This window comes from uncultured Nostoc sp. (genome assembly GCF_937863485.1).
Lineage (GTDB): Bacteria > Cyanobacteriota > Cyanobacteriia > Cyanobacteriales > Nostocaceae > Nostoc.
Genome location: NZ_CALMFY010000185.1, coordinates 1 through 57,671, shown reverse-complemented (window position 1 = coordinate 57,671; position 57,671 = coordinate 1). Strand labels below are relative to the sequence as shown.

54 protein-coding genes and 2 pseudogenes (1 of these 56 running past the window's edge) are annotated in these 57,671 nt (G+C 42.0%); 32 read left to right on the top strand and 24 right to left on the bottom strand.

What is annotated here, in order from left to right; genetic code table 11:
* A protein-coding gene (locus Q0541_RS24805; protein WP_298916937.1) for a quercetin 2,3-dioxygenase crosses the window boundary here: on the top strand, positions 1 to 224 show its end. The gene continues 274 nt to the left of window position 1, outside the view; only the last 224 of its 498 coding nucleotides appear in the window; the start codon falls outside the window, past its left edge; its stop codon occupies positions 222 to 224.
* Between the two features lie 340 nt (positions 225 to 564).
* Here the strand turns inward: Q0541_RS24805 and Q0541_RS24800 are convergent, their stop codons facing one another.
* Positions 565 to 1,473 carry a hypothetical protein gene (locus Q0541_RS24800; protein WP_298916934.1) on the bottom strand — a complete coding sequence of 303 codons (909 nt, stop codon included), beginning with the start codon at positions 1,471 to 1,473 and terminating at the stop codon, positions 565 to 567.
* A complete protein-coding gene (locus tag Q0541_RS24795; RefSeq protein WP_298916931.1) occupies positions 1,427 to 1,681 on the bottom strand; it encodes a hypothetical protein in 255 nt (84 codons plus the stop codon). The genes Q0541_RS24800 and Q0541_RS24795 overlap by 47 nt, the downstream gene beginning before the upstream one ends.
* A gap of 466 nt (positions 1,682 to 2,147) precedes the next feature.
* Here Q0541_RS24795 and Q0541_RS24790 point away from each other — a divergent pair, with 466 nt between their 5' ends.
* Positions 2,148 to 4,157: an amylo-alpha-1,6-glucosidase gene (locus tag Q0541_RS24790; protein ID WP_298916925.1), complete on the top strand. Its 2,010-nt coding sequence runs from the start codon at positions 2,148 to 2,150 to the stop codon at positions 4,155 to 4,157.
* A gap of 135 nt (positions 4,158 to 4,292) precedes the next feature.
* On the opposite strand, the gene Q0541_RS24785 is transcribed toward Q0541_RS24790, so the two are convergent.
* The 6 genes from Q0541_RS24785 to ribA all read right to left on the bottom strand — a co-directional run bounded on the left by Q0541_RS24785 (position 4,293) and on the right by ribA (position 10,169).
* The gene (locus Q0541_RS24785) at positions 4,293 to 5,018 is read right to left on the bottom strand and encodes an HNH endonuclease (RefSeq protein WP_298916923.1); all 726 of its coding nucleotides are present in this window, start codon (positions 5,016 to 5,018) and stop codon (positions 4,293 to 4,295) included.
* 31 nt (positions 5,019 to 5,049) lie between these two features.
* Positions 5,050 to 5,925 (bottom strand): hypothetical protein, encoded by an 876-nt coding sequence (locus Q0541_RS24780; protein ID WP_298916921.1) that lies wholly within the window; start codon positions 5,923 to 5,925, stop codon positions 5,050 to 5,052.
* Between the two features lie 2 nt (positions 5,926 to 5,927).
* Entirely contained in the window at positions 5,928 to 6,998 is a 1,071-nt protein-coding gene (locus Q0541_RS24775; RefSeq protein ID WP_298916919.1) for a glycosyltransferase family 4 protein, read from the bottom strand.
* On the bottom strand, positions 6,982 to 7,359 hold the full coding sequence (locus Q0541_RS24770; RefSeq protein WP_298916917.1) for a 6-carboxytetrahydropterin synthase: 378 nt from the start codon (positions 7,357 to 7,359) through the stop codon (positions 6,982 to 6,984). The genes Q0541_RS24775 and Q0541_RS24770 overlap by 17 nt, the downstream gene beginning before the upstream one ends.
* A 5-nt stretch (positions 7,360 to 7,364) precedes the next feature.
* Positions 7,365 to 8,345, bottom strand: coding sequence for a zinc-binding alcohol dehydrogenase (locus Q0541_RS24765; protein ID WP_298916915.1), 981 nt, complete (start codon positions 8,343 to 8,345; stop codon positions 7,365 to 7,367).
* A 93-nt stretch (positions 8,346 to 8,438) separates the two neighbouring features.
* A complete protein-coding gene (ribA, locus tag Q0541_RS24760; protein WP_298916913.1) occupies positions 8,439 to 10,169 on the bottom strand; it encodes a GTP cyclohydrolase II in 1,731 nt (576 codons plus the stop codon).
* A gap of 1,082 nt (positions 10,170 to 11,251) precedes the next feature.
* Here ribA and Q0541_RS24755 point away from each other — a divergent pair.
* From Q0541_RS24755 to Q0541_RS24720, 8 genes are all read left to right on the top strand, one after another.
* Complete coding sequence (locus Q0541_RS24755; protein WP_298916911.1) at positions 11,252 to 13,024, top strand: multicopper oxidase domain-containing protein; 1,773 nt, start codon at positions 11,252 to 11,254, stop codon at positions 13,022 to 13,024.
* Between the two features lie 97 nt (positions 13,025 to 13,121).
* A complete protein-coding gene (locus Q0541_RS24750) occupies positions 13,122 to 13,460 on the top strand; it encodes a multicopper oxidase domain-containing protein (protein ID WP_298916909.1) in 339 nt (112 codons plus the stop codon).
* A 58-nt stretch (positions 13,461 to 13,518) separates the two neighbouring features.
* Positions 13,519 to 13,809, top strand: a complete 291-nt coding sequence (locus Q0541_RS24745; RefSeq protein WP_298916907.1) for a hypothetical protein — start codon at positions 13,519 to 13,521, stop codon at positions 13,807 to 13,809.
* Between the two features lie 106 nt (positions 13,810 to 13,915).
* Entirely contained in the window at positions 13,916 to 14,683 is a 768-nt protein-coding gene (locus tag Q0541_RS24740) for a class I SAM-dependent methyltransferase (RefSeq protein ID WP_298916905.1), read from the top strand.
* A gap of 179 nt (positions 14,684 to 14,862) precedes the next feature.
* Positions 14,863 to 15,012 carry a hypothetical protein gene (locus tag Q0541_RS24735; RefSeq protein ID WP_298916903.1) on the top strand — a complete coding sequence of 50 codons (150 nt, stop codon included), beginning with the start codon at positions 14,863 to 14,865 and terminating at the stop codon, positions 15,010 to 15,012.
* Positions 15,013 to 15,404: 392 nt separating this feature from the next.
* Positions 15,405 to 16,838: a HAMP domain-containing sensor histidine kinase gene (locus Q0541_RS24730; RefSeq protein ID WP_298916901.1), complete on the top strand. Its 1,434-nt coding sequence runs from the start codon at positions 15,405 to 15,407 to the stop codon at positions 16,836 to 16,838.
* 61 nt (positions 16,839 to 16,899) lie between these two features.
* Complete coding sequence (locus tag Q0541_RS24725) at positions 16,900 to 17,292, top strand: ATP-binding protein (RefSeq protein ID WP_298916899.1); 393 nt, start codon at positions 16,900 to 16,902, stop codon at positions 17,290 to 17,292.
* Positions 17,289 to 17,972, top strand: a complete 684-nt coding sequence (locus Q0541_RS24720; RefSeq protein WP_298916896.1) for a response regulator transcription factor — start codon at positions 17,289 to 17,291, stop codon at positions 17,970 to 17,972. Before Q0541_RS24725 ends, Q0541_RS24720 begins: the two co-directional genes overlap by 4 nt.
* A 144-nt stretch (positions 17,973 to 18,116) precedes the next feature.
* Here Q0541_RS24720 and Q0541_RS24715 read toward each other — a convergent pair whose 3' ends face one another.
* Both Q0541_RS24715 and Q0541_RS24710 read right to left on the bottom strand, forming a co-directional pair.
* The gene (locus tag Q0541_RS24715; protein WP_273765293.1) at positions 18,117 to 18,677 is read right to left on the bottom strand and encodes a nitrate transporter; all 561 of its coding nucleotides are present in this window, start codon (positions 18,675 to 18,677) and stop codon (positions 18,117 to 18,119) included.
* A 640-nt stretch (positions 18,678 to 19,317) separates the two neighbouring features.
* Complete coding sequence (locus Q0541_RS24710) at positions 19,318 to 19,893, bottom strand: TIGR04376 family protein (RefSeq protein WP_298916889.1); 576 nt, start codon at positions 19,891 to 19,893, stop codon at positions 19,318 to 19,320.
* A gap of 680 nt (positions 19,894 to 20,573) precedes the next feature.
* Here Q0541_RS24710 and Q0541_RS24705 point away from each other — a divergent pair.
* Positions 20,574 to 21,311, top strand: coding sequence for an MlaE family lipid ABC transporter permease subunit (locus tag Q0541_RS24705; protein WP_298916886.1), 738 nt, complete (start codon positions 20,574 to 20,576; stop codon positions 21,309 to 21,311).
* Positions 21,312 to 21,456: 145 nt separating this feature from the next.
* On the opposite strand, the gene Q0541_RS24700 is transcribed toward Q0541_RS24705, so the two are convergent.
* Complete coding sequence (locus tag Q0541_RS24700) at positions 21,457 to 21,906, bottom strand: hypothetical protein (protein WP_298916883.1); 450 nt, start codon at positions 21,904 to 21,906, stop codon at positions 21,457 to 21,459.
* 226 nt (positions 21,907 to 22,132) lie between these two features.
* Positions 22,133 to 23,260 (bottom strand): ABC transporter ATP-binding protein, encoded by a 1,128-nt coding sequence (locus Q0541_RS24695; RefSeq protein WP_298916880.1) that lies wholly within the window; start codon positions 23,258 to 23,260, stop codon positions 22,133 to 22,135.
* 202 nt (positions 23,261 to 23,462) lie between these two features.
* Between Q0541_RS24695 and mrdA the strand changes: the two genes are divergently transcribed.
* Positions 23,463 to 25,310, top strand: coding sequence for a penicillin-binding protein 2 (gene mrdA / locus Q0541_RS24690; RefSeq protein WP_298916877.1), 1,848 nt, complete (start codon positions 23,463 to 23,465; stop codon positions 25,308 to 25,310).
* Positions 25,311 to 25,722: 412 nt separating this feature from the next.
* Positions 25,723 to 26,193 (top strand): hypothetical protein, encoded by a 471-nt coding sequence (locus tag Q0541_RS24685; RefSeq protein WP_298916874.1) that lies wholly within the window; start codon positions 25,723 to 25,725, stop codon positions 26,191 to 26,193.
* Positions 26,194 to 26,374: 181 nt separating this feature from the next.
* On the opposite strand, the gene Q0541_RS24680 is transcribed toward Q0541_RS24685, so the two are convergent.
* Positions 26,375 to 27,178, bottom strand: a complete 804-nt coding sequence (locus tag Q0541_RS24680) for a M15 family metallopeptidase (protein ID WP_298916869.1) — start codon at positions 27,176 to 27,178, stop codon at positions 26,375 to 26,377.
* A 102-nt stretch (positions 27,179 to 27,280) separates the two neighbouring features.
* On the opposite strand from Q0541_RS24680, the gene Q0541_RS24675 reads away from it, so the two are divergent.
* On the top strand, positions 27,281 to 28,198 hold the full coding sequence (locus tag Q0541_RS24675) for an AEC family transporter (protein WP_298916975.1): 918 nt from the start codon (positions 27,281 to 27,283) through the stop codon (positions 28,196 to 28,198).
* Between the two features lie 58 nt (positions 28,199 to 28,256).
* On the opposite strand, the gene Q0541_RS24670 is transcribed toward Q0541_RS24675, so the two are convergent.
* The 5 genes from Q0541_RS24670 to Q0541_RS24650 all read right to left on the bottom strand — a co-directional run bounded on the left by Q0541_RS24670 (position 28,257) and on the right by Q0541_RS24650 (position 30,698).
* Positions 28,257 to 28,712 (bottom strand): hypothetical protein, encoded by a 456-nt coding sequence (locus Q0541_RS24670; RefSeq protein WP_298916866.1) that lies wholly within the window; start codon positions 28,710 to 28,712, stop codon positions 28,257 to 28,259.
* Positions 28,713 to 29,348: 636 nt separating this feature from the next.
* Positions 29,349 to 30,005 (bottom strand): tRNA (adenosine(37)-N6)-threonylcarbamoyltransferase complex dimerization subunit type 1 TsaB, encoded by a 657-nt coding sequence (gene tsaB, locus Q0541_RS24665; protein ID WP_298916863.1) that lies wholly within the window; start codon positions 30,003 to 30,005, stop codon positions 29,349 to 29,351.
* Between the two features lie 66 nt (positions 30,006 to 30,071).
* Positions 30,072 to 30,233 (bottom strand): hypothetical protein, encoded by a 162-nt coding sequence (locus Q0541_RS24660; RefSeq protein ID WP_298916860.1) that lies wholly within the window; start codon positions 30,231 to 30,233, stop codon positions 30,072 to 30,074.
* Positions 30,230 to 30,361, bottom strand: a complete 132-nt coding sequence (locus Q0541_RS24655; protein ID WP_298916857.1) for a hypothetical protein — start codon at positions 30,359 to 30,361, stop codon at positions 30,230 to 30,232. Before Q0541_RS24655 ends, Q0541_RS24660 begins: the two co-directional genes overlap by 4 nt.
* 88 nt (positions 30,362 to 30,449) lie before the next feature.
* A complete protein-coding gene (locus Q0541_RS24650; RefSeq protein WP_273765271.1) occupies positions 30,450 to 30,698 on the bottom strand; it encodes a Ycf34 family protein in 249 nt (82 codons plus the stop codon).
* A gap of 86 nt (positions 30,699 to 30,784) precedes the next feature.
* Between Q0541_RS24650 and Q0541_RS24645 the strand changes: the two genes are divergently transcribed.
* The gene (locus Q0541_RS24645) at positions 30,785 to 32,104 is read left to right on the top strand and encodes a CCA tRNA nucleotidyltransferase (protein ID WP_298916852.1); all 1,320 of its coding nucleotides are present in this window, start codon (positions 30,785 to 30,787) and stop codon (positions 32,102 to 32,104) included.
* 15 nt (positions 32,105 to 32,119) lie between these two features.
* Here Q0541_RS24645 and Q0541_RS24640 read toward each other — a convergent pair whose 3' ends face one another.
* On the bottom strand, positions 32,120 to 32,398 hold the full coding sequence (locus Q0541_RS24640) for a hypothetical protein (protein WP_298916978.1): 279 nt from the start codon (positions 32,396 to 32,398) through the stop codon (positions 32,120 to 32,122).
* A pseudogene (locus Q0541_RS24635) lies at positions 32,319 to 32,498 on the bottom strand (uracil phosphoribosyltransferase); the annotation flags it as partial. The gene Q0541_RS24640 and the pseudogene Q0541_RS24635, both read right to left, overlap by 80 nt.
* A 437-nt stretch (positions 32,499 to 32,935) precedes the next feature.
* On the opposite strand from Q0541_RS24635, the gene Q0541_RS24630 reads away from it, so the two are divergent.
* From Q0541_RS24630 to Q0541_RS24600, 7 genes are all read left to right on the top strand, one after another.
* The gene (locus Q0541_RS24630; protein ID WP_298916848.1) at positions 32,936 to 33,418 is read left to right on the top strand and encodes a tetratricopeptide repeat protein; all 483 of its coding nucleotides are present in this window, start codon (positions 32,936 to 32,938) and stop codon (positions 33,416 to 33,418) included.
* Positions 33,419 to 33,580: 162 nt separating this feature from the next.
* Positions 33,581 to 33,730: a hypothetical protein gene (locus Q0541_RS24625; protein WP_298916845.1), complete on the top strand. Its 150-nt coding sequence runs from the start codon at positions 33,581 to 33,583 to the stop codon at positions 33,728 to 33,730.
* Positions 33,731 to 33,754: 24 nt separating this feature from the next.
* Positions 33,755 to 34,111, top strand: coding sequence for an ABC transporter substrate-binding protein (locus tag Q0541_RS24620; RefSeq protein ID WP_298916842.1), 357 nt, complete (start codon positions 33,755 to 33,757; stop codon positions 34,109 to 34,111).
* A gap of 600 nt (positions 34,112 to 34,711) precedes the next feature.
* Positions 34,712 to 35,758, top strand: coding sequence for an RNA 3'-terminal phosphate cyclase (gene rtcA, locus Q0541_RS24615; RefSeq protein ID WP_298916840.1), 1,047 nt, complete (start codon positions 34,712 to 34,714; stop codon positions 35,756 to 35,758).
* A 174-nt stretch (positions 35,759 to 35,932) separates the two neighbouring features.
* Positions 35,933 to 36,400 carry a toll/interleukin-1 receptor domain-containing protein gene (locus Q0541_RS24610; RefSeq protein WP_298916838.1) on the top strand — a complete coding sequence of 156 codons (468 nt, stop codon included), beginning with the start codon at positions 35,933 to 35,935 and terminating at the stop codon, positions 36,398 to 36,400.
* Between the two features lie 116 nt (positions 36,401 to 36,516).
* Positions 36,517 to 37,602 (top strand): toll/interleukin-1 receptor domain-containing protein, encoded by a 1,086-nt coding sequence (locus Q0541_RS24605; RefSeq protein ID WP_298916836.1) that lies wholly within the window; start codon positions 36,517 to 36,519, stop codon positions 37,600 to 37,602.
* A gap of 378 nt (positions 37,603 to 37,980) precedes the next feature.
* Complete coding sequence (locus Q0541_RS24600) at positions 37,981 to 40,311, top strand: EF-hand domain-containing protein (protein ID WP_298916833.1); 2,331 nt, start codon at positions 37,981 to 37,983, stop codon at positions 40,309 to 40,311.
* Between the two features lie 270 nt (positions 40,312 to 40,581).
* Here Q0541_RS24600 and Q0541_RS24595 read toward each other — a convergent pair whose 3' ends face one another.
* Entirely contained in the window at positions 40,582 to 42,033 is a 1,452-nt protein-coding gene (locus Q0541_RS24595) for an MFS transporter (protein ID WP_298916831.1), read from the bottom strand.
* Between the two features lie 130 nt (positions 42,034 to 42,163).
* Here Q0541_RS24595 and Q0541_RS24590 point away from each other — a divergent pair, with 130 nt between their 5' ends.
* The 8 genes and pseudogenes from Q0541_RS24590 to Q0541_RS24555 all read left to right on the top strand — a co-directional run bounded on the left by Q0541_RS24590 (position 42,164) and on the right by Q0541_RS24555 (position 49,643).
* Positions 42,164 to 42,685, top strand: a complete 522-nt coding sequence (locus tag Q0541_RS24590) for a phosphoribosyltransferase (protein WP_298916828.1) — start codon at positions 42,164 to 42,166, stop codon at positions 42,683 to 42,685.
* A 988-nt stretch (positions 42,686 to 43,673) separates the two neighbouring features.
* Positions 43,674 to 45,434 (top strand): ATP-binding protein, encoded by a 1,761-nt coding sequence (locus tag Q0541_RS24585; RefSeq protein WP_298916825.1) that lies wholly within the window; start codon positions 43,674 to 43,676, stop codon positions 45,432 to 45,434.
* Positions 45,435 to 45,467: 33 nt separating this feature from the next.
* A complete protein-coding gene (locus tag Q0541_RS24580) occupies positions 45,468 to 47,579 on the top strand; it encodes an ATP-binding protein (protein WP_298916822.1) in 2,112 nt (703 codons plus the stop codon).
* The gene (locus Q0541_RS24575) at positions 47,551 to 47,952 is read left to right on the top strand and encodes a response regulator (protein WP_298916819.1); all 402 of its coding nucleotides are present in this window, start codon (positions 47,551 to 47,553) and stop codon (positions 47,950 to 47,952) included. Before Q0541_RS24580 ends, Q0541_RS24575 begins: the two co-directional genes overlap by 29 nt.
* Before the next feature lie 6 nt (positions 47,953 to 47,958).
* Positions 47,959 to 48,366: a response regulator gene (locus Q0541_RS24570; protein WP_298916816.1), complete on the top strand. Its 408-nt coding sequence runs from the start codon at positions 47,959 to 47,961 to the stop codon at positions 48,364 to 48,366.
* Positions 48,367 to 48,467: 101 nt separating this feature from the next.
* A pseudogene (locus Q0541_RS24565) lies at positions 48,468 to 48,581 on the top strand (phosphoribosyltransferase); the annotation flags it as partial.
* Between the two features lie 554 nt (positions 48,582 to 49,135).
* Complete coding sequence (locus Q0541_RS24560) at positions 49,136 to 49,387, top strand: type II toxin-antitoxin system Phd/YefM family antitoxin (RefSeq protein WP_298916813.1); 252 nt, start codon at positions 49,136 to 49,138, stop codon at positions 49,385 to 49,387.
* A complete protein-coding gene (locus Q0541_RS24555; RefSeq protein WP_298916810.1) occupies positions 49,380 to 49,643 on the top strand; it encodes a type II toxin-antitoxin system RelE/ParE family toxin in 264 nt (87 codons plus the stop codon). Before Q0541_RS24560 ends, Q0541_RS24555 begins: the two co-directional genes overlap by 8 nt.
* Here Q0541_RS24555 and topA read toward each other — a convergent pair.
* A complete protein-coding gene (gene topA, locus Q0541_RS24550) occupies positions 49,640 to 51,805 on the bottom strand; it encodes a type I DNA topoisomerase (protein WP_298916972.1) in 2,166 nt (721 codons plus the stop codon). The genes Q0541_RS24555 and topA overlap by 4 nt on opposite strands.
* Positions 51,806 to 52,188: 383 nt before the next feature.
* Here topA and Q0541_RS24545 point away from each other — a divergent pair, with 383 nt between their 5' ends.
* Together Q0541_RS24545 and Q0541_RS24540 are read left to right on the top strand one after the other, a co-directional pair.
* A complete protein-coding gene (locus Q0541_RS24545) occupies positions 52,189 to 53,475 on the top strand; it encodes an ATP/GTP-binding protein (RefSeq protein WP_298916807.1) in 1,287 nt (428 codons plus the stop codon).
* The gene (locus Q0541_RS24540) at positions 53,468 to 54,073 is read left to right on the top strand and encodes an RloB family protein (RefSeq protein ID WP_298916804.1); all 606 of its coding nucleotides are present in this window, start codon (positions 53,468 to 53,470) and stop codon (positions 54,071 to 54,073) included. The genes Q0541_RS24545 and Q0541_RS24540 overlap by 8 nt, the downstream gene beginning before the upstream one ends.
* Before the next feature lie 288 nt (positions 54,074 to 54,361).
* Here the strand turns inward: Q0541_RS24540 and Q0541_RS24535 are convergent, their stop codons facing one another.
* Together Q0541_RS24535 and Q0541_RS24530 are read right to left on the bottom strand one after the other, a co-directional pair.
* A complete protein-coding gene (locus tag Q0541_RS24535; RefSeq protein ID WP_298916802.1) occupies positions 54,362 to 56,239 on the bottom strand; it encodes an ABC transporter ATP-binding protein in 1,878 nt (625 codons plus the stop codon).
* Positions 56,240 to 56,327: 88 nt separating this feature from the next.
* Positions 56,328 to 57,326, bottom strand: a complete 999-nt coding sequence (locus Q0541_RS24530; RefSeq protein WP_298916798.1) for an aldo/keto reductase — start codon at positions 57,324 to 57,326, stop codon at positions 56,328 to 56,330.
* Between the last annotated feature and the right edge of the window lie 345 nt (positions 57,327 to 57,671).

The following is a 57,671-nucleotide window of genomic DNA, read 5'->3' as shown; positions in this document are numbered from 1 at the left end:
GTCAACTTCATAGGTTTACAAATATCGGCTCACAGCCAGCAAAATTGCTGTGTTGGGTCACACCAGCAGGGTTAGAGAAGTTTTTTATGGAAGTAGGTGTGCCAGTCTCAGAGAAGACGCAATTACCTAGCCTTAGTCCGACAGACATTGAAAAAATTTTGGCAGCTGCTCCAAGATACGGTCTTGAGATTATTCTGCCGTCTGCTGAATCTTCGCAGGTATAGCCCAATAGAACTTGCGTGCGATCGCACTTATACACCAAACAACAGTGCTGGAAAGTCTGAGAAGAATCAAGAAATTCCTATTGTTGGAATTATGGAATTTGCCAAATTATCTGATCAGCTTTTCCCCAGGCTTTTCAGTATTAAGTAATGCTTAGAAGAAATCAGGTATGTCAAAATTATGAATCTGCAATCACACAAAACCATTAAAAGAATAATTTTCTTCTTTGGAATTTAAAAAGGGCTTTTTGGCGAGAGATGCTGATAGTCACACAATGCAGATTGTAGATAAACGGTATTAGGTGTTATCTCAGAACTATTCCGTTCAATAAATACAGCTAGACTAAATTACTTCTCCATATATAGCTACAGGGTCAATCATTAAATCAACTTGTCCTAAAAAAGCTTGAAACAAATCCTTTGGGTCAAACTGCCCAACAATGCCAGGAAAATTAGTTGATTTAAATGCCCGTTTAGGAGTAAATCCTACTATGGTGACTTCTACATCGCCTGAAAGTACATATCCTGCTCTCAGTTGATTAAGTGTCATACAAAGATGATTAGGCTCAAGAGATGCACATAGGTTTAAACCATTAACTTGCATACTAATAGTTAATGGACCCATATAAAAGGTTCGAGTCAGTTGAGCGAAAACTTTCAGCTTATTTCTATCATTACCCCAAGCCAGACGCGCTTGCTGGTTAAAGGTGCTCCACAAAATATCAGGTTGTTCCAACATTTTAATTACTGACTCCCAATCAAAGAAGCGTGCTACTCCAGTGATTTTGACCAGAGGGGGGCAGGGTTGCGGAAATAAGCCTCCTTTTACGACTTCGTATAATAAACCAGCATCAATTAAATCTTTTTCTAACACTAAATAAAGATTATCGTGTTCCGCTTTATCTTGAGATAAGGTTTGTAAAGACTCAAATTTTACAGTAGAGCCTCCTTCTTTAAGGCTTTTCTTTTGACTCTTTTTATTATTTCTTTTACCAGTAACAGCACCAACAAACCCTTTTGCTCCTAAACTACCCTCCGCTTCGTTTGAAGATTCTCGAACTTCTTCTGTATAATTTTCAATTGGGTTATCTATATTAGTTTCATTAATACTCTCTAAGAGATGTCGCACTTGTGGCAGTCCATCAGAAACTTGAGCAGTATAAGAGAAAAGACGATTTCTATCTAAGTAAATGAAGTGCCTTAGATTAGTAACGTTTCCACTTCCGAGCAAGTTGTTGCCGTTTTCTGTCATTTTCAGCCTCTAACGTCTTTCTTCGTTCTACTTGGTCTTTTTCAGCTTGTTGACTATGAGAATCTAGATTATCAGATTCTAATTTTTCAAATTCTGTACTGTTAGTGAGGATGTTTATAACCTTATTAGTAACCTCAGCGATTTGACAGATTGTTTCGTCAATCTGTTGTTCTGAATTGCTCGAATCTGGAGACTTAGAGTTAGCCACGGAAGCTACTTACTTGACAACCTACTCTTAGTCTATACCTATTTCTTATATACCTCACTCACTGGTGTAACTTATATAGATTTTTACTTTGGCTTAAGCCATTTATGGAAAATTATAGTACGTTTGCACTTGTTAGCTGTGCTTTACTTTACAATGTGTCATATTTTGCAGGGCATTTTCAGCTTCTCTTTAGTAAATCCTTGTGAATATCTGTCTAGCTTGGTTTTGTAAAGTTCATCAACTATTGTTAAACATTATATTAAGGTATAAAAAAAACAGCAAATACGAGAAAAATGTTGAATATGCGATCGCACTTGTGTTTAATTTAGGGTGAGTGCGATCGCTATGGTGTTGTAAAGCCCGGTTTTGGGATTAACGGAAAATTGCGCTATTATCAACTCTTAGCACAGTAGAGGATTAATAATCGATAATCCAAATATTGATCGCCAAAATAAAGTGTTGATTTATGTGTATAGAATTTGGGCGGGAAATCTGCGGCAATCTCGATACCGCAGAATCGCGGGAGTGGTTAGTTACTAACGGCATTGGTGGTTACGCTTCTGCAACTGTGGCAGGTTTATTGACCCGCCGCTATCACGGACTACTGGTAGCGGCATTGAAACCACCTCTGGGTCGCACTTTGCTGCTGGCAAAACTAGATGAAACTGTCCTGTATGATACTCGCTCTTATTCTCTACACACCAATCGTTGGGCAGATGGTACTGTCAGTCCCCACGGTTATCAACATATTGAACGTTTTTCTCTGGAAAACACAATACCCGTATGGCGGTTTGCTGTTGCTGATGCCTTATTAGAAAAACGGGTGTGGATGCAACAAGGCGCTAACACAACCTATGTTCAATATACTCTGCGTCGTGCCACCCAACCGCTGAAGTTGACGCTCAAAGCAATGGTCAACTACCGCGATTATCACGGCGATACTCAAAGCAACGGCTGGCAGATGTCTGTTGAGCAGGTGGAACAGGGGATTTGTGTAACTGCTTATTCGGGCGCTGTACCACTGTATCTACTGAGCGATTTGCCTAAAGGCGATAGCTACGCTTTACGCGGTAGTGCATCTGTTGCCCACAATTGGTATTATGGCTTTGACTTGGCAGTTGAACGCTATCGGGGATTGAGAGATAAAGAAGACCATCTCCACGCTGCCACTTTTGAAGTTACACTGAATCCTGGGGAAGCGATCGCATTTGTAGCCAGCACAGAAAAACAACCAGATTTGCATGGCGAAGCTGCACTTAAGTTGCGTCGCGCTCAAGAGCAGAAGTTAACAGGACTTTGGAATAGCAACCGACCCCTCAACACTAAGGAATCACCTAGCTGGATCAACCATTTAGTACTAGCTGCTGACCAGTTTATTGTTAACCGACCAGTACCAGAAGACTCCAACGGTAAAACCATCATCGCTGGTTATCACTGGTTTGGCGACTGGGGACGCGACACAATGATTAGTCTACCTGGTTTGACAATTTCGACTGGTCGCCCAGAGGTAGCACGCTCAATTCTTCGCACCTTTGCCAGATACGTAGACCAAGGAATGTTGCCGAATCGCTTTCCGGATGCGGGTGAGCAACCAGAATATAAGACTGTTGATGCCACTCTCTGGTACTTTGAAGCAGTCCGTGCCTACTACAGTTCTACAGACGATGATAATTTGCTTGGTGAACTCTTTCCAATACTTGCAGACATCATTAACTGGCACTGTCGCGGTACACGCTACAACATCCACCTCGATCCAGCTGATGGCTTACTTTATGCAGGCGTTGCAGGTGTACAACTGACCTGGATGGATGCCAAAGTTGATGATTGGGTAGTTACGCCCCGAATTGGCAAACCGATTGAAGTTAATGCCCTGTGGTATAATGCTTTACGGACAATGGCAAAGTTTGCCCGTCAGCTTGGTAAACCACATCAAGAATATGAGGCAATGGCAGACCGTGCTCAGTATAGATTTTCTCGCTTCTGGAATGACGAGACAGGTTATTGCTATGACGTTCTAGACAGTCCTGATGGTGATGATTCGGCGTTACGTCCTAACCAAATCTTTGCTGTTTCATTACCAGAAAGTCCGTTAACACCTGCCCAGCAAAGGAGTGTTGTGGAAGCTTGCGGACGAGTGCTGCTGACCTCTCATGGACTGCGATCGCTTGCCCCTGATCATCCTCAATATCATGGTAAATACGGTGGCAATCAGTATCAACGTGATGGAGCTTATCACCAAGGGACAGTTTGGGGTTGGTTGTTGGGGCCGTTTATCCTAGCACACCTGCGCGTCTACAAAAATCCTGAGCAGGCTCGTCAATTTTTGGAACCAATGGCTAATCATCTCACTGCACACGGTCTTGGTAGTCTCAGCGAGATTTTTGATGGAGATGCCCCGATGACTCCACGGGGATGTATTGCCCAAGCGTGGACAGTGGCAGAGGTTTTGCGTGCTTGGTTGGCGACAGAGATTTGATGCGGGGAATAATAACTCAGGACTTAAGTATCGGTTTAACAGCTAAATTGATCGGTGAAAGAGTATCTCAGCATCTCCATCAAAATCTCTCGTCCGTCCGCTCCAATGTGTTTTTATATCTTTAACCAGTCGATATCACTCAAACTTCATCAGCTTATCTTTATCTGCAACCCAGATACTGGATATACCTTTATCAATTGCCTGGTTGATAGAATCTTGATCAAGTTTATCAATGATTTCAAGAGTTTCAGGCACATTATTTTTCTGTGCTTTCTTGTTCTTGATAACTCCCAAAGGCAGATGAATTTCAGTGAGATATGGAGCTATAAACCCTAAGAGAAAATATCGTTGAAGCTCGTACATATCATGGTCAAACCCACCGTTTTTATTTCTATGACCATCAATGTCAATATAAAGAAATCTTTTTTTGTTAGGACTAGTATCCTGAGCACTTTTGAGCAGCCTATGGATATGATAAACGCTGTTTTCAAAATTTTCCTCTTCAAACACTGCATGATAAAGTGCAACTCCTTTTGAGTGGAGTACACCTTCCCAGTTTTTATCAGATTTAATTTCACAAAACTCGTCTAAATTTAGCGACTCTGTGAGATTATTGTTTCTTTTCTCTATCAACTCCCACCAGTAATCTCTCATCTGGCGGATTGTTCTTCTCTTTTCTGGATTACCTCCATAAAGGTCATGGCAAGAAGAGCACAAAGGTGCAGAATTATCTAGCTTGTCTGAGCCGCCATCAGCTTGAGGAATGATATGATGTATCTCGACAAAAGGCTTGTAGCACAAGCAACATCTAAATGCCGACTTTTGCTTTGCAAGCAATTTCGTTTTTTCACTAAATGCCATAATATAAAATAGAAGTTTGAAAACTCTCTAGCTACTGCCAGTAACCCCAAAAATCTTGATGCGCGACGCTACAACTAAGCTTTTTTTGAGACATCATCTGTTCTTTTTCAAGCAACCAGGTATTTAACTCATCCTGCAAAGTTACTTCTTCAATAATTTCTGGAATCGATTCTTCCATAAACCCTAAGATGAACTCAAGAAAGACAGGATCGCTGTTACTGATTTCCCACGGACTTTCTCCTTGTAATGCCTTCATCCCAATACCCTTCATTGCTTCCCACATAAAGGAACCGCACTCAGGGCCCATCCCCCTGCCGAAGTCTTGATGGCGCTGCATATGGTGATGGTAGTATTTAATAAAGTCCGAATCGTTATCGGTTTGAGGAATAAAATTCATGCCAGTATAGTTAATAGTAGCTAGCATCGGCAATTGGTACTTTTTTAAACATTCGAGTAGTGTCTGAAACTGCTTTTCGCTAAACAAATCGAACACTGCATTGGCGACAGCTAAATCGAAAGTATTTAAGTCTATCAGATTTTCCAGATCCAAAATAGAGCCGACAATTCTGTAGATGGTAATTTTATGAACTTGATTTGTCAAGACCAATCTTGAGTTTTGCAATTGTGACTCATATCCATTTTCCTGCGCCCAGACGATTAGCTTTTCAAGGGCGATTTCCAAAAGTTCTTGATTTTGTTCGACTAGAAACCACTCTTGCTCCTGGGAAATTTTGCTAAAGTAGTAGCGGCAGTTAGCTCCTGTACCTGCTCCAAAATCAATAATTTTAAGCTTTTTGTGCCTTTTGAGATATTCTTGGCAGCTTGTTTCTACATTTAAGTTACGCGCTTTAGCATCATAAGAAATACGATGTTCTAGCCATTGAGCTAATTTTTGGTTTTTATTCATTGTCACTTGTTAAATGCTTGTAAAAAATCCCGATAAGTTTTATCCCAAGAATTAAAAGATAGGTTACCGATGTGAGCCAAAGCATTTGTCTGTAACTGAGTGAGTTCATTAGGCACTGTAAGCAGCCTTGTGAGTGCTTTGAAAAACTGCTCCTGCTTACCTGGCTCAATTAGTATGCCATTGCTACCATCCTCAATCCAGTCAACAATTGCTCCCGTTGCATAAGCTAATACGGGTAGCCCGTGAACAACTGCTTCAGCGGTAGCCATAGAGTAACTCTCATAGGTAGATGGGGAGAGATAAAGAGCGCATTGGGGGAACAAGTCAAACATGGCCTGTTGCGGAAGGTAGCCATGTAAAATGATCCAATCTTGAAGAAGCGATCGCTCTATTATCGCCAGAATCTCCTCTGTGTAACTGGCATTCTGTTCATAATCACCAATCAAATGCAACCGAAAATTTTTCACCTGCATCTGGGCTAACATTTGTACTAAATCAAGTTGTCCTTTGCCTTGAGAAAATGTTCCTACTGTAATCAGATTTATCGGCTCTTTTTCAGAAAGCTTCTTGGGATGAGACAAACGGGACACTTGAACCTTTTCTATCCCTGGAAATGCTACTGTAATCTTATCTTTTTCTATGCCCTGACTTGAAAGATAATCTTGCATTTGCAAGCTGGGAACAATAATCCCATTTACAAGTTTTAGCCATAGTTTCTCGCTAATCCAGAGGGCTTCCTTTTCCTGATTTGAGTAGTAGATATTCCTCGATTCAAGATAGTGAAGCATCAGGTAAATCCGCTGGATATAGGGACTAAATTTCTCAACAGAAGCTTTGAATTCAGGAATTGTCAAGTAGAGTCCATCAAGCACAAAGGTGCAGCTAGAAGGCAAAGCATTGAAACGCTCAATCAACTCAGTAACAGGGCTATTTAAGGCGTGAAAAAATCTCTTGCCTCTGGCTTCCTCCTCTAGGCGTTTGACAATTTCTAAATTGTAAATCGAGCCTCCTGATACATGACTCAATTGAGGCTGAATAAAATGGAGCGCGGTCGCTTCATACCTCAGCTTCATAGCTTCCCCAAGCGATATGACTTTCCTCCAGAATAATTTTGAGAGAGCCTTTGAAAAAAGAACTGACCTGTTTGCTAATTTGCTGGTGAATATAATAAGCCATGTGTTCCGTCGTTGTATTTACCCCCTTAAATTGTTCAAGAGTATCCAGATTTTGATAATTTAACGGTTCTAGAACTTCTTTGAGAATTGCGATCGCTTGACCGATATCAATTACTAAGCCATCTTTATCCAACTGAGGTACTTTGAATTCAGCCGTAACTATATAGGTTGCTCCGTGTAGCTTTTGAGCGGGGCCAAAAATTTCCCCTTGGAAGCTATGGGCAATCATAATGTGGTCTTTTACTGCAACAGAAAACATTATTTTTAATACTCAATTAATGGCGAAACTGGATGCACTTGACGCTGATATAACTGTGACATAAATTGTGGCAAGTCTCTAAAAGAAATCACAGGTTCAAGAAGAATATCGACAGCTGCATCTGCAAGCAAGCTCAAAACCCGTTCTTTGCGCTGGCGATAGTCAATCAGCTTTCGCATGGGTTTAGCGATCGCAGAAACTTGAGAAGCGATAATTTGTTTGCGTTGGTAATGAAAGGAACCGCCTAATTGCAAGGAAACCGATTGTGTTCCGTACCAACTCAGTTCGATACAGCGACCTTCAAAAGCCAGAGCATTAATTGCACTTTGAAGTCCAGAAGAAGAAGCACTGGTATGAAAAACGATATTATAATCGCCTTCTTTATAGTCGGTTGCTAAACGGGAATTTTGCAACCAGGGTAGTTGTTCTAAGTATTGAATTCGCTGCTTATCTTGTTCTAAAAAGTCTGCTCCAATACCATACTCTTTGCTGAGGACAAAGCTAATGAGAATACCGATAATGCCTGCACCAACAATTAGAATGCGATCGCCCTGACTAACTTCGGCATCCCAGACCGCATTCAAGGCTGTTTCCGTGTTAGGAATTAAAGTCGCCCGTTTGCTAGGTAACCAATCTGGTAACTCTAAAGCATCAGAACTCTCGACGACGACTCTCGATTGGTGGGGATGCATGACAAAAAATCGTTTCCCCTGGTTGGAACCTTCATCAGCTTGACCAACAAGACTGTAACCGTACTTTAAAGGCAAGGCAAAACTGCCTTCCATATACCAACAGCGCATCGTTTCCCAGCACTCTTGGGGGACTTTTGCTAGACCTACCAGCCGTTCTGTACCCGGACTAATCCCACTGTAAAGCGTGTCCAAAAATAGAGGATCTTTAAGGGACGGCGTGACTGAGGTTTCTCTAATTTCACCCTTGCTAGGAGAGACTAACCAGTAGGCATAAGCTCGAGAATTTGTAGACATCTTTAAAGCTGTTGTACATTTTAATTGCGTAGTCTTAAGCAAGAGCACAAACAATTCATCTCTCTGACTTCCTGATCAGCCTCAACGAGCAAATTAAATGCGTGACTGCTTATCTTGGAGCAATTCCACCAGAATTTCTCCATCGAGATCGAAGTGTTTCATTTTAAAGCGGAGTCCTTCGTCGATCGAGTTTATAACTGGAAGGGTGAAACTCGACCGTCCAGAACCCAAAATCAAAGGAGAAAAATGGAGATGCAGTAGCTCTATGCAATCAGCTTGTAAGAAATAGGATACAGTTTGTCCTCCACCTTCCAAAAAAATACTAGAAATGCCATTTTCATATAAAACCTTTAAAATTTCTGAGGGAGCTAAAACGGGTCTTTCTTGAGAATCTTTTGTTGAAAAGATCGGAAGCTCTAAAATTTTTTCTTTAGCTGCTTGTGGTGGTACTCGATACTGCTTTTCTTGAGGACATAATACAATCACTCTTTCATGAAGCGCCATCATCTGCAAATCATCAACCCTCAAATCGTTTTGACCTTCTATAATCACAGGAGTTGGATGCTTGCCAGGTACTAAACGAACCGTTAACTTAGGGTTGTCGAGTGTTGCCGTTACTGCTCCTACCATGACGGCATCATGAAGGGCACGCAGACGATGGGCATGTTTCAAGTTAGCCTCGTTACTGAGCCACTGAGAGTTTCCATTGACTGCTGCAATTTTGCCGTCAAGAGATTGTGCCAAGTGAGCCATCAGAAAAGGACGCTTTTCTAGGTAAGCTTCTCTTTGAGCAACTAAAAGCCTTATATATAAGGAAAAAGTTTGCCATCCATTGCTGCTCCACATTCCTTTAAAACATTGGGCATCTTGCACGATATCGCTTTTAAAAGGGGAGCCGCTTTTGAATACGATGGCAGATTCTACTTGAGAAAATACTTGATTTGCGAAATTCAAGTTTTGACAGAAATCATTTGGAAAATCGATAATAATCAAGAAATCACTTTCTGGAATATTAGGGATCTTTTTGTTATAAAGTTTTTGGAAACTCCACGGACTTTTTGCATTACCAAAAAAAGCCCAATATTCATTAAGTTGGGGAGGTTCATTTCTCATAACCTCCTTGCATTCTAGTAATGCTGGCCAAATATCTTCTAAATGTTCATCAATTTTCAATGCATTTATTGCTAGAGATTGCCGATGTTTCACTTTTAGAAGATGCCCCAGCTTCTTTGCCTTAGTCGTCAAATAATTTAAATTGTAATCATTGGGTTCAATCGCTAAGGGAATACGTTCGACTACCTCAATACCGTAGTTTTGTAAACGAGCAATTTTGCGAGGATTATTAGTAATCAAGCGAATTTGATTCACCCCTAAATCCTTAAGTATTTGCGCCGCCATGCTGTAGTCTCGGAGGTCAGCAGAGAATCCCAGACGTTCATTTGCTTCGACTGTATCCAATCCCAAATCTTGCAAAGAATAGGCTTTCACCTTATTCAACAGACCAATACCTCTTCCCTCTTGCGCCAAATAAATTATCACCCCTTGACCTGCTTTATCAATCATCCTCAGTGCTATTTGCAACTGCATTCCACAATCACAGCGCAGAGAACCCAAGGCATCCCCTGTTAAGCATTCTGAGTGTATTCTTACCATTACCGAGTTGTCGAACTTTGTCGGTTCACCCTTGACGATCGCAACGTTCTCTGAGTTGTCCAGAGTATTACGGTAGCCATAAATTTTGAACTGACCAAATTCGCTAGGTAATTTGGCGATCGCTACAGTTTCTGCAAATGCACTTTCGGTAATTGGTTTTAGGTCGCTCATAATTTATGACAATATTTTGGTGTTTAGATTAACTAGCTGGGGCGCTACATTGCATTAAGCAGCACCTCAACTTCTTAATTTACCATTCCACTCATTTCTGACAACACAACCTCCTCTTTTGCATCCTCACTACTGGCAATTTTGTTGACAATTAATAGCTCAAAATCCGCAATTAAACTCACTGCTGATAATAGCAGAATATAACCCCAATACCAAATTAGAAGCATTACGACTAAAAGGATGTTTTAAAAGGATCTTTTGCTCTCATTGTTAACACTGCATTGGATCTCAGCACATGGCTAAAATATTGATTTTTTGTCGGAGTCAACCCAGTCAGAACGTAACAATTATACCTTCTTGGAATTTTAAAACATCCTCTAAAGACAGAACATCTGCTTGCCATAATTCCTGACAAGCGATCCGCCTAGCTTGGTCTATTTTCTTTGCCAAAAAGCTTCGGCTACCAGAGATCCTCCTGCTGTGAGAATACCATATTCCATAGATAAGCAAAAAGATTAACGAGATTTTTTTAATGGTCAAATTTTGTATATTATCTCATGATTTTTGTATAAGCTCTCAAATTTTATCTGTCATATTTATTCATATGACAGGTTGTCATATATGCACAAGATGTGGATATGATGTCACTTGTTAGATAAATAAGAGAGACACAGCAGAGTATCTGACCGTAACTTAATAATATTTGAATAGTGAACTCACGCGATGTGCAACTTATTCTTAGAACCCCCCTTCCATTCCTCTCCCCCACTTCTGAGAGGCTTTGATTCTTGCTCCCCAACCCTTATAGCGTTGTGGTTGGGGGTTAGGTTTGAGAAAAAGTTGCACACGGCGTGAACTCCTCATTTTGATAACAATCCCATTTGAAGAACCAGAACTTAAAATATCCCCACGGATGAATCTAGTACAGCGCGGCGTAAATAAACATACCATTTCAAATAGTGCAAGAGCTTGGAATACAATTCTTTTGACTTTTGACTTTTGACTTTTGACTTTTGACTTCCGCCTTGCGGTACTAGGGGCTTGTAATCTCACTTTTGTAAAGATTTAACTCACTCATAGTTATGAAACGTTTATCTCAGTTTCTGTATAAGCTGCTGCTCACGATTTTAGCAGGCATCTTCATCTCTATAAGCACGTTTCCAGCGAAAGTAATAGCTTTTGACTTGAGGAATACTCCTCCGCAGTATCGAGAGCAAGCGCGACAGCAAGAAGCGCAACTCCGTAAACCAAGGCTAGGTGCCCCACAGCTAGGCGAGGCTCCCCCACAGCCGCGAAATTGTCCCAATACTAATCAGCCGGTAGACTTCCAAAAAAATCTGGGTCTGGACTACATAGACAGCCACAGCAATCATGTATTAAACGCAACTTTAAATGTTATTAATCCAGAGTTTTTCACCCTCGGAGACGCCACTTTCAAAAGCAGGTATCAAGCAACATATGACGGAAAGACAGCCGAGAACAATCCGAAATTTCAGACTGACTCAAACAACCAGAGGCTTGCTCTCTACCAGACCGGGGACGATAAATCAGGCAAATACATGCCACCAGTCTTACGGGTATCGCCTGGTGATACTATCAAGCTGAAGCTGAACAATAAATTGACTGGTCAATGGACTGGAAGCGCTCCGCAAGATACTAATTTTCATTATCATGGTTTCAATGTACCGGCAACCGAACATGCTGATGATGTACTTACCCACATTCGTCCTGGACAAAGCGACCCAATGGACTTCGTGATCCCGGAGAATCATCAACCTGGGCTGTTCTGGTATCATCCGCATGTCCACGATGATAGCGACTCACAGGTTAGTAGTGGCATGTCAGGTGGGATTATTATTAAAGGCATTGAGAACTATTACCCCATTATTAATGGAATTCCCCTGAAGCCAGATAAGCCTAACCTTGTTAAGGAGATTGTTAAGGACATTGAGCAACCTGATGACACCACTATTAAGGGAATTCTGCCGCAGCTTAAGCCTAGTCTCACTGAGAGAGTGCTTTTGTTTAAGGATTTACAGCTTAAGGAGCAGCTTAAGGATGGCAATTTTTTATCATACGCCTGCTACACCCTGAACGGTTTAGTCAACCCCAACATTACTATTAGACCGGGAGAGGTTCAGTTCTGGCGCATTGGCAATATTGGCGCAGACAATTACATAAATCTGTCGCTACAAAAGTCAACAGGTGATACAAGTCCTTTGTACATATTGGCACGCGACGGCAACATTGTGAATCCGCCGTTTTTACAAAAAGAGCCGATTCTGCTAGCGCCTGGTAATCGAGTTGAGGTACTAGTAATTGGACCTCCATCGGGACAAAAGTACAATCTAGTCTCAACCGAGGTTTTGAACACAGACACAATACCACTAAAAAAAGATGACCCTGATCCAAAACCTCCTAGTCGGGCAACCTTCTCAGGGAATCCCACAGTAGCAACAGTTTCATCTGAGGGTGAGCAAGTAAACTACGATGTTGATGCTTTAGAAGAATACTTACTGAGCCAAAAACCACAAGATAAGTTGGATGATTTACCAAGTATTGAGCAGCTAGCCAAGATGTCGATACTACCAAGCCACCAACGTCCATTCACGTTCACGCAAAATTTTACCAATAAGAATAAAGCGGCCAGAGGAGGAGAGTTTTATATCAACGATAATATATACGATGAGAACCAGTTTGATACAGTCGTCCGGCAGGGTGATATTGAAGAATGGACTCTTGTAAATGCAACACCAGTTCATCATGCCTTCCATATCCACCAACTCGATTTCTTGGTTACTGAGGTCAATGGGAAAAGCCAACTTACATCGAACGGGAGCAACGCGAAAAAGTGAGATCGGGGTTTAGTTCTCAATTATACCTCTATATTCTCAACAAAACTTGGTTTTTTAGTTGCGATCGCATCCCGAAACAAGCTATATACGTCCCAGGTTGCAGCACCTCACAAAATCGCGTTGCTCCCCATCGAACTATGCACAGGGGTATCAGGATGTAGTCGATCTCCCACCTTGTGCCACAGCAAAGGATAATAATGATAGTTGTGACCCTAACACAGTAACAAAAACTGTGGTGCGTATTCCCTTTACAAACAAGATCATTGCTGCCAAATTCGATGGCAAAGAACCTCCAGACGACAATGACAAGTCCACATACGAAAATGGCCAATTCGTCGGTGGCAAATTCGTCTATCACTGTCATCTCCTGTATCATGAAGATCATGGAATGATGCAGAATATTCTGGTCTTACCTCCACCTAAATCTTCTACCTAAGTAAAGTGCAAAGCGTGGCTTAAGCTGCAAGATACAAGATTAGTAAAAATCTTGTGGGGTGGGCATCCCTGCCCACCCTAAATTTACTAAAAAAGAGAAAGTTTTTGCTGAGGTCTTGGAAATTTGTAAAAACATTTTTATGTATACCCAAAAGTTTTCTGATCAAATCAGAGAAAAAGTTTCTGAAAGTTGGGAAACAGTTAAATATGAAGTACTTTTTCGCAAGCAAGAAGCTGTGAATGCGCTAAACATTTTGGTAATTGCATTATCATCCATCTATTTTCTTGACTACATAGATGTAAGTCTGATACAACTGTTTAAAGAAGAACATTATTTGCGTAAGTCCTAATATCTTACACCATTTTCAACCAGACGAATGTAATAGACTGATCTAGAAACTGGTTGAACACCCTTTTAACACTTGCACAATTTTTATCACATAAACGTTACAGGTTATGACATCACCATCACCTCAAGACAAATATAACTCTAAATCCCAGATTGCCGATACAGATTACGAAGAAAAAATCCGTCAAAGTTTTGCTTATTACTCAGATAAATGGGACAATGAAAATTTAACTTCTCACTATAAAATTAAAAGACAGTGGTTATTAAATACTATCCACGAATTTTATCAAAAAACACAACAAAAAAATTTTAATCTCAAAATATTAGATGCTGGATGTGGTAACGGTCTGTATCTAATAGATATTGTAGAAGCTTTGGAAAATATTTATAGTGTAGATGGTGTAGGTGTTGATATAACTGAAGAAATGATTGATATATCTCGAAAGAGATCACTACATTTAAAGGGTAAATATGAATGGATTCAAATAGATTTGGAGAATGATGATTGTAAATCGAAACTCGGAGAAAACCAATTTGATATCATTATCATGAACGGAGTCGTATGTTATTTTAAAAATATACCCAAAGCGCTTAAATCTCTAAAAAACCTTTTAAAACCAGATGGAAAACTGATTATTATCCATCATAATCCCAATAATTTGACTAATCTTGTTCTGAGAATTCAAAGTCTATTAGAATCTGAATTTATCTGGTTTAGAAATCCTTCTGAAAAAGAAATCACAACTTACGCTGAAACAGAAGGCTATATGTTAAATAAATCTCAAGTTTTACCTTGTGGAGGTATACCGTATTTATTTTATAGTCTAGGTAAGATATTTTGGGATGGTTACGGTTTAGTTTTTACCCTAAAATAGGATTGTTTAATTAATCTTGATATTTTTAAAACATCACTCAATCACTCACTTATTTATATGAATATTGAAGTAGAAATATACTATATTTAAGCATCGCTCTAGAATTAGCAAAGACTAATCCTGTTTACGAAGACATAGCTAGTAAGTTCTTTGAGCATTTCTTTTAGATTGGGGATGCCATGAATCAAATTGGCGAAATGGAAACTAGTTTGTGGCATTCCTTCAACGGTGGGAATCTCCCTAATGGAGTGGTTTCCCATGAGCGACTGGCGTGGGTTGGGAAAATCTTCCAGGGACAAATATCACTAACACCAAGGATATTGAATTAAAACAGACAAATAAATTAAGGACTGCGATTATTCTTGAAAATATACTATCTCTATTAAAGAGCAAGATTAACTTTCAGCCCTGCATTCAAACAAGAGTATAAAGTTAAGACAGATAGGATTATAAATTTTCAGGTAATTCTCAGCAGAAATTAATTTAATTACTAGTAAATGCATTTATATTATTAAAGAAAGATTTATATAATTGAGAGTACGATGAAATAAAAATATTTAGCAATATTCTTGGAATCGCTGCCTTTTTCACTGTAGGTATACAACAGAGGTAAGTTAAAATCAGCTATAACTAAAGATGTAGCGGTTGAAAGTAACCTTACATTTAGCAGTCTGATTTTATTGATCAAGCCTTCTTAAACACCTAAAAAGCAACCAGAACAGTGAAGCAAATCATAAAAGGTTGGATAAATATAGACCCATTTTCCTTACAGTCACGCCTCACGGTTGGTATTGCAGCATTTTCAGCTTTGGTATTAGGTAGCTTCGCGACATGGACTAGTTGGAAAATGCAGCAAATTTTAGTTGATAGTCATAAGTATAATATAGAGCAAATCGCCAAGCGCTTGCCACAAGATGTGCAAATTTATAGTGAAATGATGCAACCTGAAACTGGATTGCAAAAGGCTATTAATAATTTGGCAAATACCAACACATTATTATGGCTAAAAAGTCCTGATAATAAAATTTTAGTAAAATCTGCCACTTTAGATTTGTTATCTGATACTACGGTAGCTGAGTTAATGTCTCTGACTAAGATGCCGATTAAACCACAAGTTTACAAAGTAAACCAAAGCTACTTTGTTTTCTGCGGTAGTTCTGTGCAAGTGCAGGGTAAGTTGCTCGGTGAGTTATTTGTAGTCAAGGATATTACCCGCGAACAGAGAATGTTTGTAGTAATGGTGCAGAGTTTAGGTATTACTAGTGTTTTGGCAATTATTGTTTTAACTGCTGCGATCGCATTTTATATTAAACGTTCTCTGCAACCTCTGCGCCAGCTAAATCAAATGGCTTCTGTAATTTCCGCTGAAGATTTAGGACAAGCGCAGCTATATCTTGATAATGCACCCAGTGAAGTTAAAGAATTAGCTCAAACTTTAACTATGCTGTTATCGCGTCTTTCGCAATCATGGGAGCAAGAGCGAGAATTTGTGAGTAACGTTTCTCACGAATTACGTACACCCTTGACAATTGTACGTGGTTATTTGCAAAGCGTCTTGCGAAGGCAGAATAACTTAACCCAAACCCAACAAGAAGCTTTAGAAACTGCTGCATCGGAAGCTGATCGCACTATCCGTCTACTACAAGATTTACTTGATTTAGCACGAGCAGATAGCGGTTACTTATATTTTCAAATGAAATCTTATGTGCTGAATGACTTGGTTGAAGAAGTTGTCATGATGGCAGAAAGTTATAGCGATCGCATAATTACAATTGAGTCAAAAGTTTATCCAATTGAGATAAAAGCAGACTACAGTCGCCTGAAACAAGTATTATTAAATTTGATTGATAATGCTGTTAAGTATTCTGAAGCTGATCCACCGATAATTTTAAAATTGAATCAACTTCAAGACAAGGCGATTATTCAAGTTTGTGACAAAGGTTATGGGATTCCTTTGCAACAGCAAGCACGGATATTTGAGAGATTTTACCGCGTAGATGAATCCCGCTCTCATACTACTGGGGGTTGTGGTTTGGGTTTATCTATTGTCAAGACACTTATAGAAGGTATGGGGGGTAGTGTAAGTGTGCAATCAAAGTTAGGGGAAGGGAGTATGTTTACAATCAGTTTACCTACATATAACAGTTCCATCTGACTTGGTAAAGAAATTCTTAGGTCTTGCAGTATTAAATGATTTGGTTGCAGACATAGTGCAGATGACAGATCAATTTAAGCATTGGGCAATCAATTTGGAAGTTGTTCCGTTTCCTGTGAGAATAAAGGCAGAGTGGAATCAACTCATACAGGTATTAAGCCATTTAATTAGTAATGCAGTTAAATACTCAGATGTGGGTGATCTAGTTACCTTGCAGGCAATCATTCAAGTTAGCGGCAAAGGTGATGGCATTCCCTTGTCGCAGCAGTTCCGCATTTTTGAACCCTTGTATCAAGTTGACCCTTCCCGCGCTCGTGCGACTGGCAAAGCAGGCTTAGGTTTATCTATTGTGAAACACCTAGCCGAAGGTATGGGAGGCAAAGTTGCCATCCTTTCAGAGCCAGGTGGTAGCACTTTTATTCTCACATTACCTGCTTTAGGAGCAAAAATATGACAGCACATATCCTTTTGGTGGAAGATGAAGTCAAACTGGCACGATTTGTAGAATTAGAACTTTGTAGCGAAGGATATCAGGTAAGTGTAGCCCATGATGGTATTGCTGGTCTAACCTTGGCGCGAGACTCATCGCCAGATTTAGCGATTCTGGATTGGATGCTACCAGGGCTGACAGGTTTGGAAATTTGCCGCCGTTTGCGAGCAACAGGCAGTACAGTACCAGTGATTTTGTTGACAGCAAAAGATGAAGTGAGCGATCGCGTCGCAGGTTTAGATGCGGGAGCCGATGATTATGTAGTTAAGCCCTTCAGCATTGAAGAACTACTAGCTAGAATTCGCGCCCATCTCCGCCGCACACAAGAAACAGACGAGGATTTGTTGCAATTTGAAGATTTAAGCTTAAATCGCCGCACCCGGGAAGTTTTTCGGGTGAAACGAAGCATTGAGTTAACAGCAAAAGAGTTTGACTTATTAGAATATCTCCTCTCACATCCTCGTCAGGTGTTTACTAGAGACCAAATTCTAGAGAAGGTTTGGGGTTATGACTTCATGGGTGATTCTAATATTATTGAGGTTTATATTCGTTATTTGCGACTTAAGTTGGAAGAAAAGAATGAAAAGCGTTTGATTCATACAGTCCGTGGTGTAGGTTATGCACTGCGGGAGCAATCGCAATGATTTAGTGATTTCGACAAAAAGCAACATATTAAAGACAAAACAACGTTGATATTGAAGTTGTAGCAACTCGTTCTTTGGGAATACGTTCTGTGAAGCAAACAAACTATTAGCTGGCAGGGTACAATCCACAAGCCTAGATAAAACTTAGGAAGATTTTTTCCCATCTGAAACCATTTGCGAAAGAATATAAGCTGCAAAATCTAGTAACTGATCCAGTAAAAAGCCAATGATACCGATGTAGAGGATCACCTGGATTATGTAATCGGCATTGCCAGCTTTATAAGCATCCCAGAGGGTAAAACCAAGTCCTTTTGGGCCTGTTAACATTTCTGTAGCAATAACTATAAACCAGGCTACCCAAATGCTAACTTTCAAGGCATGAAATATATGAAATATAGCTACTCTAAAGTTATTGTTCTGTCTATGAAAATGTTGCATACCTATTGCCGTATTAATAATCATCGTCCAGAGAGTTCCCAGAAAAACTACTATAATAGCAGCTGATTCTTTCTCTGGAAGCGCTATTAAGGCAAGAGGTAACAAGGCTATAGGAGGGATACTATGTGGTATCTGAAATATCAGCCTAAATAGCTGATAAATCATGCTATTGATGCCGATTAAATACCCGATGAAACTACCCAATACAACGGCTGGAATATAACCCACAAATAACCGTTGCAGGCTAGCTAAAATGTCTAAAAACATATTATTTTTATGCCTCAGTTCTTATGGCAAACATTTGGGAAATACTGCGGCAACAACACAAAATAGCGAGTAGAAAAGTGATTTTAATTGCACTTCCTCTTTTCTCATACCAATTATGTATGAAAATGCGCCTATAAAACTTACACAAAATAACACCCTGTAGGCTCAATTAATAAATTGCCCCTACGTGAATAAAGCACAACCTTACATAGAATTGGTATGACGACAAGATTTCCTAGATCCTCTCCTCCTTGGCAGTTACTCAAAAAAATTAGGTGTTTTTACGATGTGATAGTAGTAGTACACAGAAAAGGTAAAAGTTGGCTTTACTAAACCTTATCAGAAAAAAAAATCCTGATTAGTAAATTAAATACAATTTCCAGATTTAACTTGCTTGATGATTGAGCTAAGTGTGAACATGTAAAATTTTTAATAGCAAATAACTTGCAAAACTTGTTATTAATAATACAGATATAGCAGTTATCGATTGGATGAGAACACCAAAATACTTGCTGTCAAATCATTTCAGCAACGTTTTTGTATTTCACTCAACAGGACACCGCTATAATAAATATAATCAGAAGTATAAAGGATGAAATTTATTATTTAGTTTTCATCCTTTCCAGTTTAGCCTTTGCGATTATTTCCCTAGATTCCGCTTGATTTGGTCTAACTCATCCTGAGTTTCCCAGCGACGAAACTTATATTCTAAGTCATCAAACCCACCAGAATAACTGCTAGTTTGATTTGACCAGCCATTGGTTTCCAAACGCTGGTGAGTTTGCGCTTTAGCATGGGCTGTCTGTGCTTCGGCTGCTTTAGCTTGCACCTCCTGTCGCCGCTGCTGAATTTTTTGCAGTAGTTCCTGAGATTGGTTAATGCGTTCTTTCAACCCTTGCATATGTCCCCAGCGCTGATTTCCTTCGCGCAATAGGGCTGCTTCTCGCTCTTGAGCCGCAGCTGCCAAATCCTCTCTGGCAGCGTTTTTGGCTTTTTGAACACGGATATGCCAACGCTGAATTTCTTGAGCGGTGGACAGAATTTCTTCTTGCGATCGCTTCTCTTGTAATTGTAAATCTGCAATCAGCTTTAATGTGTCTTCCTCTTGCTCACGCAGCTGTTCTAGCAGCGCCTCTAACTCCAAATGTGGATTGTTACGCAAGAATTCTTCTAAACGGTTTTCTAAAAACCGACTCAAATCATCAAATAAGCCCACTGCTAGAACTCCAGAGATTAAGTGCGTGACTATTTTATTGTAGTAATTATTCTCATCCGCGGAATTATTCTCGTGGGCGGAATCTAAATTTTAATAGTTACCGTCATTAAGGATATGGGATCAGACAGCAGCGTGAGCAGCTTTGATCAGTGCTAGAGAACTCAATATCGTTACTGCGGCTGAATTTGAGAGCAATTACCCTGCGGGTTCTCCGTTCGCGGAGCGTCTCGTAGAGAAAAAGTACGCTTCATTCACAATGACTTGTAACGATTTTGGTAAATTTTTGCATTGGGATGCTCCCAAATATCTTCAGAGTTAATCTCCTCTTGAACAAGTTATGATTTTATACTTGAAGCTCTATTCCATGAGGTTTTATTCTATGCATCTTCATAGAGAATTGGTATAAGTTAAACCATGCCCAAACACCTCCTCTACTTTCAGGGTAAACATCCAGTACATCTGTTCATGTACCATAACCTAATACCAATTCGTAATATCCTACGGGAAGCCGCACTTTGAGCGTCTACGTAATTGAGAAAGTCAGATTACATCTGGCTGGGTTTCCACCATTCGTATCTGTAGTCTGATTTTGGAGAATTGATGTAACATATGTGCAAAAAAAGTCAGTTTTAAGGACGACAAAATTGCGACTAAAAACAAATTTTCAGCAATGTGGGATTATGCGCTGTTTTGCGGCAGTACTGCTTTTCGGTCAAGTGTGGCTACATTTACTCCAAGGAAAAACGTGCTACCGCAAGATTCTGCAACATATGGTAACTGCTGGGCCAGGTTCTATCTCTCCAGTTCTCCTTGTCAGCTGTTTTGCAGGAATGATTTTTACTATTCAAATAACGAGGGAATTACTCCGATTTGGGGCTGTCGATGCTGTGGGAGGTGCTTTTGCCTTAGCTTTTTGTAGAGAATTGGCTCCAATTTTGACCGCTAGTATTATGGCGGGACAAGTCGGTTCTGCTTTTGCAGCAGAAATAGGTGCAATGCAAGTCACAGAGCAAATTGATGCACTTTATATGCTCAAAACTGATCCAATTGATTATCTAGTACTTCCTAGGGTAATTGCTTGTAGTTTAATGGTGCCTTTGATGACGATTTTAGCTTTAGTTACAGGCATCATTGGCGGAGTTTTTGCTGCATCACAGTTTTACAAAATTATTCCAGAAACATTTTTAGAATCAGTCAGAAATTTTTTAGAACCATCAGATTTGTTTATTATTTTACTAAAAGGCTTTATTTTTGGTGTACTGGTTGCTATCATTGGCTGTAGTTGGGGTTTAACTACTAAAGGGGGAGCTAAAGAAGTAGGAGAATCTGCAACAAAAGCAGTTGTTACTAGTTGGGTGTCAATTTTTATCATGGATTTTTTCCTCTCTCTACTGCTGTTTGAACAGCCTGCATTTTGAACCCAAGCAAGTATTGAACAAGATTCCTAACTTCTTAAAGAAGTTGGGAATCTCAGCCAAAAAGAACTCTTTAGGTAAGCAATATCGATTCTGAAGCGACACCAAACAGCCTGCCACATGCATCGCTAGCTTTTTTGGGTATACTTCATGACGTTAGTGGAATTTGAGAATATATTAACTTGTAGGTAAGCGCACCCAAAGTTAAACCTCCCAATGAAAAGATAGACGCAGTTGAAAAGGCTAGCCCTTCCCTAAGACCAGCTTTTTGAAAGTCTATCCTGACTAATATAGTCGCTGAAATGATGAGTAAGGTATCAAGAAATACCCCAAACCAGGCAATCATAATAAAAAACGAGAAAGCTGCTAAGACGGCAATGCCGAAAGACCTAGTATTTGATTTAAGCAAAATACTATAGTAATATGTCATTTTCGGCCAAGGAGCAGTCAACGTTACTATTAAAAGCAAGATACCAACTACAGTTACCAGCCACACAAACAGAGGAGCATGTGTTTCAGATATTAGCCAGCCCAAAGTACTGTAACTAAGCAGTACTAACGCCAGGGATACCCAAGGAACTCTTTTCAAAATTGACATGGGTTGGTATTCCTAGTACAGGGTCAAGGTGTTATTCCATTACTAAATGTTATAACTCACCGTTCGCACCGATAAGATTTAACTAAGAATAATTATCTACCAAGCCGCTATAAATATCAGGTGACAGACTGAGCAAACTAATAATTTCTGGTTGTAAGTGAATTTTTTACCAGGCGAGGGAACTGAAGAAAGTGATCCTTTTACTAATTAAAACAGATTCTTATAACTATTGACTAATAGCTAAACAATCATTTTCTGCCCACCAAGCGTAGATGGGCGTGTCGCGGTCTGGTAGAGTGCCAAAAGTATTAGGTTGCAACACATTTATGTTAATGCCATTTGTTAATTGCACAACATAATTAACGTGTGTGCCCAAATACATAACATTGACAAGCCGTCCTTCAAAGGAGTTAGCTGGCAAATTGGGTGGATAAAGCGAAAGCTGTATTTTTTCTGGGCGCACACTCACTACCACCGCTTGTGATAATTCAGATGGTGTATCTTCAGCGCGGCTAATCACAATTGAAAGTCCCGTTTTCGTCGAAATTTGCACATTAGAGGAGTCTACCGCTACGATTTCACCGCTGAATAAATTAGTATCGCCAATAAAATCAGCAACAAAGGATGTCTGGGGACGTTCATAAATTTGGCTGGGAGTGCCAACTTGTTCAATTTTACCTTGGTTCATCACGGCAATGCGATCGCTCAAAGACAATGCTTCTTCTTGGTCGTGTGTCACCATCACAAAGGTCAATCCCAAGTCTGTGTGTAAATTTGATAACTCAATCTGCATTTCCTTACGTAGTTTCAAATCTAACGCCCCTAAAGGTTCATCCAGTAATACGACGGTGGGACGGTTGACTAGGGCCCTTGCTAAAGCAACTCGCTGCTGTTGACCACCAGAAAGTTGATTGGGAAAGCGCGATCGCAAACTTTCCATTTTCACCAGTTTTAAAGCTTCTTCGACTCTAGCTTCAATTTGCGATTTGCGTATTTTTTTTAACCTCAATCCAAAGGCGATGTTATCCCAGACATTCAGGTGGTTAAATAAAGCGTAACTTTGAAACACAGTATTGACGGGTCGGCGGTAAGGCGGCACATTAGTCATAGACTGACCCTGAATCAATACCTTGCCAGCGTCAGCGATTTCAAACCCAGCAATTAAGCGCAGTGTTGTTGTTTTACCACAACCGGAGGGGCCTAAAATACTAAAAAATTCTCCTTGTCTAACATCCAAGTCGATTCCATTTACTGCTGGTTCTTGGTTAAAAAACTTGAAGACATTACGCAGTTCAACATCAAGTGGCTGAAAAGTTGTTATCCCCCTCTGATTCTGCATTACAATTTGAGCCATAATCCTTAGTAGAATGCCGTGATCTTACGTGATGTCAATAGTCTATTGGGCAGACTAGATTTGACACTTTGGTTTATTGTATCCGCCAAAAACAATTGTTCAGGAATGAATATACTCGCCCGATTCTTTCGTACCATGACTGGGGAAGAGTTTAGGGTAATTGTATACAGATAATACCGCTCTTGAAATCATTCTTTGTCTTATGTCTTTATTCCCATCAATTGGCAGTAAAAAAGATACACGTACAGTTGGACGTGGTTTCCAATCAATATTTTTAATCGTATTTACCCTATTAATGACCGCTGGTATTGGGGCGCGTTTGGCATATTTGCAAATTGTTGAAGGGCCAAAACTCCGGGAACGAGCCGAAGCGAACCGAATTCGGATGATTCTCAAACAACCAGAACGGGGCAATATTTTTGACCGAAATGGCAAACTTTTAGCCAGTACTCGCTATCCTAGCTCTGTATATTTGTGGCCGATGGCACATACTAAGCCTTCCTGGTCAGTAGTCGGCCCGCGTCTAGCGCAAATTCTCAACATCCCGCAAGACGAGATGGAAAAGAAATTAGAACTAGCAGCTGCTAATTCTTCTTCGCTGATCCGCATTGCTCGTGATCTAAATGAAGCACAAATCACGGCATTAAAGGAGTATAAAAATGAACTACCAGAAGTAGAAATAAATCGAGATTCTGTACGTTATTACCCTCACGGTAAGCAATTAGCACATGTACTCGGTTATACGCGGGAATTGACCGCCGACCAGTTAAAGGACAAGAAGCAGGAAGGCTATCGACTGGGAGACGTAATCGGTCAGATGGGGGTGGAAAAAGCCTATGAGAAAACTCTGCGGGGCGAATGGGGCGGTCAGCAGGTGGAAGTAGATGGTGCGGGTAGACCAATCCGGGTTTTGGGGGAGAAACAGGCAAAAGCTGGTAACGATTTGCACCTGACCATAGATTTGGATGTGCAAAAGGCAGCAGAAAAAGCTTTGGGAAATCACCGAGGCGCGATCGCCGCACTTGACCCGAATAACGGTGCTGTTTTAGCACTGGTATCTTACCCCACCTTTGACCCAAACATCTTCTCCAAACAAAAACTCTCCCAGAAAGATTGGGAAAGCGTGCAAGGTAAAGACCATCCCTTGATCAATCGGGCCCTGAGTGCCTTTCCACCTGCTAGTACCTTCAAAATTGTCACTACCACAGCCGGACTCGAATCAGGTCAATTCTCTCCTGACTCAGTATTACAGACCTTTGGTTCCCTGACTGTTGGTGGGGTGACTTTTGGTGAGTGGAACCACGCCGGATTTGGGCCATTGGGATTTCCCAGAGCGATCGCTATGAGTAGCGATACTTTTTTCTATCAAGTTGGCAGAAAAGTTGGTGGCCCAACTTTAATCCAATGGAGTCGCAAATACGGGTTTGGTCAAAAAACTGGCATTGAATTTTCCAACGAAGAATCAAAAGGCTTGGTTCCAGATGAAACATGGAAGCAGAGAGTTTTGAAGACGCCTTGGAGTGTAGGTGACACTATCAATATGTCAATTGGTCAAGGCGCTTTGCAAGTCACACCCCTGCAATCAGCGATTATGTTTTCTGTTCCTGCTAATGGTGGGTATCGAGTTCAGCCGCATTTGCTCAAAGACAACGAAGAAGCAAAAAGTTGGCGAGAATCCTTAAATATGAAGCCGGAAACCATCAAAGTTCTCCGTGAGGGACTGCGGAAGGTGGTGAGTGAGGGTACAGGTAAGCGCTTAGACGTACCGACAATTGCCCCAGCGTCTGGGAAAAGTGGCACTGCTGAAGCCGGTGTTGGTCGCCCAAATCATACTTGGTTTGGTGCTTATGCCCCCAGTAATAAGCCGGAAATTGTGGTTGTGGCTTTTGGGGAAAATACTGGCGAACATGGCGGTACTGTTTGTGGGCCGATGGTTTTACAAGTGCTGGAAGCTTATTTTCAGCATAAGTATCCAGGTAAGTATCAAAAACCTCAGCCTGAGCCATCAGAAGCTAAAACTCAGAGTTCAGGACATGGCACTGGAGACTAACGCTATTCCATCACTCTGGTCAAAGAAAAATCTCAGCCAACTACAGCAGTTTTCAGATAAATAGCTGTAAGTGGTAGACGTTTTGGTAAGCCGAGGCTTGATCTGGATGATAATCAGTCAGTAGTACTGATTGCTTTTCTGCATAATTGCTACTAGATCGTCGTGACCTGTAACGCAACCATTTATATCACCTGCTGTGAAGTATATAAAATTATTAAGAATACTTGATACAAACATCAAATAACTTTATTTTCAATACCTGAGAGCGTAATCCTACCTGATTTAGCGCCAAATCAATCTTTTCAAATACATAATAATTTGTGTTTGATTTATTTTACCACGCCCAAAGTTAGCACTTACTTGCACACCAAAAACCGTTGAGAGTATTAGAGAAATACAGGATACGAAAAGAATGAAAAAGCCTATAATGCTTATCGGTATGTGTGGTTTACTAACCAACATGGTAGTTGGTATGTTACCGACACAAGCTATTCCAGCATCTCAAGGAAAATGTGCATTTAATTTTGTAAGTATAACTCCCGCTAATGGTTTTCAACCAATTCCGGGATTAAGTGCCACAGTTACTAACTACGGTTCTACTACCAATGCTATTGTCCACGTAAGTGCAGACGTTGGTATAGATGATGCTGCTGAAGTACGTATATCTTATTCTATTGATGGTGGAGTTCCGGGAGAAGATACTTATGGGCCAGGTAACCTTGCCAACCATCAACAGTATTATGAAGGTCGCGCTGTAATTGCTATTGTGCCAATTCCTTCTGGAACCCACACCATTACACCTTACTGGCGCGTTAGTGGCTCTGCTGGTAAGACAGCTGTCATAGATTCGCGATGTATCACGGCAGAACTAAATACTCAGTAAGCGCAGTTAATTTTTCCAAGTTTTAATAACTTGTGACACAGAGTAGGGGCAGGGGAATGGAAAAAAGCGGATCTTTTGTTGGAAGTCCCTAATTTTGCGTATCATTTCTCAATACCATACTATTCAGAAATGATACACAAGCAACTCCTTTATAAAAAGATAGTAATCTCTACCTCAACTTTTATTGAGGTATCTTAGCGGGTTTCAAATTTCTGGCTTTGTAGAACATTTCCAAACTATCGCGATCACCTACAAAACGCCAGTGCCAAGGCTCATAACTCACACCTTGAATATTATCTTTAGGAAATGACATTTCAAAGCTAAAACGTGCTGCATTTGCTTGCAGCCATTGATAAGCCTTGGTCTTGTCAAAGTTGGTTTGGAGATTAGTTGCTGGTACTGCTCCATCTCCAACATCCACAGCATAACCTGTGTGATGTTCGCTATGACCAGGAGGAGCGCTGAGGGCAGCTCGTTCTGCTGGCGTCTGATTTCGCTGGGCACCGACATTAAAAAACAACTGCTCCTGATCTTTGACTGAGCGAAAGCCAGAAATTGGCACTAAAATTACACCTGCACTCCGTGCTGCTGCTACCATCTCCTCAAATTTTTGGGCAGCAGCTTTTCGCATTCTAATGCCCCTATTTGTGGAGATGGTTACTAGTTCTGACTGAGGGGCTTCTGGGTAGGGAAAATGCCCTAACACAGTATCGCTAGAATTATTAGATGCTGCTGGAGTTGGAGGAGCAGAAGTAGCTGGTAAACGTTGAGAATCAGCAGTTTTTTTGGGTGCAGTGAGGAAAAACAAAAAACCGCTAATTAAAGCCAGCAGGACAAATCCTGTTATTCCCCCAATCAGAATAATTCGGGGTTGCAACCAAATTTTAGGTGTTGCATCAGGGGTATCGCGTACAGCCACTGGAATATCATCACCAAGGTCATTCGATGAGTTTTGCGGTTTTCCAGAAAACCCAGCCTTATTCAAGGGTAAACTCCTGTTTTTGTGGGATAACCATAACAGATTTTGCACTGGACAAAAGTAGACGGAACAGGTAGCATTTTACATCTGTGGTTTTTAGGCGCAATCTTGACAAACCTTTTAGAACTATACGTCAAGCTGGGAGGATTAGTCCTGGTAGGTTTTATTCTGGGACGCAAACTACCTGTGACAGTTCCTACTCGTTTGGGACAGTTTCTTTTTTGGGTGGGAGTACCCATAAGCATAGTATCCTTTTTGCGTCAATCTAGCTTGTCGGAGCAAATTTGGATTGCACCTGCGATCGCTTACCTAGCCATTTTACTAGGCGCATTTTTAGCTTGGTTAGGGATTAAAGCACAAGCCTATTTTAGAAATACCGTCCCTCAACAATCGACTCAAGCTAGCTTGATATTAGCAGCAATGTTGGGTAATACAGGTTATCTTGGCTTTCCCATTACCTTAGCAATGGTAGGTAAGGAATACTTTGCTTGGGCACTATTTTACGATTTGCTAGGTTCATTCCCAGGAGCTTATGGCTTGGGTGTGTTACTAGCAGCGCGTTTTGGCGGTGGTATCCATAATCATTGGCAGATTGCTAGGCCCATATTAATTAATCCTGCCCTGTGGGGTTTCGGATTTGGCTTGCTATTTCGAGAAGTAACAATTCCCACAATAGTGGAATTCTGCCTAGAGAAATTTGCTTGGAGTAGTGTAACTTTATCTTTGGTATTAATTGGAATGCGACTGGCGCTGCTCAAATCTTGGCGTAGCCTACCACAAGCAGGGATGAGCTTGGGAATCAAAATGTTGTTAGTTCCCTTAATATTGGGCAGCATCTTACCACTGTTTGGATTAACTGGGCCGATAGCAAAGATCATCGTGCTACAAATGGCAATGCCTCCAGCTTTTGCCACACTGGTAATTGCTGAGACATTCAATCTTGATCGCGATCTGGCAGTTACTGCCTTAGCTGCTGGGGCTATAGTATTGCTGGTGACTCTCCCAGTTTGGCTGTGGCTGTTTTGATTTTGGATTTATGCACCGTGATGCGTGCGATCGCTTAAAACCCCAAGAAAAATGCATATTACCGTTCTAATTTAAGCGCGTTTAGAACATGCTTTTGAAATTCTACTAATCCGCCTCGGCTTCCCCAATGTTCGTTGAATGTAGGCGTTTCCAACTTCATCACTTTACCTCCTTGAAAATGGACATCATAACCAAACATCATTTTTTGTTCTGGAGGTACACTCCAATAATCTGCTATCCAAACTACTTCAACGAGACGGGAGATACTAAATTCTCCATCGGGAGGCTCTTTATGCAAAGTATTGTTCAGAAGTTTGACAATATGCGTTACTTTGGTACGCTGTCTTAAAAGAATGAGTTCGCTTTCCTGTGGTTTAAGGGCATTCTTTGCCTGTTCTGTTTTCCAATTTAATCGAAAAGTATTTAAATCCGGGTCAATATTTTGATAAGCCCAATATTTATCATCACCTTGATGATTTACATTTTTAGTCCACTTGAGTTTTGTCAAATCCATAAATTTACTTTGGGTTATAAAAAGGTGTCTACATTTATTGCTGAATTATCTTAACTCTGGTTCTTGTTTCATTGATTGCAGTACTGCTGTGGACACATAGCAATTATTTCCCACATCGTATTCTCTGCAAACTATTGCTGTCATCCGAAGAAAACGAGTATTTCTGAAAAATAATATTAGGTCTTTTCAGGAAATTTATTCAAGGATTATCATTGAAAAGCTGTAATTTTTTCAACGAGTTTCATGGAATTCACCATCCCTCTATAGGTCAATACAGTTCAGTTAAGAATTTCTTCCTTCTCTTCCCTCTCTTACTTTGCGTTCTTCTCTACGAGACGCTGCGCGAATGCGTCCTTAGCGGTTCGTAAAAAAAATTGACTTTGACAAATAGTTTTAGTCTTAACCCAACGTATTGCTCTATAGGTAATACCAATTCTGTATGAAGATGCGTCAAACTATATGAGGAACGAACCGCATTCGCGCAGCGTCTCGTAGAGAAGGACGCAAAGGACACAAAGAAAGAAAAAATAAGAAGCCAAGAAAATTTGGCGCAGCCTTACAAAGAAATGGTATAAGTTATTTCTGCGCGATTCCTTAGCATTATTAGAGCGTGGCGAAGGAATTGACCTATATCAGTTAAACTTCTACTGGATGCTGCCCATAATATGGCAAAGCCTCTGACCAATTAGGACATTTGCCCTCTTGCCAATCGAGATTAGCTAGTTCCAAAATACTTGTCACCGTCGCTGCTAACCCAGATTGAGCTTGAATCAACTGATAATCAGTGTTCCAATTCGCTAAAGTTTTCTGCCATGCTTCTGGTGTAAACACTCTATCTGGCAAACACACTCTTAGTTTAGAAGCATCTGGCTCAAACTGATAAATAGCAGCAAAAATTTGACCTCGTTGGGCTGGCATTTCCACAGCAAGAGTTTTTGGATTTTGACTTTTGCCTGCTTCCGACCAAGCTACCGCAGCCAAAGTTGAAATTGCAAATACAGGAATATCTAACTGTTGCCCTAAAGTCCGAGCAGTGACAACGCCAATCCGAGTTCCAGTAAAGCCGCCAGGGCCTTTTGCAACTGCGATAAAGGATAAATCTGCCCAAGTTTGCGGTTTGATAAATTCAATTAAATATTGATGCACTAAGCTCGATAAATCACGCCCTAAATTCCAAATTTGAGAGCGAGTTTCACCAGTAAAACTACTAATTGCCAAACCCAATTCGGGAGTGGTCGTGTGTAGTCCCAAGGCGTATTTATTTATTGCAAGGTGTTTTTGTTCCGTTATCAAAGTTACTTAAAATATCTGTTTTTATACAGTTAACGTAATTTATTCAAGCATATAACATAGTGGTTCTTAATTGAATTCATCAAGATGAAATTGAGTACGGTCTTGTTTTATGGTCAACTCATCAAGCCGCCTGTTTGCTGATTCTGCGTAGCTAGCAGTAGACACTAGCAATCGCTTAACAGTTTCGAGTTCATCTTCTACATAGTCTAGTCGCTGTGCGTTGGTCATGCTGTTTTCTCTGGGCTGGCTTCTTTATCTTCTGCGATCGCTTGACTGACACCTCCTTCCTCTATCATAAATTTGCGATCGTTGATGGACAAAATCTCATTACAGCATAAATCATGTATTTGAAGCACATCTGTCGTAAGGGCACAGCATTGCTGTGCCCCTACCCCGTGGTCTATTTACCTGAAAATAGCTGTAAGATACACCAATCAATTTCTATCAAGTCGGCACTAATTCACCAGGACGCAACTTCGACCACTTACCCGTTTCCCGCTTAAAGCTCAGACAACCAACAACATCCCATTCCATTTCAATTACATCCTCTTTAGTGCGAATGTTGACATTGATAGAAGGTTCATTCGGATCAAAATTTGGTGTTTCAGTCAAGTGAGGCTGTTGGTGCTGCCCTTCTACGGCATGATAGGTAAAACAGCGGTCTACATAGTGGCAATTCACGCAAATACACATAATAGAACCAACTCCAGGGGCCTTTATTGTTAATCTAACTTAAGCGCAACTGTTATTCATGAGTTGCTGGGTTGATTTTTATTACAATGCACGAATCAGTTCTTTCTACCCTAGCTCCCAAAAATTGGCCTTTTAGCTTGGAATTGCTGCCACAACCCGCTTACATGGTAGGTGGTGCTGTCCGAGATGCAATCCTTGGCAGAACTCGCGAATATCTGGATCTAGATTTTGTTATACCATCTAAGGCGGTAAAGGTAGCGAGAGCGATCGCTCATCATTACAAAGCTGGTTTTGTATTACTCGATGCAGAACGACAAATTGCCCGTGTGGTTTTTCCCCACGCTACAGCTGACTTTGCCCAACAGGAAGGAAATAGTTTAGAAGTTGATTTGCACAGACGGGATTTTACAGTAAATGCGATCGCCTATAATCCCCATACACAAGAAATTATCGATCCTCTACAAGGTTATGTAGACTTACAACAGGGCATTTTGCGAATGGTATCACCCGCGAACTTAGAAGATGACCCTTTGCGGTTAATGCGAGGTTATCGCCAAGCCGCCCAACTAGGTTTTACTATTGAGCCAGCTACCCAAGCCGCAATTCGTTCTTTGGCATCACATATCAGCAAAGTTGCAGCTGAACGAGTTAGGGTAGAAATTGGCTATCTGCTGGCAAATTCTCAGGGTACTCCTTGGATTACAAGTGCTTGGGAAGATGGGTTACTTGCCCCTTTCTTCAAAAATGCCACCCGTGAAAGCTTGATCAAACTAGCAGCAGTTGACAATGCAGCTGCCTTACTCACTCAAAATTGGCAACAACTAGGGGCACAACTGCAAGAGTATGTCCGCGATAGTATCAAAACCACTTGGTTAGGTATTGCCAAACTTGCTTGTCTTGTCAACCCAAATCCGGAATTAGCAGAAATAGAGCTTCACGAACTAACTTATAGTCGTGCCGAAATTCGGGGTGTAACCACTGCTCTGAAATTGTTACCGCAGCTTCAAGTAGTCGATATGTCCTTACGAGAACAATACTTTTTGTTCCATGACGCAGATATTGTGTTTCCCGCTACGGCAGTGCTAGCTGTAGCATTTGATAATTTGGTAGAGGCGATGTCTGGTGACAACCCACTAGAGAAAGGAGTTGCTACAACTTTGGAAACCAAAGCAATAGGCTGCCTTGCTTGGGCACCTTTAATCAACCGCTACCTGAACCCTGATGATCTGGTCGCTCATCCCATTCCACTAGTGAGCGGGAAGGAGTTGATTATAGCATTAGATATTCCAGCTTCGCCAATCATCGGCCAACTGTTGACAGAAATTGCCGTAGCACAAGCTGAGGGGAAAGTTTCAACGCCAACAGAGGCGATCGCATTTGCACGTCAGTTAGTTGAGGGGCTGTAATATTGAGTTTCCGAGTCAATAGTAGATATTCATGGAATAGCCTGAGAAAATTATTAATATTGGATATAAAATTAGTGGATTAATGTAATGTATTTGCGATGAATTTGTCTGCAACAATTCCCAAATTTGACGAATGTAAAAGTTGTTAATCAACGATTCGTGCAGTGTCAGGTTAATTACTCCATTGTTACTCATTTGCTCATAGGTAATCAGCTTATTTTGTGCCAAATGAGCGTAGGCGTAGCCCGCCGCAGGCATCGCCTGTATCTCCCAACTCAGGAATAATATAGCCATGTTCATCCAAATAGTCATCAATGGTAGCGGTATACAGCGGCACATCAGGATGTAGATCACAAAAACGCTCGATACTTTCTGGTGCAGCGAGTTAGCAGACAATTCCTGGTAAATCCCAAATCGGCATAGTCAGCCCCTTTGGGGAAGTCAAAAGTCAAAAGTCAAAAGTCAAAAGTCATTATTTTTTTAGGGATGTTTTGATCAGCTATTACTCACTAGTACAACATGGCGCAAATAAACATACCATTTCAAATGGCGCAAGAGCTTGAAATACAATTCTTTTGACTTTTGGCTTTTGAATGAGTGACTTCCGCCTTGCGGTACTAGGGATCTGTCAACTACCTCTAGTCAGTTTTGATTTTTATGACTCTAAATGTCTAGTGTGGTATTAGTCGTATTGCTGAATACAATAAATCACACAGAAATTTTATAATTAACAATTAACCCCTGCAAATTTAAAGATGACTTTAAAAATGATTTAATAGAGATATTTTGTGAGAAAGTTAATACAAAGGTATATTCACTGATCTCAAATTCATGGATTCTTTATCTATCAATTCCTTACTTGAAGAGTTGAAAAACCCGGATGCTACAGTCCGCGACAAGGCAACCAGAAAAATCTGGCGGATCTGGTTTCAGCAAAAGGGAGTTTATGGGCTGGAAATAATTGACCGCAGTCAAAAGTTACTGGATGCAGGTGAATTTACTGGAGCCGAAACAACGCTGACAGCACTAATCAAAGAGCAGCCAGATTTTGCCGAAGCCTGGAATCGTCGTGGTTTTCTCTATTACAGTATTGGTGATTATCAAAAATCTCTGGCAGATTGTCAGATGGTTGTGCAGATAAATCCGATACATTTTGGAGCGCTTCACGGAATGGGCTTGTGTTATGCGGCACTAGGTGAGTATGGTGAAGCGATCAAAGCTTTTCAACAAGCTCTAGAAATTCAGCCCTATTCGCTAGTGAATCAAAAGTTGATTCTAGAATGTACATTTAGATTCAGCTACAACCGTAAATAAGAGGGAGCATTATCCTGTTTTATGAATCGGTCATCACCCTCATCAACAGCAATTCATCGCCTTAGTCGCCGCAATTTTATTCAATACGGTTCTATCTAGATTAGTAGTAGCGTCATTGCTGCTTATAATAATAGCAACCAACCGTCAACTAGCAATTCTCGGTTGGATAAAGTTATATTTGGCACTCAATGGATAGGACAATCACAACACGGCGGATTTTACCAGGCGATGTCTACGACGGGCTGCGCCTACGCCACTGATATTTACAAAGACTATGGTTTAGATGTAACTATCAAAATGGGTAATCCCTAGGTTCTCAATGGTACTTAATTGTTGATGGGGGGTGGGGTAGATTTATTTATGGGTTATGGCATGGCTGCCGTGAACACCATAGCACAAGGTATTGCCAAAATCACAGTTGCAGCAATTTTCCAGAAAGAGCCTTGGTGTCTTATTGCACATCCCAACCCGGCAATTAAAACCCTTGCAGACCTCAAAGGTAAACCAATTTATGTCTTTGCTTCTACTAAGATTACCTATTGGCCTTTACTCGAAGCAAAGTATGGTTTTACCAAAGCTCACAAGCGTCCTTACAACTTTAATCCTGCTGCTTTTCTGATTGACAAAAACTCAGCCCAACAAGTACCGCAAGGCGGAAGTCAAAAGTCAAAGTTCAAAAGTATTACGGAATGAGCTTTGTAGGGTTTTTAAATGGTTGCTCTATTTACGCCGTGTTGTACAAGGTTATATTACATCTGAAGCCTTTGCCATTGAGAAGCAGGGGGGTTTTCAGCCAGTGGTATTTTCTATTAACAGATTTTGGTTATCAACCATATGCAACTACTATTGAAACAAAAAAAGAGGTAAAAGAAAAAATCCAGAATTAAGGCTATCACAAAAAGTAAGCCGCTTGCTATTCTCCAGATTTTTTGCCAATTCTCAAAGTGGAGTATCCAATTCAGTCTCGATATCTAAGTTTGTTTCTACTTCAACACTCTCAACAGCTTGGCGTAATGCTAAAAAAGCTTCCTTTAAGGGGTAACTATAAGTGGCATGAAAGCGCTGTTAAAATTTAAAGAAATAGTTGACCCCTATGGGTTGATGAATCCCGGTAAAAGCAAGGTTCTTCAATTCCAAATTCAAAATTAGGAAACTACAAAAACACTATCAGAACTTTCTGTGTATATTTGTGTAACCTCCCTCCGAAAAGCTAGCTACTAGGCGTCTATAATTTGCTGGTTTGAGTTCAAAAGCCGTGGGGAGAACCCAAAATCCACCATTCCAAAATCACCCATGATTGAAATTGACGGTTCCTACGGAGAGGGAGGCGGACAAGTTCTTCGCACTTCCTTAAGTTTAGCGGCCATCACTGGCCAACCCATAAGGATTGCAGGCATTCGCGGTGGACGCAAAAAGCCAGGATTAGCACCACAACACTTAACGGCAGTTCGGGCTGCGGCGAGAATTTGTAATGCCCAACTACGGGGTGATACTTTGGGTTCAATGCTGCTGGAATTCATCCCAGGTAGTACTGTGCAAGCTGGAACTTATACCTTTGATGTTAGTAAAGCACAACTTGGTGGTTCTGCGGGTGCGATCGCTCTAGTTTTACAGACAATTCTCTTACCTTTGGCACTAGCAACTGGCAATTCTCAGGTAACACTAAAGGGTGGAACTCATGTAAACTTTAGCCCGACAGTGACGTATATTGAGCAAGTTTATTTGCCGATATTGCAACGCATGGGTGTAGAAGCCCAAGTCAAGTTAGGCGCTTGGGGGTGGTTTCCCCAAGGTGGAGGAGAGGTACAGTTGCAGGTGAATGGCGGTAGTCAACTCGGCGGGATCGACTTGTTGGAACGGGGAGAATTACAACAGGTGCGGGGACTAGCAGTGGTGACGGAATTGCCTTCCCATATTCCGCAACGGATGGCGAATCGTGCTGAAAATTTGTTACGCGAGGCCCATTTGAAAGTTACTGTACACGCCTTGCGAGAAAGAGGTGTGGCACCTGGGGCGGGAATTTTTTTAACTGCTGAGTATCAGAACAGTTTGACTGGCTTTGGTGGATTTGGGCGTTTGCGGTTGTCGGCGGAAACAGTTGCAGAGATTGCTTGTCAGCAACTGCTTAAGTTTCATCAAACTGGCGCAGCAGTGGATGAACATTTAGCAGATCAATTATTATTGGCAGCTGCTTTAGCGTCACAGGGAAGTCAGTATCGAGTAGCTGAGGTGAGTAGGCATTTGACGACGAATGCGGCGGTAATTGAACAGTTTGGGCTGGCGCAAATTACGGTAGATGAAGCTGAGAAAATAGTGTCTGTAAAGAGTTTGACTAGATGAATAAGTGCTATTACTCTATTAGTGCTTTATGGTAGAGTATCATAAATCACTATTATGTAAATTCAAATCAATCTTGTGCTCCCTTCTGCCTTCAACTAAAAATTGCAAGCTTTAGTCAACAACTTTGATAAAGATTTAAACCTACTTTAAGAGATTCAAGTCATAAAAAAACTTATGTCAGTGCAACCTCATCAAGCTATTGAAGTGTTTTATTCTTATGCTCATGAAGATGAAAAACTTCGCGACAAGCTAGAAAATCACCTCGCTCTTTTAAGGCGGCAAGGAGTGATTACAGGATGGCACGATCGCAAAATTGGACCAGGAAAAGAATGGCGGAATGAGATAAACACCCACTTAAATTCATCTCAGATAATTTTGCTGCTTGTAAGCGCAAATTTTATCGCTTCAGATTATTGCTGGGATGTCGAGGTAAAACGAGCAATGGAACGGCATGAAACCCAAGAAGCCAGAGTTATCCCTATAATTCTCGACTATGTTGATTGGGAGAGCGCACCGTTTGGCAGACTTCAAGCTCTGCCTGAAGGCGGCAGAGCTGTGAAAAAATGGGGAAATCGTGATGCTGCATTTTTAAGTGTTGCTCAAGGTATCCGAATAGTAGCGAAAGAATTGGCAGTAAGTTGATAGAAATTCACTGTTGAAAATTCATAATTAGTACTGAGTAAATTATCAGAAATTTAAATAAAAAATGCTATGAGAAGAAAGTAATAATTCTTTCATATTAATAGGTGCTAAGGTCAATGCCTGCTACTAAGGTTGTCAAAGTTTTTTATTGCTGCTCTGACTCGGCTCAAGATGAAGAAATGCGGCAAAAATTAGAGAATCACCTCAGTCTTTTGAAGTGGGAGGGCGTAAGTACTACCTGGCATAGAAGAATGATCAGCCCAGGAAAGGATTGGAAAAGTGAGATTGATACAAATTTAAAGACGGCCGATATAATTTTAGTGCTAATTAGTTCAGATTTTATTAATTCAGATTACCACTGGAATATTTTGGGCAAGCAAGCTATGGAACAGCATAGGGCTAAAACATCTCGTGTTATTACTATTCTGCTTAGTCCAGTCGATAATTATTGGAAGGTCGCATTCCCCAATGTCAAAGTTTTACCCAAGGGTGAAAGACCCATCACTGAATGGAGACCCTATAATAAAGCTTTTGCAAGTATTGCTACAGGTATTCGAGAAGTAGCCGAGGAACTTACTGATTCTACTTACTTTATTAAAAAAGTTCTGCGTTGGCTCAGGTCAATTGTGATACTTGTTGGAAACGCTGCTGTAAACGTTTTTATATATGTGGGAACAGTGACCTTTTCTTATTTGTTTAGTAGATCAGCAAGGTTTCGTAAGCGAAATAGGGTAAATAAGATTTCTACGGGATTAGTTGTTGTGATTATAGTAGGTGGTATATTTATACGCTTTGTTTCTCTATCACCTGATATATTAAAGATCCCTTTATCAGCATCTAAACCAACTGTAAATTCAGCAAAAACAGTAAGTTCTACTGGCTGGATATGGATAGGTATAGTTAAAAATACTTCAGGTAGTTTATCTGTTGGAAAGTCACTAATTCTTCAACCCGCAAATCCTAAGTATTTTCCTAGTATTTCTCCTGCTGTTGTTCCATTATCAGGAGCAATAGTAACTGTTAAATATGAAGTGAATCTAAGAAATGAAAATTCTTTATCAGGACAACCAATTGGTAAACTGAAAAAAGGAGAAAAGCTAGTCATCCTGAAAGTAGAGTCTTTACGAAACATAAATAAGAATTCGCCTTATATTCAATTGAGGGCGCAAGTTCGTAAATGTAACTCAACTTGCAATAAATAGTACTAAAATAGGTGAAATACGTTGCAGTACTAAGACTTTGCCTGTATCCCCGATGACAAAATCACCGTGGGTGTAAAGCTACATAGAAATTTGCCTCATTTCCAAGAGTGGGAATGAAGCAAAAGTATTTTTATAAGCAAAGACAGAAAACTTTTGATAGTTTATCTAGCAGCATTTGCAATCAAACTTGTAAAGTTGCATTTGTCGCAATAATAAGCAACTGACCAATTTATAAGGCGACTGTAAGTGTCGTTGAGACTAAGTTCAGTTGTTCCTGATACTTGTTATTTAGTTAACATAACTAAACAGTATTGAAGTAAGTGTTAAAAAACATGCTAATAAATTTATTAGTGACACCTATGGAATTGGAACAAAACCATGATTAATGAACAAGAAATAGAAAAGCTGTGGCAAGCTTTCAAGGTATTAGACGTAGACGGCAACGGAGCGATCTCAACCGAGGAACTGGGGAAGGTAATGCGATCGCTTGGGCAAAATCCCACGGAAACGGGGCTGCGTGACTTGATCAAAGAGATTGATGTTGACTTGTCAGGCACTATCGACTTTGAAGAATTTAAAACGCTGATGATCGCTAAGGTAGGCGATCGCCAAAGTCGCCTCAAGTTAGCCTTCAGTGCCTTTGATGAGAATGGTAGCGGTCAGATTACTGCCGTAGAATTGCGGACAGTGATGAGTCAATTTGGGCTGACAGACACTGAGTTGAAGGAGATGTTACAGGAAGTAGATCATGATGGCGATGCCTCAATAGACTTTAATGAATTCTGTCAGCTAGTACCAGAGGAGTCAGAGAGCAAAACTGGCTATCAAGACTCACCGATTTCCCTTGACAGTTCGCTGAAGACATCAACTGCCACCATCACCCAGCCGACTTTACAAGAAGCAACCAGCAACACGACTCCTGAGTTGGCACAGCTAAAAGAACAGTTAGTGCAACACCCACACTCACCTAATCAGAAAAAAAGCGGTACGTCGCGCTTGCAAATGCAGATTGGTCTATTTCGTCTGCTTCAAGGAGCAGCCTACCGCAGTTTCCGTGAGAGTTTCTCCGCCAACCACGAAACTCACTTGCGGGTAAAAAACTTGCCATACAGAATTACTGACTTTGTGGAATTTGTCAAGCAGGCGATCGCACTCTACAAAGAATTAGGTGTGGTGGAAGAGGCTTGTTACCCCGTGCTAGATGCAGTTGTTGAATCAGTTGCAGATGAATATGCCCGATTGCAGGAGCGGATCAAAGACTGGAAAACAGTGGCAAAGACATCAGAAATGTTGGCAGAACAGAAAGCGATTTTAGAGGCGCGGAGTAAATTTGCCAATGTCAAAGAAAAGTTTGCTGCCGGAGTCGAGTTTGCAATTACCATCAAAAAGAAGAGTCTGAGCTTGGGTGACATCGTAGAAGGTGTGCTGGCAATTAACGAGCTTAATCGGCTCAGGGGAATAGAATTGAATGAAGAAATGGCTCCACCACCAGCTAAATCTCAGGGAAATCCCAAGGACTATTTGAACAAGTGGAACCGCGTCATCCTGAGGCAGGCAACCGAGGCAGTGGATGGTGCAATGATGCCAGTAGCATACTGGTATGAAGATTTCATGCCGAAGTTGTTAGCGGCGTTTAGTGTCTCTACAGTAGCAGATATCCAAAGCAACACCGTACCCGATGAGGGGGCTTTGGATGAGTGGTACCAGTCTACAAAAAACTCAGGAGAATTTAACCGCTATGGGGAGGATGTTGCAGAAAACTTTCCTCATTGCACCCCAAAAGAGAAATTGATACTCAAACAAGCATGGCGGTTAACGCATCACTACCTGAATGGAGTCCAGAAACGGCGCGAACGCCTAGAATTTGGGCGGGAGTCAGGCGCACTCTCGCAGTATGTATCATTTATTGATGTCTATCTAAATCGGACTGAGGTAAAGGATTCCCAAATGCGCGTCAGTTTCCCGTACTACATCGGCCCAGGAGTGTGGCGCTTCTTCCACACTACGGCTGAGATTGTGTCTACCAAGACCGATGTACAGCAAAAAGCCCTAGTAGCAATCTTCAAAGACTTCTTCCAACTGTTTGCCACCATGTACCCTTGCCCCTACTGCCGCCATCACCTGAATATGTACGTTGTGCAGAATAAGGAGGTGGATATGTATCCTGTGGAGTACCTTGTGCTTGGGCGCGATCTTAATCTTACCGACTTTGAGGTGTCACTGGAGGCAAAGTTATCCACCGTGGTAGATGGTTCATCCCTGCGTTTATTCTTTTGGAAGTTACATAACACCGTTTCTTCCTCCATTGCACGATCGGAAGAGTGGTATCACAAGGATGAGAAGGCGTTCTACACCACCCGTTTTTGGCCCAGCCTTGACTCTGAGTTAGCAAGAGCCAATGCACTCAGATACACCAGCATAGAAACTGCTCGCATCTACAACATCTACGGAATGCTCAAGCCATTGGCACGGCTGACAGGTGTAAAAACGGAATTGCCAAAGCTGCTGGAGAAGGGCGATGAGAATAACCTCAAGGAAGCATGTATAGTTGCACAGAACCACATCAAGGATTTAGATGAGGCTGTGATCAGCGGACAGTTTCTGCAAGAGACATACTACTTTGAGCCTGAACTTGCTGATAAAGCTCCGCTCTTCACCCCTGAAGAAGAAGAGTTTGCCCGAACCGGTATGTTTACAGAAACCACTTAAAATAATTCCTAATTGATAATTCGTAATTCGTAATTTAATTCTTAAACCGCGTCCACCTTGAAAACTGTAGTTCTTTCCCTATGAAAAGAAAAAACCCTCATCCCCTAGCCGCTTCTGGCAATATTCCCAGAAGCGGAGCCGGAAAGAAGTCCCTCTCCCATTTGGGAGAGGGATTTAGGGTGAGGGCAAAAACTACACTTCTCAACATAGATGAGGTTTAACTACGAATTACGAATTAGTAATTAGTTAAAATTCTTTCCCCGCATCCTTTTAACTCTCCCTCTTCTCTTGCCGTTCTTTGAGTTTCAACATAATTTCTGCGTGCATTTCGCGGGTAATCGGGTAAAAATACGTTAAAACTAAGCCACAAATTAAACAAACTGTAGGTATAGGCCCAACAGCAATGCGGATAGCAAACAGTGCCGATTCCGGTTGGATGGGTGGTGGACTTCCGGCTACAGATTCTTTGAAACCGGCTACTTGCAAAGCATTTCCCACCAAAAATAGCCCAAAAGCTAAACCAAATTTTTGTAGCAAAACCATGAAGCCATAAAAAATGCCTTCTCTGCGTTGTCCAGTTTGGAGTTCATCTAATTCAATCACATCTGGAATCATCGACCAGGGAATTAGATAAGCTGTGGAGACACCAACACCCGCCATCACAGCCATCACATACATCAAACCTATTTGACCAGGTTGTAAGAAAAATAGTCCGGCGGCTGCTATTATCCATAAACTCATTCCCAGAAAATAAACAATTTTTTTGCCGATTTTTTTACTCAGCGCCCCCCAGACAAATAGCATCAGCAGGGCAGTTCCTTGCACTGCAATCAACAATGTGGGCACATCTGATTCTTTGAGACCCATACAATTGACTACAAAATAGGGAATAATGCTGGCTGTAATCTGCACACCTAGCCAAGAAAAAAGATATATACCAATAACAAATAAAAAAGGTCGATTGCTAAAGACAATTTTTAGCTGTTCCAAAAAGGAGAGAGATGCAGGTTCCTCGGCTTGAATGCGTTTGGACTCAAAAGCCAGGATGCGATCGCGGACTCCAAAAACGCACCAATATAATCCTAAAATCGCAATTACCGTACAAATTGCCGCTAAAACAAGATATCGTTGTTGGCGATCGGCAATTTGGGAAAAAACAATTTGCGCTAAAATCAATGACAGAATGCTACCACCAATGGAAAATGTAAAGCGAAAGCTGTTAAGGCTGGTGCGTTCGTCGTAATCTTGAGTTAGTTCTGGAGTCATCGCCGTATAAGGCAAATTCACAATCGTGTAAAAGGACTGAGATAGCACCCCAATCACTACGTAATACCAGAACATCGGCCAAATATTATCACTCTGATTTGCACTAAATCGCGGTACAATCCACTGCAAGAAAAAGAAAATTCCAAAGGGAATTGCTCCATAAAACATCCAAGGAAGACGACGGCCCCAACGACGAGATTTCGTTTTATCACTCAGGAACCCGATAACCGGATCATTTATCCCATCCCAGATTTTGCCAATCATCAAAATACTGCCAGCTAAACCCGCAGGGATACCAGCGACATTGGTAAAGAAAAACAGCAGATAAAAGACGGAGATATTTGCAGTAATTGCTGGGCCTAAATCTCCTGCACCGTAAGCCAGTTTTGTTTTAAAGTCGAGTTTTTCACTGAGAATATCTCGTTGGGCATCGCCATCAGCAGCAGAATCATTCATAAAACTTTGCACTCATACTAAAATAAAAAGTCTGCGACGCCGATAGCGAAGCGTTAGCGAGTCTTCGAGCGTCATAGACCATCGTAGACATCGCCTTGAATACTAGTTATCTACCACTCCCCTTATACTTATGCCAGACCTTTATCTTTCTTGGTCAGATTATCACCAAAAAATTGAACAACTGGCTATTCAGATTTATCAATCCGGTTGGGAATTTAACCAGATTATCTGTCTTGCTAGAGGAGGACTACGAGTTGGAGATATTCTCTGCCGTATATACCAGCAGCCGCTGGCAATTTTAGCAACTTCATCTTACAGTGGCGCACTTAAGCAAGGAAGAAGTGATTTAATTTTCTCCCGCCACTTAACGATGACTGCCGAAAAGTTAGGTTCGCGCATTCTTCTAGTAGATGATTTGGTAGACTCTGGCATCACACTTCAACAGACTATACCTTGGCTGAAGCAAAATACTGATTTCCCGATTGAGGAAATTCGCACTGCCGTTCTTTGGTATAAAGCCTGTTCAGTTATAGCACCCGATTATTATGTTGATTATCTGCCTGACAACCCCTGGATTCATCAACCTTTTGAACACTACGAGCAGATGAACCCCGCAGAACTTGCGGCTAAGGTAAGTCAGCCCCAACTCTAGGAGACGCTACGCGAACGGGGAAGTCAAAAGTCAAAAGTCAAAAGTCAAAAGTCAAAATTAATAATCCCCATAAATAAATTTAGGGGCTTGTATCATGAGTCTTTTTCGGTCAACTGTGTTGATTAATACCTACACAAAATTAATCTCACACTCACATTCCTTACAAGAGAATTCAAGTATTTGAACCACATCTGTCGTAGGGGCGCAAGGCCAAGATCCCCTCCCGCGTGGTCTATTTACCTGAAAATAGCTGTAACATCCAATTTTCCTCAAATGGCACGGTGAATCTAACTAGCACACTGTAGGAGAAGTTTACCTACCTTTAACAAGGAGATTTTGCCCCTTGTCTTAAATGGTGGCTGGATTTACGTCATGCTGTACTAGCACATTGGTAGCAATCTAGATTATAGCGTAGGCGTAGCCCGTCGTAGACATCGCTTCCGCTAGCACTGTCAACATCAACATTAGTTTCAAAATGAAAAATCCGTGCTGGTATTATGAAAAACTTCCAAACTCTTCCCTCAGGAAGTAGCAGGGGCGGATCATTTGTCCTAATCTCTTTTATATGGAAATAAAGAGTGAAAATCCAAGGGTGAAAATGAATCAAAGGGTTTTATCCTCGATTTCTCACAAGTAGTGCGATGTCTTTTCTACGAGACGCTACGCGAGCGACGAGCTACGTCTTGCTAAGAAGTATTGCCCAGACTATGTTTCAGCCCTTTTTTCTAGGGAAATATTTTCATGCAGTGTGAAACGCCTGAATCTAGATTTTATAAGACTTTGGCAATAGGAGTGATAAATCCGGGTTTATACCCCCCTATTAGAGCAAAGTATAAATTCTTTAATTAAAAAATGAGGAATTAGAATTCATTCTGATCCCTCATTTTTTAATTTTTCGTGATAATAAAAATTGAAGATATGTTAAGAAACTTGGGTGAACTGGGACAGGGAATAATGAGGCAATATTTCTTAGAGGCAAAGTAGTGTAATGACCAATGAGGAAGTGGAGCAAATATGTTTAGATGATATTCTGATCACTAAAGAGTTGTCTCGTCGAGTCCCCAGAACTACTGACCTCAAAGAAGAAAACGATGCACTTCATACCCTTGCACGGCAACTAGTTGAGCAGCCTCAAATTCTGCTCAAAAAGCTTGTAAAAATCACCACTAAACTGTGTCGGGCAGAATCAGCAGGTGTCAGCTTACTTGAGGTGACTCCGAGCGGGGAAAATATCTGCCGCTGGTTTGCACTAGCCGGGATGTTAGAAGCGTATGAACAAACTGCCACTCTTTACACCCGTAGTTACTGCGGCATCTGCCTAGAACGTCAAACCCCCCTGCTTTATTCCTATCCAGAACGGTATTTCACCTACTTGCAAGAGTTTAAGCCAACAATCGTCGAGATCCTGGTGGTTCCTTTATTGATTGCCAATCAACGACTTGGCACGATTTGGATTATATCCCACGATCAGCATCGGCAGTTTGATGGAGAAGACTTGAGGTTGATGAAAAGCCTCGCAAATTTTACCGCCGCCGCTCTTTATAGTAGCAATGCCCGTCAAGCAGCCGAAGAATCTGCACGACGTGAGCAAGCCGCTCGGGCCGTTAGCGAAGCGGCACAAAAAGCAGCTGAACAAGCCAATCGTCTCAAAGATGAGTTCCTCGCTGTTCTATCTCACGAATTGCGTTCCCCCCTCAACCCGATTTTGGGTTGGGCAAAACTCCTACAAACCCGCAAATTTGATGAAGCAAAGACGGCTTATGCCCTAGCAACCATTGAGCGCAATGCCAAGTTGCAGTCTCAGCTAATGGAAGATTTACTCGATGTTTCCCGGATTCTTCAAAACAAGCTTAGTCTGAATATCAGCTCTGTTAACCTGTCCGCCGTCATTGAAGTAGCCCTTGATACTGTGCGTCTAGCGGCTCAAGCCAAGTCAGTTCAACTCAAAACGAAATTTGAACCAAATATAGGGCAAGTTTTGGGAGATCCCAGTCGCTTGCAGCAAGTCGTCTGGAATTTGCTGTCTAACGCCGTTAAGTTCACACCGTCCGAGGGTCAAGTGGAAATACGACTTGAGCGCGTGGGTACACAAGCGCAAATCCAAGTGAGTGACACGGGTAAGGGCATTGACCCAGAATTTCTGCCTCACGTTTTTGATTACTTCCGGCAAGCTGACAATACCACAACAAGAGCCTTTGGCGGCTTGGGGCTTGGTCTGGCGATCGTTCGTCAAATCGCTGAACTGCACGGTGGAACAGTCCACGCAGAAAGTGAGGGAGACGAGAAAGGTGCCACTTTTACTGTGTTGTTACCTATCAAGAGTGTCGAGCCTCAAACAAGTGAAGACAAGGGTTTACCTGACGCTTCCCCTAATCTTCTGGGGGTAAATGTGCTGGTCGTGGACGATGAAGTTGACAGCCGCGATCTAATAGTTTTCATCCTTCAACAGTGTGGTGCCTCTGTGCGTGCCTTCGCCTCAGCTTCGCAAGCATTAGACGCCTTGGCAGTTGAGAAGCCAGATATTCTCTTAAGTGATATTGGGATGCCACAAATGGATGGCTATATGCTGATTCGGCAAATTCGATCGCTACCGCCTGAGCAAGGGGGAGAGATAAGAGCGATCGCACTGACAGCCTATGCTGGAGAGGTTGACCAGCAACAAATTCTCCAAGCAGGATTCCAAAAACATTTAACTAAGCCAATAGAACCAGCTAAATTAGCGATGGTAATTGCTAGCCTAGTTAAATAATAAATAATTATTCTGATAAGTAGAGAGTATCAGTTGGCTACAAATTCCAATTTTAGAAACCAAAAAGATCAGTTATTGACTGAAGGCAAAGAAGCTCTGCTGGCTCGTATGGCAAACCGCATCCGGCAATCGTTGAACCTCCAAGAGATTTTGGATGCAACTGTGATCGAACTGCGGACATTTTTGCAAACCGACCGGACTAAGGTTTACCGCTTTGATCGTGACGGACATGGGCAAGTGGTTGCGGAAGCGAGTGCCCCCAATCGTCTGCCTTCTTTGCTGGGATTGCACTATCCAACTGATGACATTCCGCCCCAAGCGCGGGCCTTGTTTATCAGAGCACGTACCCGCTCCATTGTCAATGTCAACGAGCAGCGGATTATCCTCAACTCGCTGCCGACTCCCAAAACGACGGCAATCGGGGACTTGACCGTTGAAGAAGTGCAAGAGCAACCCCTGGAAGATATTTTAAGCCGACCGGTAGACCCCTGCCATGTGGACTATCTCACCCAGATGGGTGTGCAATCTTCTCTAGTGGTACCCATAATTTATCAACAGGAACTCTGGGGGCTGTTGATCTCTCATCATGCCGAACCCAAAGAAATTACATCTGAGGATTTGCAGGTCGTCCAAATGCTCGCTGACCAGGTTTCACTGGCAATTACCCAGGCGATTTTGCTGAGTCAGGTGCAGGAGCAGCAGCAGCGTGAAGCGATCGTCAATCAGATTGCCGCTCTGCTGCACGCCCCTCTGCCCCCTGAGCAGATTTTACATAACGTTCTGGAACAAGCAGTGAAAGCTTCTGGCAGTTCTGGAGGAAGGTTGTACCTCACTTCCTCGGATGAGGCTTTACCAGCCCATCTTTATACTTACGGAAATCAGCCGACTCCATCCGAGTTTGAGCAACCAGACTCACTAGAAAATCATCCCCTCTGGCAAGAAGTAGGGGTAGCTCCTGCTGCCATCGACACTGACTTAACCCAACAGGATAAACCTGCCCAGCGAGTGGTAATTAATCTTCAGCAAGAACCGGGTTTTGACCAACTGATTGAATCCTTTCAGACCACATCGATTCGGGGTTTGATTGTTCAACCGTTGTATTATGGTAAAGAATTCCTGGGGTATCTGACATTCTTTCGTGATCAAATCGGCACAAAAAATCTTTGGACTGGCTCTGAGGAAGCCGATGAGCGCCAAGAGCGACCCCGCCAGTCAATGGCTCAATGGCAGGCGCTCAAACAAGATAAAGCTTACCCCTGGAGCATCGAAGAGATGGAACTCATCCAGTCTTTGAACATTCATCTATCGCTGGCAGTGCTCCAAAACCGCGTCTATCAGCGCGAACGACAGCAGCGTCTGGTAGTTGAGATGCACAACGAAGCTCTCTCTCATGCCCGAGCTGCCGCCGAAGAGGTGAGTCGCCTCAAAAGCAACTTCTTGGCTTCTACCAGCCACGAACTGCGAACCCCTCTGGCTTCGACCTTGAACTACTTAAAGTTGCTCAAAGAACGCCTTTATGAAGACGAAGAGGAGTTGCGCCAATATATCGACGGCGCTTACCAATCGACGCAAAATCTGGTTACCATCATTAACGATGTGCTTGATATTGCCAAGATTGAAGACGGACGCATAGCCTTAGATTTGGAGACAGTTTATCTGCAACAGCTTTTACAACAGCAATGTTTCCTCTCAGGTGCCGAAAGCCGCTACAAGGCAATTCCTCTGACGCTTCACTGTGAAATTGAGACTGTTTTCGCCGACAAGATCAAAGTCCGCCAGGTGATGACGAACTTGCTGGATAACGCCTTCAAATTCACAGATGAAGGTCAAATCCATGTCCGGGCCGTCGTCGATAGTACTGGGACAATGGCTCAAATCTCGGTGCGCGACACGGGTATCGGCATTGAGATGGAAAACTCAGAGCAACTGTTTTCCCCATTTGTGCAAGCTGATGGTTCTGCCCAGCGCTCCTATGGGGGCACAGGCTTAGGGCTGACTATCTGCAAGCGATTGGTGGAACTGATGGATGGTAATATCTGGCTTGAAAGCCCTGGGCTAGGGCAGGGAAACACAGTCACCTTTACCCTGCCTCTAAACAAACCGAGTCAGCTTACAGGTGACAGTCTTGAATATCCTACTGGTTGAAGATAATCAACTTCTAGCTCAAGGAACCGCCAAACTAATCGAACGCTTGGGTGGTCATCAGGTGTTTATTACTGCCGAACCAAAAGAGATATTCCAACAATGCGAAGCGGGGGCAGTCGAACTGGTGATTATGGATATCAATTTGCCGGGAGCTAGATGGCAAGGACAAAAAGTCGATGGCTCTATGCTGTCGCGCTATTTGAAGGCACAGTGGAAACAAATACCAATTATCTTGGTGACGGCTTACACCATGCCCGCCGAGCAACATCTCCTGTTGTCCCAATCTGGGGCCGACAGTTGCTATACCAAACCCATCACTGACTACGATGCCTTTTTGGACATGATTACTCTACTGGGTGAAAGGAGGAATTGAATCCCCATGTATAAGGTGGCGATTTTGGACGATGACGAACACTGGTGTCGGATCGTCCAACGTTTTCTCAAGGAAGAATATGCTGTAGCAACCTACAAGTCCGTGTCTAGTTTCTTGTGGGAGTTAGAGGAACTAAACCAGTACGATATCTTTCTGGTCGATTTCGTGCTACCTACGGCTCGGCATGAGCTAAATACAGATGGCATGGAAATCGTTACGGCTCTCAAGCGCCGCTTGCTCCGTTCTCCTGTAGTTATCCTCGTCACAGCTTACATGAGTAGGAATGAGTTAGAGGTGTATGGCAAACAAATGTGTCCAAAAGCAGACGGATTTTTTGCCAAGGATGCGGGACTAGAAATATTGGCTCACCAAATCAAGCAACTGCTCATACCAGGTAAAACTGAGGACAGTTAGGCAAAAGTGCTTAGGATTTTTTAACTTTTACTTACCCTAAATTGAGCTAAGGAGGAGTTTGAAAATAGCGATCGCATCACAGTGGATCAATCCAAAATCAAATAGATGACTTAGTAGATGCGATCGCACTCCAACAGACTATACCTTGGCTCAAGCAAAATAGTGATTTCCCCATTCAGGAAATTTGCACCGCCGTTCTTTGGTGTAAAGCCTGTTTAGGCTACCACTCCAGACGCAGAGAAGCCAGTGCGCCCTTCTCCCTACAGCCCTTTGGGCATCAAGAAGGCAGGCGCTAGCCTCTCCCAATGTGAGAAGGGGAGACGATGCCGCGCATAGCGCAGCGGTAGCGAGCCTGCGTACTCCTACGGAGAAGCAAGCTACGCGCAGCGTCTCGTAGAGAGCGTCTGCGGTTCCCCGACTTGTACTCCTACGGGGATCTTGCTAGCAAGAGCGTCTCCCTTAGGAGAAGCAACTGGCGCGACACAGAGAAGAGAAATAAAGAGGATTTTTGCGTCAGTTTTGGAATATTTTTTTATTTGGAAGTCCCAATACTTAAACAAAATTAATTTCACAGATTTGAGCGTAATGGTCTTCTAGTTCGTCGGGGCTACATGAGTGGATTTGTTCAACGAGTATTTTAGTTTTTACTCTGGAAATTGTTTTGTCGATTGTGTAATATTAGTACAGAACGTAAATTTTGTATATTTTTAGCAATTTGTACAAAATTTACATTTTGATGAGGATCAATTATTTAATTTTGTGAGGCGCTATGACTGCCATAAGTGCAACAGAAGCTCGCGCAAACTTCCAAGAGCTTATCAATCGTGCTGAGTATAAGGGTGAGCGGATTATAATTCAGCGTCATGGTAAAGCTGCCGTAGCAATTATCGGTCTTGATGATTTGAAATTGCTTGAAGCTGTTGAAGATGCCATTGATTCAGAAACACTTCGTCGTGCAATTGAGGAAAATGATGGGTTTACTACCTTAGAGGCAATTAGTGCCAAGCGTGGAAATGAGTGAACGCTACAGTTTGAGAATTGCTAAGACCGCTGAAAAGGATTTATTGGATTTGCAAGCGAAACTTTATAAGCAGGTTGTATCTAAAATCCTTTCGCTTCAAGGCAATTCTCAACCTCAAGACTGCAAAGCTTTAAAAGGCTATGAGGATGGTTATCGTGTTGATCAAGGTGAATATAGAATTCTCTACACGATTGATGAAGAAAGCAAATTGATTGATGTTTTTCGCATTGGTAAGCGAAATGATGGTGGAGTCTAACAATTCAACTCCCCAAACTTAGGACTCCACCACCCTTTTTGCGTACTGAAATAAGCCACATCTTTATGTTTGGTGTCCTTACGCGATCGCGGATCACCACATCGCAACATTGTCTTACTCTGCCCCTCTTTGATGTAACTGTACTCCTCTAGAGGTTTCTTACATACTGGGCAGGGATATGCCGTGGTTTTCACGGGGGGCTTTTGCTGATTCTCAACTTGGACTGCTTTCGTTCGTGGTGGCTCCCAAGTTTTGTTAAAGTCGCTCCAAAATAGCACGACATTTTCACAGCCTTTTGTGCATTTGAGGAAATATTTCTTTTTAAGCTTACTGCTGGGAATTTTGGCGAGAAAATTTTTGCATTCAGGGCATCGCGTCTTAGAAGTTTCATATTTGCGCTCACTTATCACATTAGCTTTACCTGTTGGGGAACTCGCAACTACAGTTTTAGCTTTGGAGAGCGCTGGTAGAAAGTAATCCTGATTCCAACTAGTTAAATAATGCTGCCAAGAGTGTTTTCCTTCGGAAATTGCATCAAGGGCATCCTCCATTTTTGCTGTGAATTCGGCTTCTAGTAAATCCGGCAGTGCTTTGAGCAAAAACGCATCAACTTCTAACCCTAATGCTGTCGGTTGCAGATGGTCTTTTTTCAACTCCACGTAATTTCGTTTTTTTAGGGTAGCAACAGTCGGAGCATAGGTACTTGGGCGACCAATTCCTTTACGTTCCATCAGTTGCACCAATTTTGGTTCACTATAACGGGGTGGTGGCTGGGTTTGCTTCTGCTCATGTCCAGCATTCTCCAGTTTCAATGCTTGTCCCTGTTGTAATGAAGGTAAAACACTATCCTTGCTGAGATTGTTCCAGTATCGGGCATAACCGTAAAATTCAATTACTTGCCCTCTCGCTGACCACAGTAGAGAACCAGACTGAGTAATCACCTGAGTTTTACGCAATTGGGCAGCACGACACTGAGAGGCAATTGACCGTTTCCAGATCATCACATACAAATTAAACTGATCATCAGGAAGTTCAGAGCGCAACTGAACTGAGGGACGAAACACATCCGTTGGTCGAATCGCCTCATGTGCTTCTTGAGCCGATTTGCTACTGCGATGTTTGGCAACTTGCTGCGGTACATTCTGCGGATCATTTTGCTCTAACCATTTATGGGCGCTGGCACAAAATTCTGGACTCAGCATCACTGAGTCTGTTCGCATATATGTGATTAACCCTGCCTCATAGAGCTTTTGAGCGACAACCATAGTTTTTTCGGGAGCAAACCTCAGCTTTGAACCAGCAGCTTGCTGAAGGCTGGAAGTTGTAAAGGGTGGTGGTGGCTGGCGGTTAACGACTTTTCCTTCAAAATGAATCACCTGATGAGGATGTCGCCGTGCTTCTTCAACTAAACGTGTTGCCTCTGCTTCCGAAAGAACACGCTTAGACTCCGGTGTTTCTGTACTATTACCTACCTTTGCGTCATCGTGAGTTTCAGTTTCTTGGTCTGCTGCATCTTTTGCAGAATCGACCGAACCTTTGTAAAAAGCTCGAAATCCTTCAGCATAATCTACCCAGACACTCCAGTAATCTTGGGGGACAAAAGCAATAATTTCGTTTTCTCGCTGACAAATCAAATGCAATGTAGCGCTTTGGACTCTGCCAACACTCTTAGCGCCGTTATTTAATGCCCAAACTAAAGGGCTACCTTTATAACCCACCAACTTGTCTAGGCAATCTCGGCACAACCCAGCACCGATTAAGTTTTGGTCTAGCTTTCTAGGATTAGCGATCGCACTCTGCACCGCAGATGCTGTAATCTCAGTATAAGTTACTCGTTTCGGTTCTCTTAAACCCAGCGTTTCTTTGAGATGCCAAGCGATAGTCTCGCCTTCCCGGTCTGGGTCAGTTGCTAAAACAACTTCATCAACCTGCCTCACCGCAGACTTGAGCTTCTGGATTGTTTCTTTCGCTCGTTGGTCACGCGGGACGTAATTGCACCGCACATTACTGCCGTCCATGACGAAGCCCAAGGAATCGTCCCCTTCATTGCTGAGTTCTCGGATGTGACCACAACTGGCGAGAACTTTCCAATCTGAACCCAGAATTTGACTGAGTTTTTTGACTTTTCCGGGAGACTCGACTACAAGCAGGCGTTTGATCATAACAACTGCATTCTTGATTCTGAGCAATAAACTGGCAATTGCTTTTGAGCGATGGCTGCGCCAACGCCAAAGGCGAACGCCTATCTTTCTCATGGGGATTTTCTAGAATACTGTACCAAAAAGCTTTGGAAATTGCTCAACTCGGAAGTAATTTTGTTGTACCTAAACCTTTGTCACTTCTAAGTATCTAGCGTTAGTTTTTGCAATGAAACCGTCAATCGTCCGGTGCAGACGTTTATTATGCTGCATACCTTAATAACAGTACATCTGTACACTGTAAAAACAATCTTATAATTTAGCATTTTCAACCAATTATTGCTACTCTTAAAGCAGTAAATTATGATTTATTCACAGATTTCTGTCTGAAGCCTAAACTTCATGCTATGCTTATTGAATTTAGTGTCGGTAACTACAGATCGTTTAAAGAACAAGTCACCTTTAGTATGGTGGCAGCTAACCTTGTTGCAAAAGACAAAAAGCTTGATGAAAACAACGTTTTTGAAGTAGATAATGATTTAAAACTACTTAAAAGCGCTGCAATATATGGAGCAAATGCTAGTGGTAAAAGTAATCTAGCTACAGCTTTAAATTTCATGAAATGGTTCATGATTAATTCTTCTAAAGAGACTCAAAGCACGGAAAAAATAGATGTTGAGCAATTTAAACTCAGCACTGAAACTGAAGGAAAACCATCTTTTTTTGAAATAGTATTTTTAATGAATGGCAAAAGATATAGATATGGATTCGAGGCAACTATTGACAAAGTTGTCTCTGAATGGTTATTTTATGTTCCTAAATTAAAAGAAACTAAGCTTTTTGAACGCAAACTGGACAAGATTAGTATTTCTAAAACATATAAAGCTGATGGTATTCAGCAGAAGACAAGACGTAATGCCCTCTTTTTGTCTGTATCTGCTCAATTTAATGTCCAGATTGCAGAGAAAATCTTGGATTGGCTGACAAACACAGTTGCACTTATCTCTGCTTTAAATGATAGAGGCTATCGAGGATATACAGTTAGTTGTTTAATGGATAACGAAAATAGAGATGAGATTCTTCAGTTGCTCAAAAAATTAGATTTGGGATTTAGCGATATTAAGGTAGAAGAAAGTGAAATCAATGCTGATTCTTTGCCTAAAGAATTACCAGATGAAATAAAGAACTTAATTTTAAAAAATGTGGAAGGAAAAATATCATCAGTTCAAACCATACACCAAAAATTTGATGGCAAAGGAAATCCTATATCTACAGAGATTTTTAACTTAGATGAGCAAGAGTCTGAGGGTACTCAAAAAGTTTTTTCTTTAGCAGGACCTCTTGTAGATACACTGAAAAATGGTCAAGTTCTCATCATTGATGAATTCGATGCTAGAATTCATCCTTTGATCAGCCGTGCAATTGTCGAATTATTTAATTCTAATGAAACGAATCCAAATAATGCTCAGTTAATATTTATGACTCACGATACCAATTTACTTAACAATAAGCTTTTTCGTAGGGATCAGATTTGGTTTACTGAAAAGAATAGATATGGTGCAACAGATTTGTACTCTTTAGCAGAATACAAGATACCTGACGATGCTTCATTTGAGAGTGATTATATTCAAGGTAGATATGGCGCAATTCCATATATCGGAAATTTGAATCATCTAATCGATTCTCATGTCTAAAAAAAAGATAAACTCTTCTGGATACTCACCTAGAAAAGTTAATACGAGAGAAATTAGACAGAGATTCTTGATTGTATGTGAAGGATCAAAAACTGAACCTAACTACTTTAGAAGTTTTCGTGTTCCTAAAAATGTCGCTGAAATAGACGTGCAGGGTGTAGGAGAGAATCCCAGCAAACTAGTTCAAAGCGCTAAGGAACTGAATAAGCAAGGAGAGTATGATCAGGTTTGGTGTGTTTTTGATCGTAATTCTTGGACTATAGAAGATTTTAATAACGCTATTAAAAATGCTGAGGCTCACGGGTTTAAAGTAGCTTATTCCAATGAAGCGTTTGAATTATGGTATGTTCTGCATTTTGAATTTCTCCACACTGGTATTCCTCGAAGTGATTATCCGAGGAAGTTAACTTCTTTATTTGGTCGGACATATCAGAAGAATAGCGAAACTATTTATGATGAGCTATTTGAGAAGCAAGCTATTGCTATTAAAAATGCTGAAAATCTTCTTAAACAATATAATTCTCAGATTCCAGCCAAAGACAATCCATCAACAACTGTGCATTTATTAGTAAAGGAACTCAACAAGTTTATTCTGTAAATAGACTCTCAATAGCTAGACAACTTTATGCCCACTGAGAACCAGAAGGGCAGATGCGATGATTACGCTGTAACCTCTACTTGATGAGTTTCCACAGTGGGCAGTAAACCAAGTTCTCCACGAACTTTAAGGCAAGCTGCGATCGCAAACCTACATTGTTAATGCATCGCCCGCCTTGTTAATGCGTCGGCTTGCATTGTTAATGCATCGGCTTGCATAAGCTAACCTACTCTTTCTCGAACAATTCCTGAATTGAATTTGCCAAATTATATTAAGTAGTGGCAAATGTCAAGCGATCATTTCCTCTTCGATGTTATCTGTGCCAGTGCCAGCCTCACGTATGCGTTCCTCGCCGAGATTTTCTGGTAGAAATCCACCTGCCTGCATTTTCCATAACCTGTGGTAAGCGCCACCGAGTGCCAGTAGTTTGGCGTGGGAACCATCTTCGATAATGCCACCTTTGTCGAACACCAGAATCCGGTCTAGATGGACGATGGTAGATAGCCGATGAGCCACCACGATCACCGTTTTCCCATTCATTGCTAAGTCAAGGGTATCCTGGATCGCTTTTTCAGTGATTGAATCGAGACTGGAGGTGGCTTCATCCAAGATCAGGATCGGCGCATCTTTGAGAATTACCCGGGCGATCGCAATGCGCTGCCTCTGCCCTCCAGACAACTTGACACCACGTTCACCCACCATAGAATCGTAACCATCCTTACTTTGGGCGATGAAATCGTGAGCATGAGCCTTTCGCGAGGCCTCGATCACTTCTTCATCGGTTGCATCCAAGCGTCCGTAACGAATATTTTCTAGCAAAGTGCGATGGAACAGAGACGGATCTTGAGGAATCAGGCTGATTTGAGCGTGTAGGGCATCCTGAGTCATGTCTCGAATATCAACCCCATCAATGATAATCTGTCCAGATTGTGGGTCGAACAAACGCAGAATCAGATTGACAAAGGTGGATTTTCCAGAGCCGGATAAGCCCACCAGTCCGATACGCTGTCCCGCTAGGATGCTAACAGAAAGGTTGTTGAAAACTTTCTTCTCATCTGAGTAGTTGAAATTCACCCGCCGAAACTCAATCTTACCTTGGGTAATTGAGTGGGCGATCGCGCGATCACGATCAATCAACTCGTGGGGTTGAACGATGATCAAGACACCATTGGCAACATTACCAATATGTTCAAAAAATTCGATAAAGCGGCGGCTCAAATTGCGGGCTTCACTGATGATCAACAGCGACAAGCTGGTTGCCACAACGAAGTCAGCAGTAGCGATTATTCCTTGACTCCAGAGAGAGAGCGAGTAATACAGGGTGCTGATTTTCAGAATCGCTGCTGAGATGAACTGAAACCAGCGGATTCGCTCTGAGTACCAATTGGACTCTCTCACCTCTTTGATTTCGCGCCTTAATTGCTCATTCAAATAGCGTCGTTCAAAACCCAAGCGAGCAAACAGTCTACTACTAGTAATATTTGTTACTGCATCTACCATGATGCCAGTTGTCTCACTTCTTGCGGCTGCGGCCTTCCGGGAGTAAATTCGGCAGCGAGTTGCCAGCCAGAACGAAATACTGATGAAGAGAACTGCCCATATTCCCACGAGTGCAGCAAGCGGAGGATAGGCGCGATACAGTAACATTGTGGCGACGGTATACACGACGATTACTGGCATAAATTCAGTAATCATCATTTGCATCGTCTGGGTAACACCCAGAGAAGTTTCGCTAATCCGATGTGCCAATGCCCCGGAAAAACTGCTGCTCATATAGCGATGCGAATGGTGCTGCAAGTAGGCATATAGCGATCGCACAATGTGCTGTCGGTGGATCGGATGGAGGATGGTGTGCAAGAGTCCAGCCGATCGCCCGAATACCACTTCACCCACACTCAAGGCGGTGAACAGCATCAGGGGTTGCCTCATGGCATCAAAAATGGGCTTGCTGTCGCCCGTCGATCGCGTTACGCCCCGGATGATCTCACCTATGGCATAGGGCAACATAATCCCACAGGTTGCGTGTATTACCTCCAGGATCACCGCTGCCACATACCACCAGCGGAACTGGTTAATGAAATAGCAAATGAACCTGAATGGAGTTGATGGCAAATCTGGTGCATCAGCAGCACGTTGAAAGGATTTGGATTGTCTGGCTTTTTTCATGAAAGTCGGTCACATAGCATCAAGCTGTTCTGTAAAATAAAAATGGACGGCTAGATAAGCCGTCCGGTGGTGTTAAATAAAATCATTCCTAACGAAGAGAATCTCCCCTTCGGTATTCGGCGGTTAGGTCATCTAACTTTTGTTTCAAATTATCGTCGAGTTTTAGTTCTACTGCCTTCAGGGAGTCGGCAAGTTGTTCTGGGCGGCTAGCGCCAATTATGGGCGCAGTGATAATGGTATTAGATAAAATCCAAGCCACTGCTAGGGTGGTGAGGGAAAATCCGGCGAGATCCGCTACTGTGCGTAATTCCTCGACAGTATTGAACTCGCGATCGTGCCAGTAGCGATCTTGATAACGTTCTGCGGCAGCACCTAGCGTGAAACGGGTGCCTGAGGTGGGGCCTTCGGCGAGAATGTGTTTGCCGGTGAGTAGACCCCCCGCCAAAGGATTATAGGAAATTACACCCAGTCCTTCTTCTTTCGCCAGGGGCAATAGTTCTCGCTCAATTTCGCGGAACAATAGGTTGTAGCGGGGCTGAATTGAGATGAACCTGGTTAGATCGCGCGTCTCGGCGCGACCCAAAGCACGGGCGAGTCGGTAGGCTAAGAAGTTGGAAACCCCGATGTAGCGTACCTTGCCAGCACGAACCACCGCATCCAACGCTTCCAGAGTCTCATCGAGGGGGGTGGAGGCATCGTCGGAGTGCAATTGGTACAGGTCGATATAGTCAGTTCCCAGCCGCCGCAGGGAAGCATTGATCGCATCCAGAATATGTTTACGCGAAGCCCCCTGATCCCAAGGTGCAGGGCCAACGCGGCCGACGCACTTGGTAGCTAGGATAAAATGTTCACGTTTGCCTTTGAGCCAGCGCCCAACGATTTCTTCAGTGCTACCAGCAGTAGCAAGGCCGCCGCCGAGGGGATAAACGTCGGCTGTATCCAGAAAGTTGATACCGCCATTAGCAGCGGTGTCGAGGATGTCTCTGGAAGTTTCTTCGTCGGTCTGCAATCCGAAGGTCATGGTGCCGAGACAAAGGCGGGAAACTGTCAATCCAGTTTTACCGAGCTTGGTAGTTGGTAAGGTCATGGAGATGTTGTTGATTGAAAGTGGTTGATTGAGAAAGTGTTGAAATTTCTAAATAGAATGCGACGTGCGTTCCGCCCCGCTTCTCTACGAGACGCTACGCGTAGCAAGATCCCCGTAGGGGTACGCTAACGCAGAACTAAAAGCCTGTAAAACACATCGACTAAGTACAGTCTTTCATTAATTCGTAGCGAATTAATGAAAGACAATACCCTGCAATGCCAATGCATCGGCTTACATTGTTAATGCGTCGGCTTAAATTGTTAATGAATCGGCTTAAATTGTTAATGAATCGGAATAAATTTTTAATGAATAAGGTGAAATTGTTAATTAATAGGCTTAAATTTT

Coding starts and splice junctions, on each gene's coding strand:
- Q0541_RS24800 (WP_298916934.1), bottom strand. CDS start 1,473: ATGACAGAAAACGGCAACAACTTGCTCGGAAGTGGAAACGTTACTAAT.
- Q0541_RS24790 (WP_298916925.1), top strand. CDS start 2,148: ATGTGTATAGAATTTGGGCGGGAAATCTGCGGCAATCTCGATACCGCA.
- Q0541_RS24785 (WP_298916923.1), bottom strand. CDS start 5,018: ATGGCATTTAGTGAAAAAACGAAATTGCTTGCAAAGCAAAAGTCGGCA.
- Q0541_RS24780 (WP_298916921.1), bottom strand. CDS start 5,925: ATGAATAAAAACCAAAAATTAGCTCAATGGCTAGAACATCGTATTTCT.
- Q0541_RS24775 (WP_298916919.1), bottom strand. CDS start 6,998: ATGAAGCTGAGGTATGAAGCGACCGCGCTCCATTTTATTCAGCCTCAA.
- Q0541_RS24770 (WP_298916917.1), bottom strand. CDS start 7,359: ATGTTTTCTGTTGCAGTAAAAGACCACATTATGATTGCCCATAGCTTC.
- Q0541_RS24765 (WP_298916915.1), bottom strand. CDS start 8,345: ATGTCTACAAATTCTCGAGCTTATGCCTACTGGTTAGTCTCTCCTAGC.
- ribA (WP_298916913.1), bottom strand. CDS start 10,169: ATGAGCGACCTAAAACCAATTACCGAAAGTGCATTTGCAGAAACTGTA.
- Q0541_RS24755 (WP_298916911.1), top strand. CDS start 11,252: ATGAAACGTTTATCTCAGTTTCTGTATAAGCTGCTGCTCACGATTTTA.
- Q0541_RS24740 (WP_298916905.1), top strand. CDS start 13,916: ATGACATCACCATCACCTCAAGACAAATATAACTCTAAATCCCAGATT.
- Q0541_RS24735 (WP_298916903.1), top strand. CDS start 14,863: ATGAATCAAATTGGCGAAATGGAAACTAGTTTGTGGCATTCCTTCAAC.
- Q0541_RS24725 (WP_298916899.1), top strand. CDS start 16,900: ATGACAGATCAATTTAAGCATTGGGCAATCAATTTGGAAGTTGTTCCG.
- Q0541_RS24720 (WP_298916896.1), top strand. CDS start 17,289: ATGACAGCACATATCCTTTTGGTGGAAGATGAAGTCAAACTGGCACGA.
- Q0541_RS24715 (WP_273765293.1), bottom strand. CDS start 18,677: ATGTTTTTAGACATTTTAGCTAGCCTGCAACGGTTATTTGTGGGTTAT.
- Q0541_RS24705 (WP_298916886.1), top strand. CDS start 20,574: ATGCGCTGTTTTGCGGCAGTACTGCTTTTCGGTCAAGTGTGGCTACAT.
- Q0541_RS24700 (WP_298916883.1), bottom strand. CDS start 21,906: ATGTCAATTTTGAAAAGAGTTCCTTGGGTATCCCTGGCGTTAGTACTG.
- Q0541_RS24695 (WP_298916880.1), bottom strand. CDS start 23,260: ATGGCTCAAATTGTAATGCAGAATCAGAGGGGGATAACAACTTTTCAG.
- mrdA (WP_298916877.1), top strand. CDS start 23,463: ATGTCTTTATTCCCATCAATTGGCAGTAAAAAAGATACACGTACAGTT.
- Q0541_RS24685 (WP_298916874.1), top strand. CDS start 25,723: ATGAAAAAGCCTATAATGCTTATCGGTATGTGTGGTTTACTAACCAAC.
- Q0541_RS24670 (WP_298916866.1), bottom strand. CDS start 28,712: ATGGATTTGACAAAACTCAAGTGGACTAAAAATGTAAATCATCAAGGT.
- Q0541_RS24660 (WP_298916860.1), bottom strand. CDS start 30,233: ATGACCAACGCACAGCGACTAGACTATGTAGAAGATGAACTCGAAACT.
- Q0541_RS24650 (WP_273765271.1), bottom strand. CDS start 30,698: ATGTGTATTTGCGTGAATTGCCACTATGTAGACCGCTGTTTTACCTAT.
- Q0541_RS24645 (WP_298916852.1), top strand. CDS start 30,785: ATGCACGAATCAGTTCTTTCTACCCTAGCTCCCAAAAATTGGCCTTTT.
- Q0541_RS24640 (WP_298916978.1), bottom strand. CDS start 32,398: ATGGCTATATTATTCCTGAGTTGGGAGATACAGGCGATGCCTGCGGCG.
- Q0541_RS24630 (WP_298916848.1), top strand. CDS start 32,936: ATGGATTCTTTATCTATCAATTCCTTACTTGAAGAGTTGAAAAACCCG.
- Q0541_RS24620 (WP_298916842.1), top strand. CDS start 33,755: ATGGGGGGTGGGGTAGATTTATTTATGGGTTATGGCATGGCTGCCGTG.
- rtcA (WP_298916840.1), top strand. CDS start 34,712: ATGATTGAAATTGACGGTTCCTACGGAGAGGGAGGCGGACAAGTTCTT.
- Q0541_RS24610 (WP_298916838.1), top strand. CDS start 35,933: ATGTCAGTGCAACCTCATCAAGCTATTGAAGTGTTTTATTCTTATGCT.
- Q0541_RS24605 (WP_298916836.1), top strand. CDS start 36,517: ATGCCTGCTACTAAGGTTGTCAAAGTTTTTTATTGCTGCTCTGACTCG.
- Q0541_RS24600 (WP_298916833.1), top strand. CDS start 37,981: ATGATTAATGAACAAGAAATAGAAAAGCTGTGGCAAGCTTTCAAGGTA.
- Q0541_RS24595 (WP_298916831.1), bottom strand. CDS start 42,033: ATGAATGATTCTGCTGCTGATGGCGATGCCCAACGAGATATTCTCAGT.
- Q0541_RS24590 (WP_298916828.1), top strand. CDS start 42,164: ATGCCAGACCTTTATCTTTCTTGGTCAGATTATCACCAAAAAATTGAA.
- Q0541_RS24585 (WP_298916825.1), top strand. CDS start 43,674: ATGACCAATGAGGAAGTGGAGCAAATATGTTTAGATGATATTCTGATC.
- Q0541_RS24570 (WP_298916816.1), top strand. CDS start 47,959: ATGTATAAGGTGGCGATTTTGGACGATGACGAACACTGGTGTCGGATC.
- Q0541_RS24560 (WP_298916813.1), top strand. CDS start 49,136: ATGACTGCCATAAGTGCAACAGAAGCTCGCGCAAACTTCCAAGAGCTT.
- Q0541_RS24555 (WP_298916810.1), top strand. CDS start 49,380: ATGAGTGAACGCTACAGTTTGAGAATTGCTAAGACCGCTGAAAAGGAT.
- topA (WP_298916972.1), bottom strand. CDS start 51,805: ATGATCAAACGCCTGCTTGTAGTCGAGTCTCCCGGAAAAGTCAAAAAA.
- Q0541_RS24545 (WP_298916807.1), top strand. CDS start 52,189: ATGCTTATTGAATTTAGTGTCGGTAACTACAGATCGTTTAAAGAACAA.
- Q0541_RS24540 (WP_298916804.1), top strand. CDS start 53,468: ATGTCTAAAAAAAAGATAAACTCTTCTGGATACTCACCTAGAAAAGTT.
- Q0541_RS24535 (WP_298916802.1), bottom strand. CDS start 56,239: ATGAAAAAAGCCAGACAATCCAAATCCTTTCAACGTGCTGCTGATGCA.
- Q0541_RS24530 (WP_298916798.1), bottom strand. CDS start 57,326: ATGACCTTACCAACTACCAAGCTCGGTAAAACTGGATTGACAGTTTCC.